General features: G+C 71.4%; 50 protein-coding genes (2 of these 50 running past the window's edge). 25 read left to right on the top strand and 25 right to left on the bottom strand.

Going from position 1 to position 57671, the window contains the following annotated elements:
• The 5 genes from WME95_RS43740 to lpdA form a co-directional block, all read left to right on the top strand.
• Window positions 1–136, top strand: the end of a protein-coding gene (locus WME95_RS43740; RefSeq protein WP_437546617.1) for a HEAT repeat domain-containing protein. Its footprint begins 893 nt before the window's first position; only the last 136 of its 1029 coding nucleotides appear in the window; the start codon falls outside the window, past its left edge; its stop codon occupies window positions 134–136.
• Window positions 133–744: a DUF4149 domain-containing protein gene (locus WME95_RS43735; protein WP_437905135.1), complete on the top strand. Its 612-nt coding sequence runs from the start codon at window positions 133–135 to the stop codon at window positions 742–744. Before WME95_RS43740 ends, WME95_RS43735 begins: the two co-directional genes overlap by 4 nt.
• 38 nt (window positions 745–782) lie before the next feature.
• Window positions 783–1058, top strand: coding sequence for a hypothetical protein (locus tag WME95_RS43730; RefSeq protein WP_012240611.1), 276 nt, complete (start codon window positions 783–785; stop codon window positions 1056–1058).
• Window positions 1059–1172: 114 nt separating this feature from the next.
• Complete coding sequence (locus WME95_RS43725; protein ID WP_437905134.1) at window positions 1173–2366, top strand: thiamine pyrophosphate-dependent dehydrogenase E1 component subunit alpha; 1194 nt, start codon at window positions 1173–1175, stop codon at window positions 2364–2366.
• Between the two features lie 161 nt (window positions 2367–2527).
• On the top strand, window positions 2528–3934 hold the full coding sequence (gene lpdA, locus WME95_RS43720) for a dihydrolipoyl dehydrogenase (protein ID WP_437742307.1): 1407 nt from the start codon (window positions 2528–2530) through the stop codon (window positions 3932–3934).
• A 185-nt stretch (window positions 3935–4119) separates the two neighbouring features.
• On the opposite strand, the gene WME95_RS43715 is transcribed toward lpdA, so the two are convergent.
• Together WME95_RS43715 and WME95_RS43710 are read right to left on the bottom strand one after the other, a co-directional pair.
• The gene (locus WME95_RS43715; RefSeq protein WP_437555606.1) at window positions 4120–5274 is read right to left on the bottom strand and encodes a bifunctional methionine sulfoxide reductase B/A protein; all 1155 of its coding nucleotides are present in this window, start codon (window positions 5272–5274) and stop codon (window positions 4120–4122) included.
• Window positions 5275–5377: 103 nt separating this feature from the next.
• The gene (locus WME95_RS43710) at window positions 5378–6394 is read right to left on the bottom strand and encodes a hypothetical protein (RefSeq protein ID WP_437546609.1); all 1017 of its coding nucleotides are present in this window, start codon (window positions 6392–6394) and stop codon (window positions 5378–5380) included.
• A 195-nt stretch (window positions 6395–6589) separates the two neighbouring features.
• On the opposite strand from WME95_RS43710, the gene gloB reads away from it, so the two are divergent.
• The 3 genes from gloB to WME95_RS43695 all read left to right on the top strand — a co-directional run bounded on the left by gloB (window position 6590) and on the right by WME95_RS43695 (window position 10143).
• Window positions 6590–7345, top strand: a complete 756-nt coding sequence (gene gloB, locus WME95_RS43705; protein WP_437905133.1) for a hydroxyacylglutathione hydrolase — start codon at window positions 6590–6592, stop codon at window positions 7343–7345.
• A gap of 66 nt (window positions 7346–7411) precedes the next feature.
• The gene (locus tag WME95_RS43700) at window positions 7412–9202 is read left to right on the top strand and encodes a 1-acyl-sn-glycerol-3-phosphate acyltransferase (RefSeq protein ID WP_437905132.1); all 1791 of its coding nucleotides are present in this window, start codon (window positions 7412–7414) and stop codon (window positions 9200–9202) included.
• A gap of 32 nt (window positions 9203–9234) precedes the next feature.
• Entirely contained in the window at window positions 9235–10143 is a 909-nt protein-coding gene (locus WME95_RS43695) for an NAD(P)-binding domain-containing protein (protein WP_437905131.1), read from the top strand.
• A 21-nt stretch (window positions 10144–10164) separates the two neighbouring features.
• On the opposite strand, the gene WME95_RS43690 is transcribed toward WME95_RS43695, so the two are convergent.
• Window positions 10165–11202, bottom strand: coding sequence for a M28 family peptidase (locus WME95_RS43690; protein ID WP_437905130.1), 1038 nt, complete (start codon window positions 11200–11202; stop codon window positions 10165–10167).
• Window positions 11203–11428: 226 nt separating this feature from the next.
• Window positions 11429–12364, bottom strand: a complete 936-nt coding sequence (locus WME95_RS43685) for an SUMF1/EgtB/PvdO family nonheme iron enzyme (protein WP_437905129.1) — start codon at window positions 12362–12364, stop codon at window positions 11429–11431.
• A gap of 834 nt (window positions 12365–13198) precedes the next feature.
• Here WME95_RS43685 and WME95_RS43680 point away from each other — a divergent pair.
• Window positions 13199–14488, top strand: a complete 1290-nt coding sequence (locus tag WME95_RS43680; protein WP_437905128.1) for a hypothetical protein — start codon at window positions 13199–13201, stop codon at window positions 14486–14488.
• 632 nt (window positions 14489–15120) lie between these two features.
• Here the strand turns inward: WME95_RS43680 and WME95_RS43675 are convergent.
• The gene (locus WME95_RS43675; RefSeq protein WP_437905127.1) at window positions 15121–15795 is read right to left on the bottom strand and encodes a hypothetical protein; all 675 of its coding nucleotides are present in this window, start codon (window positions 15793–15795) and stop codon (window positions 15121–15123) included.
• 178 nt (window positions 15796–15973) lie between these two features.
• Between WME95_RS43675 and WME95_RS43670 the strand changes: the two genes are divergently transcribed.
• Window positions 15974–16105 carry a hypothetical protein gene (locus WME95_RS43670; RefSeq protein ID WP_437905126.1) on the top strand — a complete coding sequence of 44 codons (132 nt, stop codon included), beginning with the start codon at window positions 15974–15976 and terminating at the stop codon, window positions 16103–16105.
• Between the two features lie 18 nt (window positions 16106–16123).
• Here WME95_RS43670 and WME95_RS43665 read toward each other — a convergent pair whose 3' ends face one another.
• Window positions 16124–17938 (bottom strand): right-handed parallel beta-helix repeat-containing protein, encoded by a 1815-nt coding sequence (locus tag WME95_RS43665; RefSeq protein ID WP_437905125.1) that lies wholly within the window; start codon window positions 17936–17938, stop codon window positions 16124–16126.
• A gap of 266 nt (window positions 17939–18204) precedes the next feature.
• Between WME95_RS43665 and WME95_RS43660 the strand changes: the two genes are divergently transcribed.
• From WME95_RS43660 to WME95_RS43645, 4 genes are all read left to right on the top strand, one after another.
• Window positions 18205–18771, top strand: a complete 567-nt coding sequence (locus WME95_RS43660; protein ID WP_437712620.1) for a hypothetical protein — start codon at window positions 18205–18207, stop codon at window positions 18769–18771.
• A 197-nt stretch (window positions 18772–18968) separates the two neighbouring features.
• A complete protein-coding gene (locus WME95_RS43655) occupies window positions 18969–20072 on the top strand; it encodes a M50 family metallopeptidase (RefSeq protein WP_437546592.1) in 1104 nt (367 codons plus the stop codon).
• Window positions 20073–20082: 10 nt separating this feature from the next.
• Entirely contained in the window at window positions 20083–21087 is a 1005-nt protein-coding gene (locus tag WME95_RS43650) for a hypothetical protein (protein ID WP_437905124.1), read from the top strand.
• 128 nt (window positions 21088–21215) lie between these two features.
• Window positions 21216–21935 carry a hypothetical protein gene (locus tag WME95_RS43645; protein WP_437546588.1) on the top strand — a complete coding sequence of 240 codons (720 nt, stop codon included), beginning with the start codon at window positions 21216–21218 and terminating at the stop codon, window positions 21933–21935.
• Between the two features lie 83 nt (window positions 21936–22018).
• On the opposite strand, the gene WME95_RS43640 is transcribed toward WME95_RS43645, so the two are convergent.
• Window positions 22019–23659: a hypothetical protein gene (locus tag WME95_RS43640; protein WP_437905123.1), complete on the bottom strand. Its 1641-nt coding sequence runs from the start codon at window positions 23657–23659 to the stop codon at window positions 22019–22021.
• A 199-nt stretch (window positions 23660–23858) separates the two neighbouring features.
• Here WME95_RS43640 and WME95_RS43635 point away from each other — a divergent pair, with 199 nt between their 5' ends.
• Entirely contained in the window at window positions 23859–24521 is a 663-nt protein-coding gene (locus tag WME95_RS43635) for a hypothetical protein (protein ID WP_437905122.1), read from the top strand.
• 1260 nt (window positions 24522–25781) lie between these two features.
• Window positions 25782–26141 carry a hypothetical protein gene (locus WME95_RS43630; protein WP_437295800.1) on the top strand — a complete coding sequence of 120 codons (360 nt, stop codon included), beginning with the start codon at window positions 25782–25784 and terminating at the stop codon, window positions 26139–26141.
• A gap of 448 nt (window positions 26142–26589) precedes the next feature.
• Here the strand turns inward: WME95_RS43630 and WME95_RS43625 are convergent, their stop codons facing one another.
• Complete coding sequence (locus tag WME95_RS43625; protein WP_437905121.1) at window positions 26590–26817, bottom strand: hypothetical protein; 228 nt, start codon at window positions 26815–26817, stop codon at window positions 26590–26592.
• 180 nt (window positions 26818–26997) lie between these two features.
• Window positions 26998–30399, bottom strand: coding sequence for a DNA translocase FtsK 4TM domain-containing protein (locus WME95_RS43620; protein ID WP_437905120.1), 3402 nt, complete (start codon window positions 30397–30399; stop codon window positions 26998–27000).
• Between the two features lie 361 nt (window positions 30400–30760).
• On the opposite strand from WME95_RS43620, the gene WME95_RS43615 reads away from it, so the two are divergent.
• The 3 genes from WME95_RS43615 (at window position 30761) to WME95_RS43605 (ending at window position 35063) form a co-directional block, all read left to right on the top strand.
• Window positions 30761–32374 (top strand): hypothetical protein, encoded by a 1614-nt coding sequence (locus tag WME95_RS43615; protein WP_437905119.1) that lies wholly within the window; start codon window positions 30761–30763, stop codon window positions 32372–32374.
• Window positions 32375–32567: 193 nt separating this feature from the next.
• Window positions 32568–33644 (top strand): FHA domain-containing protein, encoded by a 1077-nt coding sequence (locus WME95_RS43610; RefSeq protein WP_437905118.1) that lies wholly within the window; start codon window positions 32568–32570, stop codon window positions 33642–33644.
• A gap of 72 nt (window positions 33645–33716) precedes the next feature.
• Window positions 33717–35063: a L,D-transpeptidase gene (locus tag WME95_RS43605; protein WP_437905117.1), complete on the top strand. Its 1347-nt coding sequence runs from the start codon at window positions 33717–33719 to the stop codon at window positions 35061–35063.
• Window positions 35064–35154: 91 nt separating this feature from the next.
• Here the strand turns inward: WME95_RS43605 and WME95_RS43600 are convergent, their stop codons facing one another.
• The 9 genes from WME95_RS43600 to WME95_RS43560 all read right to left on the bottom strand — a co-directional run bounded on the left by WME95_RS43600 (window position 35155) and on the right by WME95_RS43560 (window position 41897).
• Window positions 35155–35493, bottom strand: coding sequence for an ATP synthase F0 subunit C (locus tag WME95_RS43600; RefSeq protein WP_012240589.1), 339 nt, complete (start codon window positions 35491–35493; stop codon window positions 35155–35157).
• A gap of 289 nt (window positions 35494–35782) precedes the next feature.
• Complete coding sequence (gene atpB, locus WME95_RS43595) at window positions 35783–36550, bottom strand: F0F1 ATP synthase subunit A (RefSeq protein ID WP_437546573.1); 768 nt, start codon at window positions 36548–36550, stop codon at window positions 35783–35785.
• A 200-nt stretch (window positions 36551–36750) separates the two neighbouring features.
• On the bottom strand, window positions 36751–37215 hold the full coding sequence (locus WME95_RS43590; protein WP_437546572.1) for an ATP synthase subunit I: 465 nt from the start codon (window positions 37213–37215) through the stop codon (window positions 36751–36753).
• A complete protein-coding gene (locus WME95_RS43585; protein ID WP_437546570.1) occupies window positions 37205–37573 on the bottom strand; it encodes an AtpZ/AtpI family protein in 369 nt (122 codons plus the stop codon). The genes WME95_RS43590 and WME95_RS43585 overlap by 11 nt, the downstream gene beginning before the upstream one ends.
• Window positions 37574–37685: 112 nt before the next feature.
• Complete coding sequence (gene rdgB, locus WME95_RS43580; RefSeq protein WP_437905116.1) at window positions 37686–38309, bottom strand: RdgB/HAM1 family non-canonical purine NTP pyrophosphatase; 624 nt, start codon at window positions 38307–38309, stop codon at window positions 37686–37688.
• Window positions 38306–39079 (bottom strand): ribonuclease PH, encoded by a 774-nt coding sequence (gene rph / locus WME95_RS43575; protein WP_437527822.1) that lies wholly within the window; start codon window positions 39077–39079, stop codon window positions 38306–38308. Before rph ends, rdgB begins: the two co-directional genes overlap by 4 nt.
• A 60-nt stretch (window positions 39080–39139) precedes the next feature.
• A complete protein-coding gene (locus WME95_RS43570) occupies window positions 39140–40147 on the bottom strand; it encodes a murein hydrolase activator EnvC family protein (protein WP_437546566.1) in 1008 nt (335 codons plus the stop codon).
• Window positions 40144–41037, bottom strand: coding sequence for a cell division protein FtsX (locus WME95_RS43565; RefSeq protein WP_437546564.1), 894 nt, complete (start codon window positions 41035–41037; stop codon window positions 40144–40146). Before WME95_RS43565 ends, WME95_RS43570 begins: the two co-directional genes overlap by 4 nt.
• 41 nt (window positions 41038–41078) lie before the next feature.
• Window positions 41079–41897, bottom strand: coding sequence for a cell division ATP-binding protein FtsE (locus WME95_RS43560; protein ID WP_012240581.1), 819 nt, complete (start codon window positions 41895–41897; stop codon window positions 41079–41081).
• A 104-nt stretch (window positions 41898–42001) separates the two neighbouring features.
• Here WME95_RS43560 and WME95_RS43555 point away from each other — a divergent pair, with 104 nt between their 5' ends.
• From WME95_RS43555 to WME95_RS43540, 4 genes are all read left to right on the top strand, one after another.
• Window positions 42002–42850 (top strand): methionyl-tRNA formyltransferase, encoded by an 849-nt coding sequence (locus WME95_RS43555; RefSeq protein WP_437905115.1) that lies wholly within the window; start codon window positions 42002–42004, stop codon window positions 42848–42850.
• A gap of 203 nt (window positions 42851–43053) precedes the next feature.
• Entirely contained in the window at window positions 43054–44013 is a 960-nt protein-coding gene (locus WME95_RS43550) for a hypothetical protein (RefSeq protein WP_437905114.1), read from the top strand.
• Window positions 44014–44034: 21 nt separating this feature from the next.
• Window positions 44035–47085, top strand: a complete 3051-nt coding sequence (locus WME95_RS43545; RefSeq protein WP_437905113.1) for a BamA/TamA family outer membrane protein — start codon at window positions 44035–44037, stop codon at window positions 47083–47085.
• Window positions 47086–47144: 59 nt separating this feature from the next.
• Window positions 47145–47666, top strand: coding sequence for a hypothetical protein (locus WME95_RS43540; protein ID WP_437905112.1), 522 nt, complete (start codon window positions 47145–47147; stop codon window positions 47664–47666).
• A gap of 160 nt (window positions 47667–47826) precedes the next feature.
• On the opposite strand, the gene WME95_RS43535 is transcribed toward WME95_RS43540, so the two are convergent.
• From WME95_RS43535 to WME95_RS43520, 4 genes are all read right to left on the bottom strand, one after another.
• Complete coding sequence (locus WME95_RS43535) at window positions 47827–48006, bottom strand: hypothetical protein (protein ID WP_437546553.1); 180 nt, start codon at window positions 48004–48006, stop codon at window positions 47827–47829.
• Between the two features lie 325 nt (window positions 48007–48331).
• A complete protein-coding gene (locus WME95_RS43530) occupies window positions 48332–48628 on the bottom strand; it encodes a hypothetical protein (protein WP_437546551.1) in 297 nt (98 codons plus the stop codon).
• 435 nt (window positions 48629–49063) lie between these two features.
• Window positions 49064–50347 (bottom strand): penicillin-binding transpeptidase domain-containing protein, encoded by a 1284-nt coding sequence (locus WME95_RS43525; RefSeq protein WP_437905111.1) that lies wholly within the window; start codon window positions 50345–50347, stop codon window positions 49064–49066.
• Between the two features lie 181 nt (window positions 50348–50528).
• Entirely contained in the window at window positions 50529–51971 is a 1443-nt protein-coding gene (locus tag WME95_RS43520) for a porin (protein WP_437905110.1), read from the bottom strand.
• A gap of 515 nt (window positions 51972–52486) precedes the next feature.
• Between WME95_RS43520 and WME95_RS43515 the strand changes: the two genes are divergently transcribed.
• Complete coding sequence (locus WME95_RS43515) at window positions 52487–53599, top strand: PhoH family protein (protein WP_437546545.1); 1113 nt, start codon at window positions 52487–52489, stop codon at window positions 53597–53599.
• A 55-nt stretch (window positions 53600–53654) separates the two neighbouring features.
• On the opposite strand, the gene WME95_RS43510 is transcribed toward WME95_RS43515, so the two are convergent.
• A complete protein-coding gene (locus tag WME95_RS43510; RefSeq protein ID WP_437546543.1) occupies window positions 53655–54278 on the bottom strand; it encodes a hypothetical protein in 624 nt (207 codons plus the stop codon).
• An 89-nt stretch (window positions 54279–54367) separates the two neighbouring features.
• Window positions 54368–55033, bottom strand: a complete 666-nt coding sequence (locus WME95_RS43505) for a class I SAM-dependent methyltransferase (protein ID WP_437905109.1) — start codon at window positions 55031–55033, stop codon at window positions 54368–54370.
• 1058 nt (window positions 55034–56091) lie between these two features.
• On the opposite strand from WME95_RS43505, the gene WME95_RS43500 reads away from it, so the two are divergent.
• Entirely contained in the window at window positions 56092–56667 is a 576-nt protein-coding gene (locus tag WME95_RS43500) for a hypothetical protein (RefSeq protein WP_437546540.1), read from the top strand.
• A 92-nt stretch (window positions 56668–56759) separates the two neighbouring features.
• Here WME95_RS43500 and WME95_RS43495 read toward each other — a convergent pair whose 3' ends face one another.
• Window positions 56760–57671: the 3' portion of a hypothetical protein gene (locus WME95_RS43495; protein WP_437905108.1), read on the bottom strand. The gene runs 522 nt beyond the window's last position; only the last 912 of its 1434 coding nucleotides appear in the window; the start codon falls outside the window, past its right edge; its stop codon occupies window positions 56760–56762.

Raw genomic sequence — 57671 nt, 5'->3', positions numbered from 1 at the left:
CGTCGCGGCCGCCGGTCGCGCCCGCCTCTCGGCCGCCCGCCCCGCGATCGCGGCGATGCGGGGAGACGAGCGGAAGGCCGATCAGGGGGCCGTCGAGGAGGCGCTCGCCGTCCTCGCTGCCGAGGTGGATGCATGAACGATGAAGCCCAGTTCAGCGAGGCGGACCTCGCCCCGAGCCCCGAAGAGCGCGCCGCGTCGCGCCGCTCCCTCATCGATCGCGTGGCCGCGAGCGTGGCCGCGCTCGCGGCGGGGGCCTGGGTCGGCGGCATCGTGGCGCTGGGCGCCTGCGCTGCCCCGTTCGTCTTCCGGCTCGCCCCGGCCCCCTTCTCCGGTGACGCGATGAGCGCGGCGTTCGCGCGCTTCGATCAATTCGCGCTCGGCGCCGCGGTGATCCTCCTCGGCGCCGAGGTGGCGCGCACCTGGGCCGCGTACCGCCTGGGCGCCGGCCGCGCGGCGCGCGTGCGCCGGGTCGTCGCCATGGTGCTGGCCGGGTGCGCCGCGTACGTCGGTCTGGCGCTCACCCCCCGCATCGCGGCGCTCCACCGCGAGGGCGTCCGGCGCGGCGAGGGGGATCTCGGCATGGAGCTCGAGCGCATCCACCGCCGCGCCGAGCTCGTGAGCAAGTCGGAGGTGTTCCTCGGGGCGAGCCTGGTCCTCTTGCACGTCTTCACGCTCGGCGCGCGCCGCCCCGAGCAGGACGACGACGAGGAAGCGGCCGCCCCGCTGCCGCCCGGCCCGCGGTAAGGACGCCGCGCATCGCGCCCACGACACGGAGGGATCCGATGCCGCGTGACAACAAGCTCTATAGCGGCTTCGTCAACCACGATTACATCCTCACCTTCTCGATCGCCGACGAGGCGAACCGGTCGCGCCTCGTCGCGCTCTGCGCCGGACCGTGGCAGGGCGACGAGGTCACGCCCGACACGTGGGAAGTGTCCAACACGCTGAGCCCCGATCAGATGGAGCGCGCCATCCTCGATCTGATGGGCGACGCGGACCGCGCCGCTTACTACTACCTCTCGGACAGCAAGCGGATGTTCCGCGTCCTGCTCGGCTGAGCTCGTGCGCGAGCGACGTGAGCCGCTTCGCTCCGGCGCGCCGCGGGGGCGGGAGGGGCGTCCCCGCGGGCCGAAGGGGCCGCGAGCGCCGTCATTTCGCGGTATGGTCCGGTCATGAGCGAGCTGGAAGCCACGCCGCCCGGCGCCTCCGCGAGGTCCGCCGCCGACGCCCCTCCACCTCACGCGCCCACGTCCCGACCAGGGGAGGGGGCCGATGAGGGCTTGCTCAGCGTCCTCCGGGACGATGGATCCCTGGATCCCGCGACCGACCCCTGCCTGAGCGACGCGCTGCTGCTGCGCGCGTACCGCGAGATCAAGCGCCTCAGGCTGCTCGACGCGCGCATGCTCCTGCTCCAGCGGCAGGGGCGGGTCGGCTTCTACGGCGCGTGCACCGGCCAGGAGGCGACGCCGATCGCCACGGCGCTCGCGGTCGAGCCCACGGACTGGATCTTCCCCGCGCTGCGCGAGAGCGTGATGATGCTGGTGCGCGGCTTCCCGCTCCGCACCTATGTGGCCCAGGTGTTCGGCAACTCGGGCGACCTCCTCCAGGGGCGCCAGATGCCGTCGCACATGAGCGGGCGGCAGGTGAACCAGGTGTCCTGGTCGAGCTGCATCGGCCCGCAGCTCCCGCAGGCGGTCGGCGCCGCGTGGGCCGCGAAGCTGCGACGCGACAGCACCGTGGTCGTGGGGTTCATGGGCGACGGCGCGACGAGCGAGCCCGATTTCCACAGCGCGATGAACTTCGCGGCCGTCTTCAAGGCGCCGTGCGTCATGATCTGCCAGAACAACCACTGGGCCATCAGCGTGCCCACGGACCGGCAGACGGCCTCGAGGACGATCGCCGTCAAGGGGCGCGCCTACGGCGTGCCGTCGGTGCGGGTCGACGGCAACGACGTCATCGCCGTCTACCGCGCCGTCTCCGAGGCGGTCGCGCGGGCTCGTGACGGCGGCGGCCCCAGCTTCATCGAGGCGCTCACCTACCGCGTCGGCGCGCACTCCTCGAGCGACGACCCGAGCCGCTACCGATCGCAGGAGGAGGTCGATCGCTGGACGCAGCGCGACCCGCTGCTGCGCCTCGGGCGCCACCTCGCCGGCCGCGGGCTCCTCGACGACGCGGCGGAGTCCTCCCTCGAGGCGGAGCTCAACGCCGAGATCGCCGCCGCCGTCGCCGAGGTCGAGGCGATGGGCCCGCCTGCCCGAGAGACGCTGTTCGACGACGTCTACGCGGAGCTGCCCTGGCACCTGCGCGACCAGCGCGCAGAGCTCCTGCGCTCCCCGAAAGCGCCGCCGCACGGCGGCGGGCGCTGACCTCGGGGAGGGATTTCCCCTCGCTGCGAGGTCGTGTAAGCCCCGGGCACCCAGGGACGGCTCGCGTTTGCGGGCGCGGCCTCAGGGCTGTCGGCGAGGGGCTTGCCTGACGAACCCCGGCGCCCCTAGTTCCAGTCTCCGAAGCGCACAAAAGGACAAGGATGAAGACCTACGACGCAATCGTGATCGGAGCCGGCCCCGGCGGTTACCCCTGCGCCATCCGGCTCGCTCAGCTCAAGCTGAAGGTGCTCTGCATCGAGAAGGAGAACGTCGGCGGCGTCTGCCTCAACTGGGGGTGTATCCCCTCCAAGGCGTTGATCTCCGCCGCCCACCTCTACGAGAAGTCGCAGGCCGGCGCCGCGATGGGCATCAAGGTCAGCGGCGTCGAGCTCGACGCCAACAAGATGCAGGACTGGAAGGAAGGCATCGTCAAGAAGCTCACCGGCGGCGTCGGTTCGCTGCTCAAGGGCAACGGCGCCGACGTCGTGAACGGCACCGCCACGGTCGTGGGGCCGAAGCGCGTGGACGTGACGCGGGCGGACGGCTCGGTGGAGCAGTTCGAGGCGACCAAGGCGATCGTGATCGCGACCGGCTCGACGACCATCGAGATCCCGACGTTCAAGTTCGACGGCGACACGATCATCGGCGCGAAGGAGGCGGTCAGCCTGCGCCGCGTCCCGAAGCGGCTGATGGTGATCGGCGGCGGCGTCATCGGCCTCGAGCTCGGCATGGTCTACCAGGCGTTCGGCGCCGAGCTCATCGTCGTCGAGGCGCTGCCGGAGCTGCTCACGGGCGTCGACCCCGACTGCACCAAGATCGTCGAGCGCAAGATCCTGAAGCGCGGCGGCACGATCCATAAGAACGCCAAGGCGCTCGGGTACGAGAAGCAGAAGGACGGCTCGGTCGGGGTGAAGATCCAGTCCGACGGCAAGGAGCAGACGATCGTCGTCGACACCGTGCTCGTCGCCGTCGGCATGCGGCCGAGCAGCAAGGGGCTCGGCCTCGAGAAGGTCGGCGTGACGGTCGATCAGCGCGGGTTCGTCCCCACGGACAAGTTCTGCCGCACCAACGTGCCGTCGATCTACGCGATCGGCGACGTCAGCGGGCCGCCCCTGCTCGCGCACAAGGCGACGAAGGAGGGCGAGATCGCCGCCGAGGTCATCGCGGGGCACAAGGCCGAGAAGGACTGGGTCGCGATCCCGGGCGCGATCTTCACCGATCCGGAGATCGCCACGGTGGGGCTCACCGAGGCGGAGGCGAAGGCGAAGGGCCTCGAGGTCAGCATCGGCAAGTTCCCGTTCTCGGTGCTCGGCAAGGCCATGGCCATGAACGAGACCGAGGGCTTCGTGAAGATCGTCGCCGACAAGAAGACGAAGCAGGTGCTCGGCGTCCACATCGTCGGGCCGGAGGCCAGCACCATGATCAGCGAGGCGTCCCTCTCGCTCGAGATGGCGGCCTTCCTCGAGGATCTCTCGCTCACGATCCACCCCCACCCGACCCTCGGCGAGTCGCTGATGGAAGCCGCCGCCCACGCCATGGGCGCCGCGATCCACATCGCCAATCGCTAGAGCGACGGTCACCCGCTTCGGATACGGGCCCACCTCGACGTTTTCGGTGCTCAGCGCACCGGAGTGCGCTTGCGCGCCGAAAACGCCGATCTGGGCCCGTCTCCTGTGCGGGAGACCGCCGCTCTGCTCTGCGTGTGGCAGAGGTGGGCGGAGACAGCTGTCGAGCAACGAACCGCTCGACTACGTCAATCGCGCATGAAATGGCACGTGTACCCGGCCGGGTATTTTTCCAGGTACTTCTGGTGGTACTCCTCGGCGCGCGTGAACGGCCCGGCCTCCACGATCTCGGTGACGAGCGGGGCGCGCCACTTGCCGCTCTTGTCGACGCGCGCCTTCACCTCCTCGGCGATGCGGCGCTGCTCGGGCGTCGTGACGAAGATCGCTGAGCGGTACTGCGTCCCGACGTCGTTGCCTTGGCGGTTCGGCGTCGTGGGATCGTGCATGCGGAAGAACCACCTCTCGAGCAGCTCGGCATAGGACAGCTTCGCGGGATCGAAGACGATGCGCACCGACTCGGCGTGGCCCGTCGATCCGGTCTTCACGTCCTGATAGGTCGGCGCCTTCGTCCGGCCGCCGGCATAACCGACCTCCGTCTCGAGGACACCGGGGATCTGCCGGAGGAGCTCTTCCATCCCCCAGAAGCAGCCGCCCGCCAGGACGGCCGTCTCCAGCGTCGTCTGGCACCCAGGCGCCTCCCCCGGCGCCGGGACGGCGCAGGCGTTCGCGCTCGCTTGCTGCCGAGGCGCGCCGCCGCGGCCCTCGAACAGCGCCCGATAAGCGCCGTAACCCTCCGCCTCGAGGCGAGCCAGCGGGATGAACCGGAGGGACGCCGAGTTGATGCAATAGCGCAGCCCGTCGGGCCCGGGCCCGTCCTCGAAGACGTGCCCGAGGTGCGAGTTGCCGGCCTTGGAGCGCACCTCCGTTCGGACCATCCCGTGGCCCCTGTCCGAGCGCTCCACGACGCGCTCCGGCTCGACGGGGCGCGTGAAGCTCGGCCAGCCGGTGCCCGAGTCGAACTTGTCGAGCGACGTGAAGAGCGGCTCGCCGCTCGCGACATCCACGTAGAGGCCCGCCTCGTGGTTGTCCCAGAAGGCGTTGCGGAACGGCGGCTCGGTCGCGTCGCGCTGGGTGACCTCGTATGCGAGCGGCGTGAGCTGCTTGCGCAGCTCCTCATCCGACGGTTTGCGATAGCTTCTGTCCGACATCGTCACAGCCTCCTTGGACCCCGGAATCACCTTGCTCGCCCTCCCTGCATCGCCGGCGCGAAAGCACGCGAACACGGCGGCGCACGCAATGAGGACGAGCGCGAAGAGAAGACCAGCAGCGCGGAGCCGTTTCATCATCCACCTGGCCTGTCGAGGGTAGCGCACCTAACCCTCCTACGCCCCGCGGCGCCGCTGGTTTCGCCCGGCGAGCGCGGCCCACGCAGCGCCGGCCTCGGCGCTACGGGCCGCCGCTCTCGAGCGAGGCGTCGCTCTCGCCGGCGCTCTCGCCGGCGCCCCGCTCGAAGCACTCGGCGGGGATCTCGCGCGCGCGGCGGACGAGGCGGGTCGCCCCGATGAACGCCGACGTGACCGGATCGTAGTAGCCGCTCGCCCCGTGCAGGCCCGGGACCGCGCGCTGGTAATGGCGCGCGACCCGCTCCATGAGCGCCTCGCGGACGTACTTGCCCACCATCGACGCCATCGCGACGCACAGATCCGAGGCGTCGCTATCGCGGACGAACGCGATCTCGCCGAGGCCGGGGAAGCGGTAGGCGCTGCGGGCGCGGCCCTCCTCGAGCACGGCGTGCATCCTCCCCGCGAGCGGGCCGAACACGGAGCCATACTTGCCGAAGCCGCCGACCTTTCCGCACACCGCGAAGACCTCGGCGCCGGCGAGGCCGCGGAGCTCCAGGACGAGGCGCTCCATCGCGTGGAGATCGAGCACGAACCTGTTCTTCCCGGCGCGCGCCCCGTCGTTCATCCGCTTCGCGCAGAGCAGCACCGAGCGCACGGCGACGACCTCGACCCCCTTCTCCGAGAGCTTGTCGAGGTCCTTGCCGATCGCGCCGAGCAGCTCGTCGGACGCGGTGAACGCCTCGCCCTCCGCCGACCAGCACTGCTCCTCGACGTGGCCCGGGCAGAGCGCGCGGAGCGCGGGGCGATCCTCGAGCGCGACGGCGTGGAGCAGCTCGTCCACCGACGACGCGCCGCTGGCCGTCCCCGCGCGGCCGCAGCCGCGCGCGACCAGCGCGCGAGCCCAGGCCTCGCCGAGCGAGACATCCCCGTGCGCCACGAGCTGCTTCGAGTCGCCGAGCCGCTGGGCGAGGGCGCCGCGAGGGGCGCGGCCGGCGACCTGCCAGCCCGCCTCCGTGACGCGCGCGAGGACCGCCGTCACCACCATCGGACCGAGCCGCGGGCCCAGCCCGTTCTCATCGACGCCGATGCGGTAGCGGACGGAGGGCTCGGCGGACGTCATGCCGGCCCCTCTGCCACACCATGGCGCCCGCGTCACCGCGAGGATCTCCGCCAGGCCGCCCGCCGCCCCGCTCGGGATCACTTGCCGGTTCGGTCGCAAAATTCTCAAACTTTCGCGAGCTCATGCGCGATCCACGCGCGCCGCGCGCACCTTTTCCCCGGCTCTCACCGGGGGCGCCGCTATAGTCGACGCCTCATGCGCATCCTCCCCGTGCCCTGCCTCAGCGACAACTACGCGTACCTCGTGGCCGCGGACGGGCGGCGCGAGGCGATCGTCATCGATCCCTCGGAGGCCCAGCCGATCATCGCGGCGCTCGAGCGCGAGAAGCTCAGTCTGGTCGCCATCGTCAACACCCACCACCACCACGATCACGTCGGTGGCAACGAGGCGCTCCGCGAGCGTTACGGCGACCTCCCGGTCTATGCGCACTCGAGCGACGTCGGGCGCGTTCCGGCGCAGACGGAGCGGGTCGAGGAGGGCACGCCGGTCCAGCTTGCCGGCCTCACGCTCCAGCCGTTGCACGTCCCCGGCCACACGCTCGGCGCCGTCTCGTATTGCGTCGAGGACGTTGTGTTCACCGGAGACACGCTCTTCATCGCCGGATGTGGCCGCATGTTCGAGGGGACGCCGGAGGTGATGCACGCCTCGCTCTCCAAGCTCGCGGCGCTCCCGGCGCATACGCGCGTCTTCTGCGGTCACGAGTACACCGTGAACAACCTCCGTTTCGCCGAGGCGGTCGAGCCCGAGAACGAGGCTGTCCGCAAGAAGCTCGCGGCCGCCCGCGCGGCCCGGGAGCGCGGCGAGCCCACGGTCGGGAGCACGATGGCCGACGAGCTCGCGACGAACCCCTTCCTGCGCTGTGGCGAGCCGAGTTTGAGGGCGCGCTTCCCGGGGGCCGCGCCGTCCGACGTGTTCGCCGCCGTGCGTCGCGCGAAGGACGATTACCGCTGACTTTCGGCGTCGCGCGCGGCCGTATTCCGCTCGCGCCCGCCGTCCGATTTCTATACGACTAGGCCCATGGACTCCCGCGCTCCCATCTTCGGGTTCAACGACGCGCGCGACGAGATCGTGCGCACCGTGGTCGACCGGGTCGTCGGCTCCACGAGGGATCCGCTGCTCGCCATGAACGAGGCGGCGTATCAGGAGTCGAAGCGGCTCGAGGGGTCGCGGAAGCCGCAGGACATCCGCGAGCTCGCCGAGTGGCAGCGGCTCGCCCGCTCGCTCGGCCGCATGCACGACGCCGAGCGCCGCCGCCGCCTGCGGGAGCTGTCGGAGGAGTACGCGTGGGACATCGCGGGGAACTTCGACCGGCGCGTCTACCAGCTGTCGTCGCGGCTCCTGCCGCCGGTCGTGAGCGCGCTGCTCGCGCCGCGGAAGCTCATGACCGTGGTCCGCGACCCGCTCAAGCTCGTCAGCCTCGAGCTCCTGGCCGACCGGGTGCTCGTGGAGGGCCCGCTCGCGAAGCTCCGCTCGCTCGTGCAGCGCGGCACGGCCGTCTACGTCCCGACCCACATGTCGAACATGGACTCGATCGTGTTCGGCTATGCCCTCGAGCGCGCCGGCCTGCCGCCCGCCACGTACGGCGCCGGCAAGAACCTGTTCACGAACCCGGTCCTCTCGTTCTTCATGCACAACCTCGGCGCCTACCGCGTCGACCGGCGCATCCGGCACAACCTCTACAAGGACGTGCTGAAGACGTACTCGGGCGTGCTCCTGGAGCGCGGCTACCACTCGCTGTTCTTCCCGGGGGGCACGCGGTCCCGCTCGGGCGGCGTGGAGCGGAAGCTCAAGCTGGGCCTGGTCGGCAGCGCGTTCGAGGCCTACACGCGGACGCTGCAGAGCGGCCGCGAGCGCCGCGTCTTCTTCGTCCCGGCCACGATCAACTACCTCATCACGCTCGAGGCCGAGACGCTGATCGCCGATTTCCTCTCCGAGGCCGGCAAGGGTCGCTTCATCATCGAGGACGACGAGTCGAGCCGCATCGGCCGGATCGCCTCGTTCCTGCGCAAGCTCCTCGCGATGAACGCCGCGGTGGTCATCCGCTTCTCCGAGCCGCTCGATCCGTTTGGCAACCGGGTCGACGAGCTCGGCCGCTCGTTCGACGCCCGCGGTCGCGAGGTCGATCCGGCGAGCTACGTGAAGGATCAGGGCGGCAAGGCGGTCATCGACGCGGCGCGCGACGCCCAGTACGCGCGCGAGCTCGGTGAGGAGATCTGCCGGGCGTACGCGCGCGACACGGTCGTGATGGCGACGCACGTCGTCGCGGCGGCGAGCTTCGCCCGGCTCCGCAGCCAGGCGCCCGCCGCGGATCTCTTCACGGTGCTCCGGCAGCGCGACGTGCTCACGGTGCCGCGCGACGACCTCGCGGCCGACGTGGTGGCCCTCTGCGATCGGCTGCGCGCGCTCGAGCAGCGGGGGTGCATCGTGCTGGGGGAGGACGTCCGGCTCGGCTCGGGCGGGGACATCGTCGAGCGCGCGCTGCGCTCCTTCGCGGGCTACCACTCGTCGCCGGTGCTCGACTCGCGGCCCGACGGCATCGCGATCTGCGACACCAACCTGCTCTTCTACTACCAGAACCGCCTCGCCGCCCACGGGATGGCGTGGGACGTCATCGCCCCGCCCGGCGTCCCTTCCGGCCTGCAGGTCCAGCCGCCGCTCCCGCCGCTCGAGCCCGCCTCGTCGCCGCCGCCCTTGGAGGAGCCGCGGGGCGCGACCTCGTCCGCTTCGTCCGCTTCGTCGTCGTCGTCCCGCGCGGGCGAGGCGGACGCGCACGTGGGCTCGATGAACGGCGCCGGGGGTGGCCAGTGAGCGCCCCGGGGAGCGCGCGTCCGGCGCCTTCGGTGGGGGTCATCGGCGGCGGTTTCTGGGGCGTGGCGCTGGCGCTCGCGGCCAGCCGCACCGGCGCGGAGGTCCTCCTGTACTCTCGCCGCGAGCAGCCGCAGATCAAAGGCGGCCCGCGGATCGTGCGGGACCACGCGGAGGTCGCCCGGGCGCGGCTGCTCGTGATCGCTGTGCCGTCGAACGCGGCGCGGACGGCGCTGCGCGCGCTCGGCGATCACATGGACGGCTCGCACCTCGTGATCCACGGCGTGCGCGGCCTCGAGGGTGAGGCGCTGAAGACCGTCTCGGACCTGGTGCGCGAGGAGACCCCGGCGCGCCGGGTGGGCGCGCTGGGCGGCCCCGTGCAGGAGGACGAGCTCCGGGAGGGCCGCCCCTCGGCGATGGTGTGCGGCTCGCGCTTCCCGGAGGTCCACGCCGCGGTGACCGCGGCGTTCCAGTCCCAGGCGCTCCACGTCTACACGACGCCGGATCTCCAGGGCCTGGAGTGGGCGTCGGCGCTGGTCGGCTGCCTCGCCGTCGGCGTCGGCTTCGCCGAGCAGGCGGGCGCGGGGCCGGGGTTGCTCGCCGCGCTGATCTCGAGGGCGGTCGACAGCGCGGCTCGCGTCGCCGCCGCGGCGGGCGCGGAGGAGCGGACGATGCTGGGGCTCGGCGGCTACGGCGACCTGCTCGCCTCGATCCGGCTCGAGGGCCGCCCCGAGGTGGTGCTCGGCAAGGCGCTCGCGCGCGGGCGGACGCTCGACGAGGCGGTCGCGGAGGCCAGGCTGCGGGTGGAGGCGATCCCGCTGATCCCGCGCGTCGTGGCGTTCGCGAAGGCGCGGAAGGTGGATGCGGGGGTGTTCGAGGCGCTCGAGGCGACCCTGAAGGGCGGCGCGCCGAGGGCGGTGCTCGATCGGATGTTCGCGGCGTGAGGCATGGCGACGGCAGCGCGCTCACTCGTTCGCGAGCGCGAGGACGGCCTGGGCCACGCCGGTGACGACCTTGGCAGCGCGCGTGTAGTCGAGCGTATCCGGCGTGTCCTTGTCGGTGTGGTAACGCCGGTTGCGCAGAAACGCTGTGTCCGTGATCATGACCGCTGGATAACCCGCTTCCCAGTAGCTCCGGTGGTCGGACCAGTCCACGCCCTGAACGAGCGCCGGAGCGCTCAGGGAATAGGCGGGCAGATCGGTCGCGCCGCCCATCGCCCCCTTGACGGTGCGAACGAGCGAGAGCCCTTCCAGGTTGCCGATCACGGCCACGAAGTTCCCCTTCGTGGGATAGAGCATGGATAGCGGCGCCAGCGGGAACGCCTGGCTGTCCTCCTCGTCGGTGAAATACCCGATCATCTCCAGGCTGATCATCGCCCGGACCTTCACGCCTGCTGCTTGCATCGCATTCGCGTGATGCGCGCTGCCCATGTGCGCAGACCGGAAATAGGGCGGCTCCTCCAGCGTGAACGCCACGAGCTCGACGTCGCCGCGGAGGGGTGCGCGGCCGAGCATCCGCCCCAGCTCGAGCAGCCCAGCCACGCCGCTCGCGTTGTCGTCGGCGCCGGGCAAGTCGTCCGCCGCGTCGTAGTGGGCGCCGACCACGACGCGCGTCGACGAGTCCGGGCCGAACCGGGCGAGCACGTTGCGGTACGTCCGCCCCTCGACATCGTAGAGCTGCTCGGTCACGCGTCCTCCAGCGGCCCTGAGCTCGTCGCGGAGGTACGCCGCCGCGCGGTCCAGCTGAGCGATCTGCCGGTAGCCCCGCGGGCGGAACTCCTCCACGAGCATCCGAACGTCGCGCTCCACGCGAGCGGGGTCCGCGAAGAGCGCCGGAGCTGGCGGCGGGAGTGCCGCCACGAGGGGCTGGCTGACGCAGGCTCCGATGGCCGCGAGGCCGGAGAGGAGCAGCGCCGCGGCGGCCGTGGCCCATCGGCCGTAGCGGGGGCGAAGCCTCGTGATCGCACGAGCGTCTTCCAGGGGCGTCGCTGCGCTCGTGGTCATCGAGAGGGCAGGACATCTGGCGGAGGTGCTCTGTTCCTGGCGCGGGCAGGAATCGACGGGCGATCGTCCGAGAGGGCTACCCGTGATGAGACGGCCGCCCGCGATGAGCACGCCGCGACCGTTCCTGGGCGCAGCGTCGCTGAGGTCGCGCCGCGGGCGAGCTCGCCTGGGCCTGCGGGCGCCGGGGACATCGGCGCCGAGCCGCGCGTCGCGGCCGGCCGCGCTGTCAGCCGCCGCCGTCTCGCTGGCTCGCGTTGATGGCCCCCGGAGCGGCCGGCAGGTCGGCGCTGTCGCAGCAGCGGAATCCCGTGGAGTAGTCGTGGTAGGTCGGCTCGTGGGCGATGGTGGTGAAGTAGCAACCGGGGCCGAGCTCGCTGGTCGTGCTGAAGAAGCCGCCCATGAACACGCCATTTCCCTCATGCCACGGCTGATCGCGGCGCTCGACGCCTTCGGTGCTCATCCGCATCACGAGCTCGTCATCGACCATGTCGCCGACCCACTCGTGCAGGTTCCCGACCATGTCGTGGACGCCGAGCTCGCTGGCGCAGCCGGCGTGTTCGCCGCTCCTCGCCAGGAAGCCTGATTTCTGGTCGAGGTCGGGGCTGTTGAAGTGTCGTTCGTAGCTCCACCCGCCCGGCGGGTGCTCGCCGAAGACTTCCCGCAGGAGGTGGGGTTTGCCGGTGTTGCACCGCCCGCGCTCGCCGCGCGGGCCATAGGGGTAGCGTTGGGCGCCGTTGCCGCGGCAGGCGCGCTGCCATTCCCGCCGCGTGCAGAGACGCTTGCCGGCGGCGACGCAGGCGGCCTTGGCCTCGACGCGGCTGATGTACGCCTGCGGAAAGACGCCGGCCGCGCTGCGGGCGAGGTACCGGACGCCCGGCTCGGGGCGCTTGAAGTGCGGGTAACCGGCGAGCTCTCCGCCGGCGTCGATGACAAGGTGCGCCTCGTAGCGATCGATGCAGAATCCGCCGACGAGGGCCATGTCGGCGGGGCATGGGCCGGGCGGCGGGGCGGGAGGGGCGAGCGGCGGGGCGCCGGTCGAGCCGAGCGGGGGCGCCTCTGTGGGGAGGACGCTCGGGCTGACGGTGATCGGCGTGGGATCGGGGGCTGAGGCGCCCGGGATGGCGGCGCCGGCGTGCGCGCTGCCGGTAGACGCTGGCGCCATGAGCGCGGACGCCGCGGCGGGAGCCATCCTCTCGGCGGCGGGCGTCATGTGGGGTTCCCCGGGAGCGTCCGCTTTCTTCCTCGGGCTGGTGCCGCCATCGTTCGGAACGGAGCACGCCGTGAGCCATCCCAGCGCAGCGAGCAAGGCTGAACCTGCGGGGCGTGACGGGCGGCGCCGGGGCACCGAGGATCTCTTCGACAAGCGAGCCTGGAGGCGATCGCGGGACGGCGCGGACGGCACGAGGCGGAGTGTACACGCGCCCCGCGCGCGGCTGGGTGGGATTGCGGCACGCTCTTCCGCCACGCGCGCCAGCGCCGCTCCCGTGGCTCACGTCGTGGTAAGTGAGGACACGCTGAGGGGAGAAGCGAAGCCTCGAGGTCAAGGAGCCTGTCGCGCGCGATCGGCGGAGCGGTGGTCTCGTCTCGACGCAACGGTTCGCGCGAAGCGCTCAGGCTGACGCCCCGCCCTTCTCGCTCTACGATGGCGCGCATGAGAATGCGCACATCGCTCCGATGCCTCGCAGGTGTCGGCATCATGGCGGCATCCGGCTGCGGGCTGCTGCTCGGCCTAGACGACTTCGAGGACGCCGCATCCGCGGCCGCCACGACGGCGACGGGGACAGGCGGAAGCTCCACGTGCGAGCCCGAGCACGTGATCGAGTGCTACTCCGGGGCCCCCGGGACGAAGGGCGCCGGGATCTGCGAGGCCGGGTCGCAGGCGTGCAAGCAGGACGGCTCCGGGTACGAGGCGTGCGAGGGCGAGGTGACGCCGGCGACAGAGACGTGCGCGAGCACGGACGACGAGGACTGCGACGGGAAGGATTGCGCCCAGTGGGTGACGAGCTTCGGGAACGAGGCGCCGCAGACCGCGACTGCGGTGGCGGTTGATTCCTCCGGCAACAGCTACGTCATCGGAACTTTTGAAGGAGACATTGTTCTCGGGGGGACAGTCATGGCTTCTTCGTCGGGGGCAGATGATATATTCTTGATTAAGTTTGCTGCGGATGGATCCGTTGTTTGGGTTAAAGCATTTGGGAATTCTGATATGCAGTGGCCAACTGCGATCAGTGTTGATGCGGAAGAGAATGTCTTCTTCTCGGGTATCACTTGGGGTCCATTTGAGCTGAATGGAGTGTCGATTGATCGTGGCGTGTTCCTTGTCAAGGTTGATCCGTTGGGTGAGCCTGTTTGGTCAAAGCATATTTCTGGCTTGTGTTCTCTGCCGTTCCCGGCTGTGCATTCGATCGTTGCTGCGGGGTCCGATGGTTTGATCGTTGCGGGGGAATTTTGTCAGTACGTTAGTTTTGGAGACTCTATTCTGCTCGCGGATGGAGCGAGTACTGACGTGTTTCTTGCGAGGATTCGTGCTTCGGATGGATCAAGTGCGGTCGCGGACGGCGCCTGGGTAAAAGTGTTTGGCGATTCCGAGCCTCAGTATGGTCGTCGTCTCGCTGTGGAGGATGATGGATCTGTTGTGTTTGTCGGTGAGTATTACGGTAGTGTGGATTTTGGTTTAGGTGCGTTGCGCGCGGCTGATGGGCAAGATATATTTGTAGTTCGATTTGAGCCTGACGGAGCGGTCTCCTCGCAGCGACGTGTCGGCGGAACCGGTAATGATTATGTGAACGGCATGGCCTTGGATGACGTGGGGGGTGTCCTGTTGTCCGGCAGCTTCGACGGGGTTCTTAGTGATATGGGTGACGGCGACTTTGAGGCCGTCGGCCGAGATGGATTTTTGCTCAAGCTGGACTCAGGTAACCGGTATCAGTGGAGCCTGTGGCTGAGCGGCGAGGGGGAGCAGCTGGGGAGCCATGTGGCAATCGATCGTGATGGCGATATATACGTACAAGGTGGTTTTGAAACAGTAGTTCGCTTCGGAGGCGCCGAGCTTTCTTCCGAGAGCGAGTCCCGCTCCGTGTTTTTTGCCAAGATTTCGAGGGTTGGCCAGCTGTCCTGGTCCAGAAAGATCGATGGTTTCTCTGACATCGGATTGGCCGGTATGGCTCTTACTTCTTTAGGGGAGCCGATGCTCGTAGGGTCGTTCTCAGGAACCATCGAGCTTGGCACCGGCACTCTGACGACGAGCGGAGGAACGGACGCATTTCTTGCGAAGCTTGTTCCGTGAGAGCGCTGTTCGCGTGATCAGCGGTCGCAGGTCCGCGCAGCGAGTTAGGTTGGTGGAGACTATCCAGAGTGTGAATCCAACGAGCTACCAGAGTCCTGGCAGGGATGCACGAACAAGGTAGGTGCCCCCGGTGTCACACGCGCATCGAGGAGCTCGGGATTGGGCGTGTCTCGGGCAGTTTGTAACGCGAGCTGGTAGCACTGCTGCAGGACGTTGCCCTGGATCGGCAGAAAAACCGCCCATGTCGCCAAGGGGAGAAGAGGAAGTGTCGTTCCGATATTCTCCTATTCCCCTTATTCCTTGGAGCCCTGAACGTCATGGCGGTTCCCGCCATTGTCCGAATTCCCGCAGTAGATGCGATGCGCCTGCGGCGCACCACCACCTATGAAAATTGGAGCACTTGGCTCGCGATTTCCAAGGCAGTGTAAGGCGTCGCGAGCGTTGATGGCTGTGTGGCAGGAGAGTTCGGAGGGGATTCGCGGGGCTGCGTGATCGGCACGCGGGGAGTGCACACGCGGCAGGCGGGCTGACTGGAGGCTATCGCCGTCCGCTTTTCGAGCTTCCTTGCGATCGGGGAGGCCGATGAGGGCGTTCTCGTGCGCAGAGTTGCCCTCGCGCCCCCTGCGGGGTGCTCAGTTGCACGGATCGGCGATCGCGCCGCAGCTCTCCTCGCAGCTCGTGCACGCGCAGGTATACACCGCGGTGAACTGGCTCTCGGCGCCGGGGAACTGTGCGTCGCATGCGTCGAAGCACGCGGGCTGCGCGTCGTCCTGGAAGCACCCCTGAGCGCAGGCGAACCAGCTCCGGCATGTATCGCTGAATGCGCAGAGGGTCAGACAGCTGTTCTCGATGGCGCAGGACCGGCACGCTGCAGCGTCAGCGTTTCCGCCCCCAGCGCCGGCGTCGCAGTTGCCGAGGCAGATCAGCAGGTCGGTGTTCGTGACGTTCAGGTCTTCGCACGCTGTGTCGAGGATGCACTGTGAAGCGCACTCGTAGCCCGGCTCAGAGCAGTTGATGGAAACGGATTCGCAGCTGAGATCGCTGCATTCCTCGACCTTCGCGCACGCCTCCTCGCACTCGGTCAGTCCCGCCCCTCCGCCTGAACCGCTCGATGCCGCCGTCGTCGACGCGGTGGTCGAGCTCGTGGCCGAGCCAGTGGTCGTCGTCGTGGTGCTCGACGTCGTAGTGCTGGTCGTCCCCCCGCCGCTCCCGCCGCCCCCGCCGGGGTTCTCCGTCGTTTCCCCGGAGCACGCCGCGAACGCCGCGATACTGAACACGATAACCAAAGAAGAAGTCTTGCTGCGCATCGCCATTCTCCTTGGGCACGCCGCGGCCATTCTCCACGTCATTGCCCCAACGCGGCGGGATCGTTCGCCTGTTTCTCACCCCCGGCAACATTTTTCGCTCGCAAGCGCTCACGCTCGCGGGGGCGTCGCCACCATTCCAGCGTCCGTTGGCATCTCAGCGCGCCCGGGCATAGCCGTCGTGGTCGTGCCCGAGGGCGCCTGCGCCTGGCAGAGCCGCGGCTTCGCGGCGCTCGCCGACGCCTGCCTTCCCTGCCTCGCCGATGCCCCCCGCCAGCTCGTCATCGCCCCGGCCGCCGCGCCCGGCGCCTGACACCTCCGCCGCCTCCCGTCAGCCCGGCCCCGGCGACAGGGCCCCGAGCTCCGCGCCTTTTCGCTCCACGCCGAGCAGATCCCGCGCAGGCACCTCGCGCGCGTCGCCCTGCCCGATCAGCATCTTCGACGACCGCTTCGGCCTGAAATCCGGCCGGTTCGGGTTGAGCTTCCACCATCCCCCCTCGAGGATCACCCACGGCTCCTCGCTCGCGCGCACCACCTCCGTCGCGAACCGCGCGCGCGTGATGCCCGTGATCGCCCGCGTCTCCGGCAGCGCCGCCGCGAGCCGCTTCAGCCCCTCGGGCATGCCGCCGTAGCTCACCTGGGTCACCACGTTGTGGCCGGCGTCGAACCGGTAGATGCTCGTGCTCAGCACCTCGATCGACGGCGAGGCGTCGCTCACGAGGATGTTGTTCCGCAGGCGGCAACCCCAGCTCCCGTTGCCGCACTGGAGCGCGGGCCGGCCCCTCGCGCTCAGCACCACGGTGTTGTTGCGGATCAGGTTGTTGCGGCAGCCCCAGAGCGGCAGCGCGTCAGGCCCGGTCACCTGCTCCGGAGCGCGCGGGCCGGGCTCCACATAGGCCCGGTCGAACGGGTTCGCGTTGTCCCACTGCGCGATCCCGCTGGCGAGGTTGCCATAGATGAGGTTGTTCTGCACGACCGAGTCAGACACCCCGGCGAGGTTGATCGCCCCCCCGCCGCTGCGCCCGTTGCCGTTGATGACGTTCTGCTCGATGATGAAGTTCACGCCGCGGCCGTCCGGAAACCCGTGCTCGCCGAACCGCTCCGTCGCGCGCTTCATCAGCTCCGCGGCCCAGGCGCGGGTCGGCTCCCTCCGCGGATGATCCCGGAACGACGGGTGCTCCAGCACCGCGTCGAGCGAGGCCTCCGGATCGAGGTTCGCCTGGAACCCGCTCGCGTTGTTGCCGAAGAACACGTTGCGACGAACCACGTAGTTGTCCGATCCGTCGGATATGTAGGCGCCGTGCTCGCCCGCCGAGAAGGCGAACAGGTTGTCCTGCAGGAGGACCGTGTGGCTGTCGGTGGAGTGAACCCCCCACGTCCGATGGTGATGCGCGAAGTTGCCGACGATGGCGATGTGGTGCGCGAGCCTGCTGGTCTCGCCGAAGGCGCCGTCGATCATGATCCCCGCCTTCGGCTCGGCCGCGCTCTGCCTGCCAGGCGCGCTGCTGCCAGCGAGACGGAATCCCTCGATCACGACGTGGTGCGCTGCCTTCAGGTAAATCATCCAGTTCGGGTCGGCGGCGCACCCCCGGTGGATCACGACCTCGCCCGGGCTCCCCATCGCCTTGAAATGGATGTACCGCTCCTGACCGGCGCTCGGCTTGTCGCCAACCGAGAACCCCGCGTACGTCCCGGGCAACACGGCGATGAGGTCGCCGCCGCGCGCCGCGTCCGCCGCCTCCTGGAGCGTGGCGAACGCGCGCGTGACAGGGAGGTCCCGCGGCTCGGCCGCAGCGCCGCGCGCGTTCAGATCGAGCGCGGCCACGCGGATCGCGGCGGGGGCCGGCGCGCCGACGACGAGGACGCGCTCGTACCGCGCCTGCAGCTTCAGCGTCTGGCGCACCCACTCGTCGGAGTCCCGCGTGGTCACGAACGGTTCGGCGGCCGCGGGCGCTTGCGGCGCCGGCGACTCGGCGGCCTTCGTCGGCGGGGGCCGTTTCTGCGCCGGCGGGGGCGCCGCCTCCTCGGGCGGCGGCCCCGCGACCTGGATCGTGCCGCTGCACGCGAGCGCGGCGACCGCGATGAGCCCGCCGCCGATGCGCGCGCAGCCACGGGCCAGCTGGATGACGCTTGTCGATCCTCTCATCTCGACGCTCCGGGGAAGGCCACCCCTCCGAGGTGCGCCGCGCGTGCGGCGCTCGGCTCTGGCTACACCGGCTTACCCCAAAGCGCGCGCTTCAGCCAGACGAGCGCGCGCCTCGGCCAGGGCCCGCCACGGCCCGCGCGCGCCCGGCCCGCGCCGCGCGCAGCGCGCCGAGCGAGGTGCGACATCGCCTTCCAGCGGCGGCCGTCATGCAGCCGACACGTGCCCGTTTGCTTCCGTCGCTGCCCTTCCTTTGGTACGAAGAGCTCATGAAAGCGCTGCCCTCGCTCGTGAGCGTCGCTCTTGCCGGCGCCACCCTCCTCACGCTCGCGCCCGAAGCGCAGGCGAACATCAAGAATCCGAACGATCACCCCCGCTACTTTGCCGAGCTCGAGCCGCACGGGGACTTCGTCTTCATGCACCGCGACTACGGCCTGCGGCGGTACGGGCCCGGGCGCTACAACGACTTCGGCGACCCCGAGTTCGGCGTCGGCTTCAGGGCGAGCATCGAGCTCGCCGACCCGGCGTTCATCCCGAAGCTCAACAACACTGTCGCCATCTCGTTCGGGCTCGATCTCACCAACTGCAGGTACTGCCGCCGCGACTTCACCATCTGGAGTCCGGTCACCATGCAGTGGAACTTCTTCTTCACCGATCAGTGGAGCGCGTTCGCCGATCTCGGCGCTGTCGTCCGTACCGACGGGTTCTACAACGACGTGTGGCTCGACTTCGTCACCATGGTCGGCGGCCGCTACCACTTCAACGACAACATGTCGCTCACGATGCGGATCGGGTATCCCTTCTTCAGCGTCGGCGTCTCGTTCTTCGTCGGCTGAGCCGCTCCCCCGCCGGCTCTGGCCCTCTGGCGGGCTGAGCCGCCCCGGGCGCCGCCCTGCTGTCGCGCTCTCCTGGTGCATCCGGGGCCGGCGGGAGCGCACGGACTCCGCCGCGGGCGGCATCTCGCCGGCGCGAGCGTACGGCGCGGACATCGGGCGCGTGCGGACAGGGCCCGCCCTGGTTAGACTAGCCGGAGATGGTCGGCTGGTATTTCGTAGGCATCCTCGGTCTCGCCCTGCTGATGGTGGTCCACGAGGGAGGGCACTTCTTCGCCGCGCGCGCTTACGGCATGCGCGTCTTGAAGTTCTCGATCGGCTTCGGCCCCACCTTCTTCAAGATTGTCCCGAAGGACGGGTACTACTGGTTCACGACCGCCGCGGACAAGGTCCGCGTGCGGCTCTTTCGCCACGACCCGTTGAAGCACGGCCCCACCGTGTTCCAGGTCGCCATGATCCCCTTCCTGGCGTACGTCCAGATCGCGGGGATGAACCCCCTCGAGGAGGTCGATCCCGAGGACAAGGGCAGCTACGCGAACGCGAGCCTGATGGGCCGGATCGCTGCGATCTTCGCCGGTCCGCTCGCCAATTACCTGTTCGCGTCGGTCCTCTTCTTCGCGAGCCTGATGGTGGGCGGCAAGCCCCACCGCCTGACCGACATCGGCGTGGTCGCCGGGATGCCGGCGGCGGCCAGCCTGAAGGACGGCGATCGCATCGTCGAGATCGACGGGACCCCGGTCCACGACTGGGAGAAGATGGCGGAGATCATCTCCAAGAGCCCCGGCCGTCCGCTCGACCTCGTGGTGGAGCGCGCGGGCGAGCGCGTCTCGGCCAAGGTCACGCCTGCGAACGAGAGCGGCTCGGGCAAGATCGGCGTGATCCCCGTCGGGCCGGTCCAGCGGGTGCCGGTGACCGCGAGTGAGGCCGCGCTGCTCGCGCTGAAGATGCCGCCGAAGGTCGTGCAGGACCTGGTCGTCGGGCTCGGCCAGGTCCTCACGGGCAAGATCGAGGGCGAGCTCGGGGGCCCGGCGGCGATGATCGGGCAGACCGCGCAGGCGGCCAAGCGCGGCTTGCCGCACGGGCTCGAGTTCCTCGGGGTGCTCTCGGCCTACCTCGGCGCGTTCAACCTGATCCCGTTCCCCGCCCTGGACGGCGGCCGCCTGATGTTCCTGTTTTACGAGGCCGCCACGCGGCGCCGGCCGAACGCGCGCGTCGAGGCGCACATCCACCTGGTCGGCGTGTTCATGCTGCTCGGGCTGATGCTCTACGTCACCGCGAACGACTTCGGCCTCGGGTCGAAGTAGCCCTCCCTGCGTGGCGACGAGGCCGCCCGCGCGGGTTCCGGCGCCCGACGGGCGCCTCGCCCGCGCGGTGATGCGGCTCCTGCTGCGCTGCCTGCCGCTGCTCTTGCTCTGGCCGTGCGCGCGGCCGGCGTCCGCGCTGGCCGCGGCGCCGGGCGCGTGGTCCGACGAGGAAGACGAGGCCGTCTTCGACGTCCCCGCGCCCCCGACGCTCCCCGGGCTCACGCTGCGCGACCCGACCTTCACCTTCGAGTACACGGCGGCCGTGATCGAGCCCGACGCGGCGAGCCGGGCGGGCGGCAGGCTCGCCTTCGCCTGGTACTCGCACGGCGAGATGGAGGTGCCGCTCGTCCCGCGCAAGTGGTTCGTCGGCGCGGTGCATGACAGCGCCGCGGCGAGCGTCCCGGGGGTCGAGCGGTCGATCCTGCTCGGGAGCCCCGAGCTGTACGGGCGCGGCGTCTGGTCGAGCGTGCGCGGGCTCGCCTCCGGCGGAGGCTTCGGCGTCGTGCTCCCGGTCCCGCGCGACGTCTCGCGCGACCAGGCCGAGGTGCTCCGGACGGCGCGCGTGGTGCGGCCGTGGGACGAGACGCGCTTCCGGGAGCTCACGCTCACGTTCCGCCCCTGGTTCGACATGCGGCACATCACCGGGCCGTTCATCTTCCAGCTCAGGCAGGGCCTCGACTGGTCGCTGGTCGTGCGCGGCCGGCGGTCCGGGGAGCGCCGCACCGACATCACGGCGCACACGGCGTTCTACTTCGGCTACCGGCTCGCGAGGCCGGTCGGGGTGGGTCTGGAGCTGTGGGAGGTCTACCAGCTGACCCAGGACCTGCCGGACGACCGGCGCGCGACGTTCGCGGTCTCGCCCAGCGTCCGCTTCATCCTGTCGAACGTGCAGCCGGCGCTGAGCGTGCTCTTGCCGGTCACGACCCCGCTGCGCGGCGACGTCGCCTCGTATTATGCCGCGCGGTTCAGCGTCGGGTTCACCTTCCCGACAGGCGCTCCACGGGCGCGCCGGTGAGCGCGGCGAGCGCGGCGGGCGCGCTCGCCGGGCTCGCTCCTGGCTGAAGGCGCGCCGAAGGCGCCGAAGGCGCGGGATCGGCTTCGAGTGTGCGTGCATCCAGCGCGGGCGCTCGGTACCCTGGCCGCGTGGTCAACGCAGGATGGCTCCGGCGCGGTCTGGTTCTCGCGGCGCTACTCGGCCCGGCCGGCTGCTCGACCCAGCTCGTGAGCCTGAACGAGGGGCCCCGCGAGTACGTCGCGACGGACTACGAGAACGTGCTGCGCAGCTGGACGCGCACGGAGCACCTGTTCGCGCTCTCCGAGCTCGACAACTTCCTCACCGCCACCGCGACCTTCGAGTCGTGGGACTTCCGCTGGGCCTACGTGGTCCGCTACGCGCAGGACTACCGGCTCACGATCGAGCAGCGGCAGAAGCTGCTCGAGAAGACGCTCGAGGAGACGCGCCAGCGCCATCAGTTCTTCGTCGCGATCTTCGGGGGCGAGCGCAAGTACAACGACCTCTCGACGCCGAACAGCGCGTGGATCGTGCGGCTGATCGACGACACAGGGAACGAGACGGCGCCCGAGGAGATCGTCGCGATCGCCAAGCCGAACGCGCTCGAGCGGACCTACTTCCCGTACAACACGGTGTGGCGCCAGGCGTTCCGCATCCGCTTCCCGCGCGCGACCGCGGACGGGAAGCCGACGATCTCGCCGAGCGCGAGGTGGTTCGGGCTCCGCTTCGCCGGGGCCCAGGGCAACAGCGAGCTCGTCTGGCAGGTCAACGAGGAAGCGGAGCCCGTCGATCCCGCCGAGCTGGAGCAGGGGGCCGCGCGGCCGCTGCGGCCGAAGAGCGGCCAGCTCTAGCTCTGCCCGCCGGGCATCCCGCCAGGGCTCGCTGACGCGCGGAGCCAGCCGAGCCCCGCGCGGCTCTGGCCCCGCGCGCCGCCTCAGCCGCGCTGAGCGTTCATCGAGACCGACTGCGCCAGGATGGAGAGCAGCTCGGGCGTGCTCTCGAACAGCTCGCGCAGCGTGGGGTGGTCGGCGAGGAGCACGAGCGCGCCACCCCCGGCGGCGCGAGCGATCGACGGCGCCGGCTGGCCTCCGAGCAGCTCCGAGGCGAACAGGAGCTCGCCGGGCCTCGCGGTGCTTGCGATCGCCTGCGATCGCTCCTCGACCAGCTCCAGCGCGCCGGCGCCGATGATCACGAGCCCGGGGATGGGGTTGCCCGCGTGGATGAAGTGCTCGCCGGGCGCCAGGCCGCGCAGCCGGAGCCGGCCGAGGACGCGACGCAGCAGCGCATCTTCGAGCTCGCCCAGCGGCCCCATCGTGGCGCCTGCGAGCGACTGGATCCGGTCTGCGACGGTGCGCAGCTCGTCGAGCACCCAGGGGCAGCTGCGGAGCGCGTGATCGATGGTCGCCTGCCCCCAGATCGCCACCCGCGCGCCGTCCGCGCCGGCGACGACGCGCAGGGGGATGCCTTCCTCGAGCGTCCCTCGGGACGGCACGAGCGTCCTCGTCGCGGCGCGCTCGGCGGGGATATCGACGATGTTCGCGCACACGGCGGCGTCCCCGCGCAGGACCAGCGCGGCCCCGTCGACGGCGAGCTCCTCGTCGCACGAGAGGTCTTCCACGCGCGCTGCGAGCGCGAGCTCGTCGTGCATCTCCTCGGGCAGGTCCGCGAACGCCTCGATCTGCTCCAGATCGCGGCCGGTGAGGGCCGCGGCGTCGGCGGCTGGCGCGGCGCTGGCCGCGCCGGGCCGCGGCAGATCCGGCGCGATCTCCGGTGCGAGGTTGAGGGCCGCGAGCGCCTCCGTCTCCGGTGGCGCGCTGGGCGGCGCGTCGAGCGCCATCGCGGCGAGGTCGGCGCTCTCGCCTGCGGCCGGCCGCCGCCCCTCGAGCGCGGGCACATCCACGCGCGGCGCCGCGGCGAGATCGGGGAGGGCCTCGACCGAGCCCGGCGCGCGGGCGTCGGCGGCGGCCGCCGGCCGCGGCGCGGCGCCGGCCGCCTGGGCCGGGGGCTCTTCGACGAGCGCGAGGTCCGCGTCGTCGAGCAGCTCTTCCACGGGCTCCGGCGCGGGCTCGCCCGAGGCTTCCTCGAGCGCGCGCGGGCGCGACGCCTGGACCTCGGCGCCGAGGGGCGCGGGCTCGCCGCGGGACGGGGTGGCCCTCGTCTGCAGGTCGTCGTCCTGCTCCGCTGCCTGTGGCGAAGGCGGAGGGGTGGCGAGCCGGCTCGACATCGGCGCTTCGAGGTCGCTGTCGGAGAGCTCGATGACGACCGTCCCCTCGATCGTCGACTCCGCGGGCGACGCGTCTGCGCTCGCAGGGGGCTCGATCTTTGCGCTGTCGCCCGCGGAATTCGCGGTGCCCTTCGCGAGGATGCTGTCGGCCGAGGCCCCGAGGCGTCCTGGGGGTTCGTTTCCGGTGGGCGTCGCCGGGCGGGTGCGCGTCGCCGCAGGCGTCGGGGGCGCGGGAGGTCGCGCGGAGATCGGCTTCCGCTTGAGCGTCAGATCGAGCGGCGCGGCCGAGGTGATGACCTCGTCTTCTTCTTCGTCGCCCGGCTGTGGCGTCGAGGGATGCCTGCGGGCCACGAGGTATGTGTCGCCGTTCGACGTGATGATCTCCTGGGGAGGCCGCGGCGGCGCGGCTGGCTCCGCGTCCTCGGACCAGGGGTCGAGGATCGGCTCGCGCGGCCTTCGTTTGGAGCTGATCGCTCCCTGTGCGGGCGCGGCCGTGCCTGTGCGGGCCGGGGTGGGCGTCGGGGCCTCAGCCTCGACGACGATCTCGCCGATGTCGTCGCTCGGCGCGTGCTCTTCAGCGGGGGCTGGAGGGCTCGAGGCCTGGTGCGACGCCGATGTCTGGAGCGAAGCCGCTGCGGCCAGCGGTGCGGCGGATACCGGCAACGATGGCGCGGCGGGCTGCGCGGGCGGCGGGACGGACGCCGGCGATGGCGCGGCGGGCGGCGGGCCGGTGGGTGATGGCGTGGCGGATGCCGAGACGGACAGCGGTGGCGCAGCAGGCGATGGCGGCGGCGCGGCGAGCGGCGGCACGGGGGGGGATTGCGGTGGCGCGGCGGCCCCCGGGGGCGCATCGGGAGGTGCGACCGGCATCGACGAGGCCAGCGGCGGCGCGAGGGGCGGCGGCGGCGTGGCGGTGGCCGAGAGTGCCGGTGGACGCGTGGCTGGTGCCGGAGGTGCGGCCGGCGGCGGAAGCGCGCCGGGCGGCGGAAGCGCGCCGGGCGGCGGAAGCGCGGAGGCCAGCGTGGGCGGCGGCGGCGTCGGGGGAGGCAGAGCCTGCGGGTGTGGCGGCGTGCTGATCGGCGGCTGCGGCGGCGCGAAAGATGGCGGCGACACCGGCGGGGGCAGCACCTGCGGGTATACAAGCACGCCAGCTGACGGTGCAGCGGAGGTCGGCCCGGCGGGCGGAGGCGGAGGTTGCGGGCGCGGAGGTTGAAAAGACGGCGGATGCGGTGCTGGCGCCGGCTGCGGGCGTGGGGGCGCAAAAGGCGGCGGGTGCGACGCGGGTGGAGGCCCGAACGTGGGCGGAGGCGGCGCGGGTGGAGGCCCGAACGACGGTGGAGGCGGCGCTGGCGGAGGTCCGAACGACGGCGGGTGCGACGCGGGTGGAGGCCCGAACGACGGCGGGGGCGGCGCTGGCGGAAGTCCGAGGGACGCCGGATGCGGCGCTGGCGGAGGTCGGAACGACGGCGGGCGCGACGTGGGCGCGGCGCCTCTTGTCGCCGGCGGCTGCGGCTCCGCGATGGGGCTCCGCAGCGGTGGAGCAGGTAGAGGTACCGCCGGAAGCGCCGACGGAGGCCGCGGCGCCGCCGGCGGTGGCTCGCTCATGGAGCGTGTCCCGGCGGGGCGCGGGGGCTGCAGGGGGGTCATCGCGGGGTCGGACCGGCCGCGCTCCGGCGATGGAGGTAGGGCCGACTGCAGCTCATGCGGCGTGGGCACGGAGGCAGGGCGAGGGGGGATCGATGACGGCCGCCGCGATCCTCCCCGCGGTACGGCCGGCGGTGGTATCGGGGCGGGCGGTCGCGCGCTCGGTGTCTTCGCCTGCGCTGTCACCAGAAGCGGGTCCGTGGTGAGCTGCTGCCGGAACGACGGAACCCCTGGCGCGGGAGGCAGCGGCGGAATGGCGTTCGCCATGGGGGCAGGCAGCGGAGGCGCCGGCGGTGGCTGACTCCGGTACATCGCGCCGGCCTGGACGTTGGGCGCAGCCGTTGGCGGTGCGGAGGGCGCGGCCGACGGCGCCAGCGGTTGCGCGTGCGGTGGGTCGAGCCGCTGCGGGTACGCGGCGGGGGGCGGCTGCGAGCGCGACACGCCAGGCGGAGCCGCCGGCGCGAAGGGCGGCGGCTGCGAGCGCGACACGCCAGGCGGAGCCGCCGGCGCGAAGGGCGGCGGCTGCGAGCGCGACACGCCAGGCGGAGCCGCCGGCGCGAAGGGCGGCGGCTGCGGCTGAACGGGCGGCGCAGCCTGCGGGAAGGCACCGTCGGGAGGCTGCTGCGTCGGCGGCTGCGCCATCGGCGGCGTGGGGGGCGACGTGCTGCCTTGCGCATCGCCGGGCGGCGCGGGGGAGAACGGCGCGATCGGTCGTGCTCCGGCGCCCTGCCCGCCCTCTGCGCCCGGGCTGAGCGGCGGCGACAGCCGGGACGATCCCGTCAGTCGCTCTGATTCGGCCGCCAGCTCCGGCTGCGAGAGCGGTTCGAACATGTCGATCTCGATCGAGGGCATCGAGGCGCGCAGCTCCTGGGTGAGCGACATGCGGCGGCGCCAGGTCTGCTCGTCCGACGGCGGCGCCTCGTCAGAGGACGGGGGCGGCGCGTCGCCTTCGCTGTCGATGGTCTCCAGGAGATCGGGATCGCTCGGCTGCCCGACCTCCGAGGCCATGACCTCCTCGAGCGCCGTCACGCACAGCCCGAGCTCCGAGGCGCGGAACGGCTGCCCGGCCGCCCCGGCGGCGTCGGCCGCGCGTCGCAGCCACACGATAGCGTCGCGCCGCTCGCCGCGCGCCCACAGCGCGCTTGCCGTGGAGATCCCCCACACGACATCTTCATCGTCATTCGGGTGAGGTTCGGGGAGGGCGACCACGCGGTTCGCCATGAGCAACACCACCTATCACAGGCCCCACTGCGGCCGTTTACCCCATGGTACCGAGCGAGCCGACGTCCCGGATCGGGCGTCGCGCGAGCCCCGCGGCGCGGAAAGCCGCGCCACCCAGGAGCTTAGCCGCGCTCGCCACGGCACGTACAAATTACGGTACGGATGTCGCTTTTAGCGCTCGCCTCGCCATCGTCGCCCGCCAGCTGCCCGTTAGGACCCGGTGCTGGCACACATTCGCGACGCGAACGCGGATCCAGGCGACGCTCCGACGTGAATTCGACGTGGCCCGACGTATAAGGAGCGAACGCCGCGTGCGCCGCGTGTGTCCGCAAAGCGCCCGGCCAGGGGGCCCGGCGGATTCTGGTTGAGCACGGGGCACGCGCGGGTGCGTCCGCGGCCTGTGCAATGACGCCGGGTCAGGTGGAGCGCCGTCCACCGATGCGCCGCGGCCGGCAGCCCAGGACCGCCGCGCGGCGGCACATCTCCTCGACACCATCCCGCGATGCGGCCTCTCCGGGCATGCGTCTCGCGAGCCAGCCGATGAGCGTCAGCCCCGCTGCGCGGGCGTCTGCGGGCATCGCCCCGTCGTTCAGGAGGCTCGCGATCTGGGCGATCAGACGCGTGCGCGTTTCCTCGGGCGCCATCCTGGGTGCTCCATGAAGCATTCGAACGGGAAAGTCAAAAGAACCGCCATGCCGGCGCGCAGCCCCGTCGGCGGGCACCTCGACGCTGTGTGCTCCTCGACATCCCGTCTGTCCCGCTTGCCTGGGTCGGCGGCGTGCCAACACCCTCTGTGCAGTGGCGTCAAGATAAATCACACAGGGTCAAATCGGCGCGATCAGCACCTCGCGATCCTTGGCGCCGTTCGCGGGCCCGACGAGCCCGCGCTTCTCCATTGCCTCGACCAGCTTGGCCGCGCGGTTGTAGCCGACGCCGAGCTTGCGCTGCAGCCACGAGGTCGAGCAGCGCCGGGTGTCGGCCACGATGCGAACCGCGGCGTCGTACATCGGATCGGCCTCCGCGTCGGACGTGTCGGGCTCCTCGCCCTCCTCGTCTCGGGGCCGGAGGATCGCCTCGTCGTAGACGGGCTCGCCCTGGAGCCGGAGGAAGTCGGTGATCTTCTGGACCTCCTCCTCGGAGCAGAACGGGCACTGGACGCGGCGCGTATCGTTCGAGCCGTTCATCTTGATCAGCATGTCGCCGCGGCCGAGCAGGTGCTCCGCGCCCTGCTCGTCGAGGATCGTCCGGCTATCCACCTTCTGCGCGACACGGAAGGCGATGCGCGTCGGGAAGTTCGCCTTGATCATGCCGGTGATCACGTCGACGCTCGGCCGCTGCGTCGCGAGGATCACGTGCATGCCGGCGGCGCGCGCCTTCTGCGCGAGGCGGGCCACGCTCGCCTCCACGTCCTTGCCTTGCTGCATCATGAGGTCGGCGAACTCGTCGACCACGATCACGATGAACGGGATCTTCTCCGGCAGCGCCGCGTCCGATCCGTCCTTCGCCGCGTCGATCTCCACCTCGAGCCCGTCGGCGCCGATGGCGCTCACCTTGGCCGGGGGCTTCGGCGGGCGCGCCTCGCCGCGCTGCACGCGCTCGACCCAGGCGTTGTAGGTCGTGATGTTCTTCGTCCCCGCGTTCGCGAAGAGCTGGTACCGGCGCTCCATCTCGTCGACGGCCCACTTGAGCGCGTTCGCCGCCTGCTTCATGTCCGTCACGACCGGCAGGAGCAGGTGCGGGATGCGGTCGAAGGGCGCGAGCTCGACGACCTTGGGATCGATCATCAGCAGCCTGAGCTCCTCCGGCGTCTTTCGGAAGAGCAGGCTCACCAGCATCACGTTGAGGCCCACGCTCTTGCCCGCGCCGGTCGCGCCCGCGACGATGACGTGCGGCATCGACGCGAGGTCGGCGAAGTACGGCGTCCCGATGATGTCGCGGCCGAGCACGCACGGCAGCGGCGCCTTCATCTCGACGAAGCGGCGATCCTCGACGAGCTCGCGCAGGTTGACGGGCAGGCGGTGCTCGTTCGGGATCTCGAAGCCGATCCGGTTCTTGCCGGGGATGGGGGCGACGATGCGGACCTTGCGCGAGAGGCCGAGCGCGAGGTCGTCCGCGAGGCCTGCGACCTTCGACACCTTGGTGCCGGCGGCGGGAGAGACCTCGAACGTCGTGACGGTCGGCCCCGGGTGGATCTCCTCGACCTTCCCGCTGACGCCGTAGTCGGCGAGCGTCTTCTCGAGGAGCTGCGCGGTCGCCTTCAGCTGATCCGCGTCGAGCTGCAGGCGCCCGCCCGCGGCCGCCTCGAGCATGTCCGTCAGCGGCAGGCGGAAGCCCGCTCCGGCCGCCGGGACGACCTTCACCACGGCCGGCTTCTCGCTGACGAGCTCGCGGCTCGTATCGACGATCGTCGGGTCGCGCGGCGCGACCCCGCGAGCCCGCTCCGGGCCGATGGCGGGCGAGGGCTCGCGGTGAGCCGCCGCGGCGTCCGGCGCGCGCACCGGCAGCTCGCGATGAGCCGCCGCGGCGTCCGGCGTGCGCACTGGCAGCTCGCGGTGGGCCGCCGCGGCGTCCGGCGCGCGCGCGGGCGGCTCGCGATGAACCGCCGCGGCGTCCGGCGCGCGCGCCGGCAGCTCGCGCACCGGCAGCTCGCGCCGCTGGCGCACGGGCAGGATGGGCGACGGTGTCGGCACGTCGACCTCGTCCGGTTCTCCGAGAGCGGTCACCATCTCGTCGTCGCTCGGGTCGAGCGCCGCGAGCGCTTCCGGCTCGTCCTCGTCGAGGTCGCCCTGCACCTCGTCGAAGTCGCCCTGCACCTCGTCGAGGTCGCCCTGCTCCTCGTCGATGTGCGCCTCGCCTCCGAACGACGGCTCTTCGCTGTCCTCCTGGGCGGCGGCGCCGCGCGGCGCGGGAGACGCGGCGCGACGCCGTGTTGCTCGGCGCTGCGTTCCCTCGCGCGGCTCGGCGGCGCGCTGCGCCCGGCCGCGCGGCTCGACGCCGTGCGACACGGCCCCGCGCGGCTCGGCGCCGTGCGACACCGCCTCGCGCGGCTCGTCGTCCCGCTGCGCTGCCTCGCTGGGCTCGGCGCCGCGGGTCACCACCTCGTGCGTCTCACCGCCGTGGATCACCAGCTCGTGCGGCTCGGCGCCGTGGGTCACCACCTCGTGCGCCTCCCCGCCGTGGATCTCCACCTCGCGCGGCTCGGCGTCGTGCGGCTCTGCCCCGCGCGGCTCCGCGCTCAGATGCGCCGCTTCGCGCGGCTCCTTCGCCTGCGCCTTCCGCCCGCGCCGCGGCTTCGCCGGGGCGGCCGGCTCCTCGGGGGACGCCTCGAACGGCGCGCTCTTCCAGAGATCGAGCGCCGGCGCCGCGACGGGCGCCGGCTCGACGGGCGTCGCCCTGGCGGCGGGATCGGAGGGCCGCTCGTCGGTGTCGTCGGCCAGCGCGGCGATGATCGCGTCCGGGCTCGAGTTGCGCGCGATGATCGGCGGCGCGCTCTGCGTCTTGGCCTCGGTCTGCCGCTCCAGGTCGCGCGCCGCGGCCCACGCCCCGAAGAGCGCGCGCGCCCAGCCGGCGACGCGCACGGCGATGGCGATCGCGAGCTGCTCGGCCCGGTGCGCGAGCTCGATGAACGAGAACGTCGCGCGGCCCATCAGGATGAGCGCGACGACGGTGAGCCCGATGATGTAGGACCCGATGTTCGAGAAGAGCGCGCGCAGCACCTCCCCGAACAGCTCGCCCACGGCCCCGCCGAGCGGCATCGCGCCGAACGCGACAGCGCGCGGGAACGCAACATGCGCGAGCGCCGCGAGCACGATGACCACCACGATGTCGCCGCTCAGCCGGAACAGGCTGGCGATCGAGCGCTTCGCCCCCAGGAGCGGCATCGCCAGCAGCGCGAGCTCGAGCGGGACGAACCACGCGATGACGCCGATCGCCTCGATCGACGTCCCCGCGAGCGCAGCGCCCACGGGCCCCACCCAGTCGTCGCCGGAGACCTCCGGCCGCATCGGATCCCCGCGAAAGGAGGCGAGCGCCAGCGCGCTGTACAGGGCGGAGACCAGCAGAACCAGCGCCGCCGCATCCCGGGTGTAGCCATGGCCCGGCGGCGCAGCAGGACCCGCGATCCCTGCTGGGCTGGTCCGCGCGGCGCCGCGCGCCCCGGACCGCAAGGGCTCGCCAAGGCCGGCGGCGGGCTGGGCGCGGCGAGGAGCGAACAAGGGGACGTGCATACCTACCTGTACCTACTTTGCTCACATATGCGCACTGCGCTCCGGGGGCAAGAAGTATGGGAGGGCTGCAAGAAGTGGAAGAGACCGGAATGAGGCGGGACGGACAAAGAAGGGGCGAGGCGGCGTGAACGCTGCCATGTGCGCGCGCCTGAGCTCGCCGGGCAGGGCGAAACGCAGCTGCTTCCGGGCAGCCTGGGCGAGGGGAGGCAGCCGGGAGGGCGGGGGATCGCCGGCCGCCGGCGCGCTGGAGTTCTGGCCAGATTTCGCGCAGACTTTGAAAAGGCTCCTCTCTATCCCGGCCTTGAAATTCTTTCAAACAGAGCGCTGCGGGCGGTACCATCCCGACCCTCCTGGGACGTGCATGGAAACTGTCGAACGAGCAGGGCGGCGCGTCGGCGCTGCGGGCCTTCTTTTGCTGTGCCTCGCGACCGCGGGCGCAGGGCTCGCGACGAGCGGGTGCCGCGTCAACGAGAACGACATCCACCGGTGGGAGACCACGGCGCACGGCCCGGACAAGCTCAGGGCGGTGCTGTTTCACGATAAGTACGACAGCTCGCTCCGCGTCGAGGCGGCCACCTCGCTCATCCGCATGAAGCCGCGGCAGGGCCGGCGCGTGGGCATCGGCATCATGGTCGAGACCCTCGCGACCATGGCGCCGGAGGCCCGGCAATCCATCGTGGCGGCGCTCGTGCCGTCGATCATCGCCGAGCTGAGGAAGCCGCCGCCCGTCGCGCAGCCAGGGCAGCCGCTCCCGCAGGACACGTCGTTCCCTTACAAGGACGCGGCGTACGCGATGCTCACGTCGGATCGGACCGTGATCATCGCGGACGAGGGGCTGAAGGAGGGGCTCAAGGCCGCCCTCATCGACTGGGCGATGGCGGACTTCGAGCACCGGCTCGAGGACCGCTCGCAGGCCTACGGGATGGAGCAGCTCCTGCGCTTCATCGGCCCCGCCGCGGTGGCCGGCCTGCCGAAGCTGATGACCCGCGAGGCGAAGCGGCTCGACCAGCTGGCGTCGCTCGTGGCCGAGTACGGCGACCCGCCGACGAAGGAGGCCGCCTCGGCGAACCTGGTCGCCATCGCCAGGTTCGTCACCTCCGGCGAGTGGACCGCCGTCAAGAAGCCCGAGCTCCAGGCGGCGAACGCCGCGTCGAAGCTCGCGCCGACCGAGAAGCAGTTCGAGGCGCAGCTCGCGCAGTACCAGGAGGAGGAGCTGTTCCGGGTCTTCGGGTCGATGAAGAAGCTCGGCGGCCGGCCGTCGGTGGACTTCCTCCTCGGGTTCGCGGCGAACAAGGAGCAGCCCGAGAAGCGACGCCAGGCCGCCCTCGCCGCGCTCGAAGGCCGGCTCGATCGCAACAACCCGAGCGACATCCAGCGCATCCTCGAGATCGCGACCGCGGACGCGCCCGACGCGGTGCTCGACCAGGCCTTCCGCCGCGTCGGCGAGATGCCGCGCGAGCTCGTCGTCGAGAAGCTCTACGGCCTCTTCAAGACCGACAAGTGGAAGATCCGCCGCGCCGCCGCCGCGACCATCCTGAAGATGTCGACGGTGAAGCACATCGACGAGTTCATGAGCAGGCTCCCCGACGGCAAGGACAGCAAGGGGTTCGCCATGCCGGAGGCGCTCACGTACGGCGCCGCGCTCGGCGACCTGAAGGAGGGCTCGCCCGTCGAGGCGCTGAAGAAGCACTTCACCGCGGGTCCGGCTGCGGTGCGGACGAGCGCGATCGCCTACTACTTCACGTTCGGCACGGCGGCCGATCTCCCGGCGGTCAAGCCGCTCGAGGGCGACACCACGCGCGTGCCGGTGTGCGAGGCCGACCCGGACTGCAAGTGGGCGTGCGAGGTGCAGAAAGAGGGATCGACCGAGCGCGAGCTCAGGGACGTGAAGACCGTCGGCGAGTTCGTTCAGTACTGCGTCGAGCCGGCCATGCAGGACAGGAAGCCGGAGCTCGAGAAGGGCGAGAAGAAGTGACGCGCTTCTTCGTCCGCCGCGCGCGTCACGCGCGGCCCAGAGCCGTCAGCTGCTTGCAGGGAAGAGGCCGGGAGGAGGCTTCCCAGCGCAATTCATCCTCCATTATCGTTGGGTAGAGATGAGCGCGGATCCGAACAAGAAAAGCGCACGGACGTTCCAGTGTCGCGATGTCCTTTGGGAGACGTTCGAGCAGATGGCGCGCGAGCTCGAGTGCTCCATCGACTACCTCATCAACGAGTCGATGAAGCAGTACGCTCGGCAGCGAAGCTACAGCCCGCGCACGCCGTTCCCGCCGCCCGCCAGGGGTGACGGGGTGCCCCCCTCCGGGCACATGGCGGTCCCGCACGCTCATCAGGCCAGCGCGCCACCTCCCCTCGCGACGCCCCAGCCGCCCGGGCTGGCGACGTCCGGCTCGGCGCCGCCCCTGGGAGGCTTGCAGCAGCAGCCGGCAGCCGGGATGCCCTACGGCGCCTCGGCGCCTGCGTACGGCGCGCCGTCGCCACAGTACGGCGTGGCGTCCGTCGGGCCAGGGCCGACGCCGATCCCGGCGATCACGCCGCCTCCTCCGCCTCCAGGGCAGGTGCGTCCGGGCGCGCCGCCGCCGCCCCCGCCACCCCCCGGCAGCAGCAACGCGGGCGGCAAGCGGCCCAGCCTGCCCGTGCCGCCGCCCGTTCCGGGTCGCGTCGTCGGCGGCCCGCCGCCTCCGCCGACCAGCGTGACGCGCCTCGGCGCGCCGCCGCCGCTCCCGTCGCAGGTCACGAACCCCGGCGGGCGCCAGAGCCTCCCGGGCGCCGCGGCGAGCCGCTCGGGTCCGCCGCCGCCGCCGCTGAGCAACGCCGCCGGTTACGCCTCGCCGATGGGGCCGCCGGTGGCGCCGCCCCTCGCGCCCCCGCTGTCGCCGCCGCCGTACGTCGCTGCGCCGCAGGCCTCCAGCAGCGTGCCGGGTCCGCCGCCGATGGCCATGGGGATGCCGAATCAGGTCCCCGTCGGCCCGACGCTCGCCGCGTTCTACGCGGGGCAGCGGTTCGTTGTGAACAAGGATCGGTTCATCATCGGGCGCGGCAAGCAGTCGAGCGACCTGACGATCAAGGACCCGAACGTGTCGCGCCAGCACGCCATGGTCGAGTTCCTGAACGGCCAGTACTACATGGTCGACATGGGCTCGACGAACGGCGTCGAGTACAACGGCCAGCGCATCGCCCGGAAGGCCATCGTCGAGGGCGATCTCTTCCGGATCTGCGATCACGAAGTGCGCTTCTCCTACCGCTGAACCCGCCGACCGCGGGCGCGCAGGCGGGAGTTTGGCTGGAGCGCAGGCGAACGCTTAGGATCCCGCCGCAGGATGACGAAGCGTGGAGGCGCCGAGGCCGGCTCGCAGGAACGGCGCCGCGGGGCGCTGCGACGAGCGCGTCGCGGCGGCGCCGCGGCGATGGCCCTCGGCGCGGCGATCTGGAGCGGAGCGGTCCTCGCGTCGCAGCTGCCGCCGTGGGTCCCCGCGGGCGACGCCCCGCTGCCGGCGTGGGTCAGGAGCGCGCGCGTGCTCAAGCGCGACCAGCCGCTGTTCGACGCCCCCGGCGAGGGCGCGCGCCGGCGCGGCTCCGTCGATCGCAACGTGCAGCTGCCCCTCTTTGCGGCCAGGCGCGCCGGCGGATGCCTCGGGCGCTGGCTCGAGGTGGGCGCCGCGGCCTGGGTCTGTGACGACGCCGTCGAGCTGTCCGCCGCGGGTCCGATCAGCCCGCTGGTGCGGACGTGGCGCGAGATGCCCGATGGGCTCCCGTACCGCTACTACTTCGTCGGCCCCGACGGGACCTTCGGCTATCGGCGCGCCGAGGCGGCCGACATCGACGCGCCGGACGCGCAGCTCGAGCCCGGCTTCGCGGTGGCGATCGTCGAGGAGCGGATCGTGGGAGGCGCCCGGTACGGCCGCACGAACAGCGGCTTCTGGTTGCCGATGCGAGATCTCGGTCCAGTGCGCGCGTTCGCGTTCCACGGGGTGGACGTCGCGCCGGGCGCCGCGCAGATCGCGGCCGCGTGGGTCGTGTCGGAGCGGGCTCCGCTCTACACGCGGACGGGGGCGGGCTTCACGCGGACCGAGGAGAGCAAGGTGCGGTTCGAGGTGGTCCCTTACCTGGAGGAGGCGCAGGGCGCCTCGGGGAAGCTCGCGCGCATCGCGGAGGGCGACGTCGCGGCGTGGATCTCGACCCGCGATCTCCGGCGCCCGTCGGTGGCGCCGCCGCCCGAGGTCGACGTCGAGGCGGGTGAGCGCTGGATCGACGTCGATCGCTCGACGCAGACGCTGGTGGCCTACGAGGGGCCTCGCCCCGTGTTCGCGACGCTCGTCTCGACCGGCAAGGGCGCGCCCGGGTCGCAGCGCGCCACGCCCGCCGGCACCTTCCGGATCTGGGCCAAGCTGCTCACCTCGGACATGGACAACCTCGAGGACGAGGCCGCCGAGCGGTACTACCGGATGGAGGACGTCCCCTACGTCCAGTACTTCTCGAAGGGCATCGGGCTGCACGGCGCGTTCTGGCATCGCTCGTTCGGCCAAGTGCGGAGCCACGGCTGCGTGAACCTGGCTCCGCTCGATGCGCAGCGGCTGTTCTGGTGGACGTCGCCCCGGCTCCCCGCCGGCTGGACGGCCGTCCTCCCCACGGCGCACGAGCCGGGCACCGTCGTGCGCGTGAGGTAGCGGCAGGCGCGAGGCCCGTCGGGGTAGCCGTGAGGGGAGGGGGCGGGAAGGAGCAGCGGAGCCGGGCCCGGTAGGCGCGGCGAGCGCTGGCTCAGGGGGCGATCTTGCCCTGGAGGAAGAACGCGATGACCCAGGAGAGGAGCACGAGCGACTCGATGAGCGCCAGGCCGAGGATCATCGGGGTCTGGATCCGGGCAGCGGCGCCCGGGTTCCGGGAGATGCCCTCCAGGGCGGCGGCTGCCGCGCGCCCCTGGCCCATGGTGCCGCCGAGGGCAGCGATGCCGATCGCGAATCCGGCAGCGACGGCGAGCCACGAGTTCGCGTCGTACTTGTTCGACGCCGCGCCATCCTGCGCCAGCGCCATAGCGGGAACCAGTACCAGCGCAGTGCCGACAACGGCGGACAGCGACAGCTTGCTCTTCAGCGACATCCGAATCTGCTCCTTTCAAGCCACACAGCCCGCGGGGCTGCATGCGAAACATCTGCTTGGGTCGGGGGCCGCGGGGCGGTCCCCCATCGAGATCCGGGGATCGCTCCAGGGACCTCTGCTACTGCTCGGCAGGGGCCGCGCTTCCGCGATCCACCACCGTTGTGGGGCAACCCATCGACAGCGGGGCCCCTCTAATCCGATTTTCGAGGGCTGGCTAGCCTTCTCTTCACCTCCAGCGCCATTCTCCGCGGCGCCGGTGGGCGGCTGACCAGGCGGTCAGGCGAAGCGGTCAGTGGTGGTCTGCCTTCTCGGTCGCGAGCCCGATGTAGATGCAGCTCAGCAGGCAGAACACCAGCGTCTGCACGACGATGACGATGATCGCCAGGAACATCAGGGGCACCGGGACGAACAGCGCGACGAGCCCGAGGAAGATGCTCGCCACGAGGTGATCGACGCCGATGTTGAGCATGAGCCGGATCGAGAGCGTGACCGGGCGGACGCAGGTGGAGATGACCTCGATGGGGAAGATGAGCGGCGCCAGGTACCACTTCGGCCCGGCGAGGTGAGCGAGGTAGCTCCAGCCGTTCTCCTTCAGCCCGTAGTAATTGAACAGGACGAACACCACGACCGCGCACCCGATCGTGACGTTCAGGTTCGAGGTCGGCGGGTTCACTCCCGGGATGAGCGCCGACGCGTTCGAGAAGAAGATGAACGCGGCCGAGCCCCCGATGAGCGGGAAGTACCGCTTCGCGTTCGCGGGCCCCATCACGTCCCGGGCCATCCCGTAGAAGTAGCCGAAGAACGCCTCGAAGAACGTGCGCAGCGTGAGCTTGTCCTCCGGGATCACGGACTCGTTCAGGCGCCGGTACTGGCCGCGGACCTCGCTGGCGAGGAGCACGAACAGCACCATGATCAGAAGGCTCATGAAGATCGGCTCGGTCCCGCGGTAGTCCACGGTGTGGTGACCGATGAACGTCTTGCCGATGTTGCGAGCGTTCTCCCGGAGTCCGGGGAGCTGCGCCAGGAGGTACGTGAGGAACCCTGTGTGCTCAGGCATGGCTTTCGTCGTCGATGCGCCGCGCCGGCAGCCGCGCGGCTGTGCCGGCACGGCCGCGAGCGCTGGCGCGCCTTGTGGGAGTTCGCCCTCGAGCGAGGGGCCTCGCCTCTACCACAACTCGTTTACGGTGGGCACCCTGGAGCGCGCCAAGTCTCCTCACGCCGCGCGGGTCGCTCCCGGAGGCCGGTTCCGGCAGGAGCTCAGCCGTGAGCGCCCGGCGGGCTTCCGTCCGCCGGGGGCTTCGGTCCGAACAGCGTCCCCAGGGTGATGCCGACGACGAGCGAGGCGTAACCGACCATCAAGGCGATGCCCGAGACCAGGTCGCTCTTCAGGAGGAGCCACACGCCGCCCATCAGGCCGAGCAGCTTGATCATCGCGATCAGCGTCCACGACACCGTGTGGCCCCGGCGCGAGAGGAACGCGTCGACGATGCGCGCGAAGACGTACAGGTTCACCGTCGCGATGGCGCCGCCGATGCACACGCCGAGCGCCGCGCGCGCGCCGTACGCGAGCAGCGCGGCCACGGACAGGACCGCGGCCGTGCCGGCGACCCAGCGGAGCACAGACCGCATGGTGGCGTCCCCGACGCCGGGCCGCTCCTCCGCGTCGGGCTCCTCGTTCGGCGGGTCGCTGCCGGGCGCCCCCGGCCTTCGCTCAGCGCTCATCGTTCCCCTTCGCGTCCTGCAGCCCGCCGGGATCGCGGACCTCGTCGCTCGAGCCTGTCCGGCGGTCGTCGTCCGGCGCGCGCTCGTCCTGCCGCGCCTTCCGGTCGTCGAACCTCGGCGCAGGGTTCCCCTGCTCGCGCTCCTCGCGCTCGGCCACGGCCTGCATGTCCTTCCACGCCCGGTAGACCGCCTTGCCGGCGGCGCCGAGCCCGAAGAAGAACCAGAGCACCGAGAGGTACGGATCGGTCCCGAGCTTCCCGTCGAGCCAGCGGCCGATGAACAGGCCGACCAGGATGCACAGCACCACCTCGAGACCGACGGTCCCGTAGCTTCCGACGGCCTTCCAGTCCTGCTTCATCAGGGGATCCGATCACCGGGCAGTACGTGGGTGCCTCCGGTCGCGATTACAAGCGGTCCCGGACGGGGTCAACCGCCGTCCGGCGTCGCCGCGCCTGTCGTCCTACCGTCGCTTACCGTCGCGCGACCAGCGCCTCGAGCGAGGAACGCATCTCCCGCGCGGCCTTGCCGCGGTGGCTCACGAGGTTCTTCTCGGCCTCACCGAGCTCGGCCATCGTCCGTCCGTAGCCCTCCACGACGAACAGCGGATCATATCCGAAGCCGCCCGCGCCCCTGGGCTGCCTGCCGATCCACCCCTCGCAGCGCCCTTCGGTCACGATGGGCTGCGCCTCGGACCGCGGATCGAGCAGCACCATCACGCAGCGGAAGCGCGCTCGGCGCCGGTCGTCCGCGACGTCCGCGAGCGCCGCGAGCAGGGCCTCGTTGTTCTCCGCGTCGGTCGCGCCCTCCCTCGCGAAGCGGGCGGACCGGACGCCCGGTCGTCCGTCGAGCGCGTCCACCTCGAGCCCCGAGTCCTCGGCGAGCGTCACCATCGCCGATCGGAGCGCCCCGGCGCGCACCTTGAGGAGCGCGTTGTCCAGGAACGTCGCGCCGTCCTCGACCACCGGCGGCGCGCCCGGCAGCACATCCGCCAGCGAGAGCACCTCGATCGGGAGGTCGGAGAGCAACGAGCGCAGCTCCACCAGCTTTCCTCGGTTCGAGGTCGCGGCGAGCAGGCGCAGCGGCTCTAGGCTCACGCGACCCTCCAGCGATCCGTCTGGAAGAGCGCGGAGAGGTCGACGCCGGCGCTCGACAGCGCCCGGTGCTGCGCGCTCGCGAGCGACGCCACGCCCGCGAGCGCGAGGTCGGTCATGCGATCGAGCTCCGCCCGGGGGATGGCCTCGTCCTCGGCCGTCGCCTGGACCTCGACGATCGAGCCGACCGCCGTCGCCACGACGTTCATGTCGACGCGCGCCGAGCTGTCCTCGGTGTAGACGAGGTCGAGCGCGAGCCCGCCCGGGAGGTGGCCCACGCTGATCGCCGCCACCTGATCGCGGAGCACCGGCGCCTCGAGCGATCCGGCCGCGCGCATCCGGTCGAGCGCCAGCGCGAGCGCCACGAAGCCGGCGGTGATGGACGCGGTCCGCGTGCCCCCGTCCGCCTCGAGGACGTCGCAGTCGATCGCGATCGTCTGCTCGCCGAGCTGCTTGAGATCGATCGCCGCCCGGAGCGCGCGGCCGATGAGCCGCTGGATCTCCTGCGTGCGCCCGCTCGGGGCCTTGCCCCGCCCGTCGCGCGGCTCCCTGCGGGCCGGGCTCGATCGCGGGTGCATCTGGTACTCGGCCGTGAGCCAGCCCGCGCCCTTCCCCATCATCCAGGCGGGCACGGTGGGCTCGACCGAGGCCGTGCAGAGCACGACCGTCCTCCCGGCGCGGTAGAGGACGGAGCCCTCTGCGTTGCGGTGGAACCCGAGGATCATCTCCACGGGGCGGTGGACATCGAGGGCGCGGCCGTCAGGGCGATTCACGGGGCCGCCTTAGCACACTTCGCGCGTCGCGCGGGCGCGCCTCGCGGCGGGCTCGCGCCGCTACATCCCGAACCAGGGACCCGGGTCGATCACCTCGGCGCCGCGCCTCAGCTCGAAGTAGAGCTTCGCGCCGTTCGGTCCGCTCGCGACCGTGCCCACCCGCGCCCCGCCCGGGAGCTGATCGCCGGCGCGCACGTCCGCGGCGCCGAGGTTCGCGTACACCGAGTAGAGCCGCTCGCCGTGATCGACGATCACGGTGAGCCCGTAGTCCGCGTACGTGTCGGCGAAGGCCACCCGCCCCGCGGCCACGCTGCGGACCGGCGCGCCGTCCAGCGCGGTGAGCTCGACGCCGGGGCCGCCGGCGCCGCGGCGCGACACCTTGCGCACCTCCGCGCGGCCGGCGATCGGGAAGGGGAGCCGCCCCATGAGCGAGCGGAAGCCGGCGCGGCGATCGAGCTCGGCGGGCCCGGTGTCCGCGCCGTAGATCGCGAGGTAGTCGGGGCGCACGCTCGTCTCGAACGCGCGCGAGAACGCGGCGCGGCGCTCCTCCTCCTGGGCCAGCGCGACCCGGGCGCGGTTCATCGCCTCGCGGTGCACCTCGAGGGGCGCGCGCTCCGCGCCGAGGTGCGTGAGCCGGTCCGCGAGCTCGGCGCTGCGCCGGGTCAGCTCCGCCTCGTGGGCGAGGTCGCGCTCGAGGGCGAGCCGGGTGCGCTCCACGCGAGCGGCGTGGTCGACCAGCGCGTCGAACCCGCCGCCCACCGGGAGGAAGCCGGCGCGCACGTGGCGGTAGTACGCGCGCCCGCGCGCGATCATCCGGCGGCGGGTGAGCTCCAGCGCGGGGCCGATCGCGTCGAGCTCCGCGCGCAGCGCCTTCTCCTCGGCGTCGAGCTTCGCGAGCAGGCGATCGAGATCGTTCTCGGCCAGCGCGGAGCCCGGGCGCGCCGCCGGAGCCGGCGCCCTGGCGGACGTGGGCGCCGGGGCGCCCGGCGCCGGCACCTCGGCGCCGCTCGTCGCGGCGCCGGTGAGGAGCGCCAGCGCGAGCGGCGCGAGCCGGGCGCGGCGCCTCACACGGCCACCATCTTGCGCAGCGTGAGCAGCGCGGTCGTGGCGCCGAGCGCGGCCCCGAGGGTGACCATCCCGAACGCGACCTCCCACGGCAGGAACGACGGCGAGACGCCGAGCAGGTTGGCGAGCTCGTGATCGAAGCGGCCGCGCACCATCATGAACAGGGCGCCCAGCATGAGCAGCGCGCCGGCCGCGCCGGCGGCGCCCTGCGTGGCGCCCTCGACGATGAACGGCCGGCGCACGAAGCCGTCGGTCGCGCCGACCAGCTTCAGCACCTCGACCTCGATCTTCCGGCGATGCAAGAGCAGGCGCATCGTCGAGCCGATGACGCTCACGACGGCGCAGAGGACGATCGCGGCGAGGCACGCGCTCGCGGCGACGCCGCCGCTGAGGAGGGACGACAGCCGCTCCGTCCAGCGCTGGTACGTCTCCACCGTGTCCACGGCCGGCAGGGCGCGCAGCTTCACCGTCATCGAGGCGAGCGCCTCGTCGGAGACCTCCTCGGTGAAGCCAACCTCGAGCGACGCGGGGAACGCGCTCGGCGGGAGCGCGGCGAGCGCCTTGTCGCCGTCGTCGTGCACCACCTCGCGGCGCGCCTCGGCGCTCGTCACGAGCCGCACCTTCTTGACGCCCTCGGTGCCCTCGAGCGCGCGGGTGAGCTCCGCGGTCTGCGCATCGGTCGCGCTGTCGCGCAGGTAGACCGTGGCGCGGCCGGCGCGCGACCAGCGATCGCGCACCGCCACGAGGTTCGTGACCACGAGGAGGGCCGACGCGAGGCAGACGAACGCGACCGCGAGCGAGAAGATCGACAGCGCCTGCAGCCGCCAATCGCTCCTCCCTGCCCTCCAGGTGCGAAGCCATCTCCGCCGATCGTCACGCTCGCTGGTCTGCATCCGGTTCCCTCTATCCGTCTCGTGAGGCGGAGCCCTCGGCGCTACGCCGCGCCGCGCACGCCGCTATCCATCTCGTCCTCGTCGCCATCCGCGAGCTCGCCGCCGGATCCGAGGCCGTGCGGTACGTCGGTCGCCTTCCCGTCGTCGAGCACGACCACGCGCCGGGGGCGCACGTCGAGCAGCGTCCGATCGTGCGTGGCGAACAGGACGGTCGTGCCGGTCTCGTGGATGTCCTCGAAAAGCCCGAGCAGATCGATCGCGAGCTGCGGATCGAGGTTGCCCGTCGGCTCGTCCGCGAGGATCAGCGTCGGCTCCCCGACGATCGCCCGCGCGATCGAGACGCGCTGCTGCTCGCCGCCGCTCAGCACCTGCGCCCGATCGCCGCCGCGCCCCGCCAGGCCGACGCGCTCGAGCGCCTCGCCGACCCGGGTCCGGAGCAGGCGCGACGGGAGGCCGAGCACCTCCAGCGTGATGGCCACGTTGTCGAACACGGTCCAGCTCGGGACCAGCTTGAAATCCTGGAAGACGAAGCCGATGTTGCGCCGGAGCGCGGGGATCGACGCGTCGGTCAGGCGCGCGATGTCCCGGCCGAGGAAGAGGATCCGGCCATCGTCGACGCGCTCGGTGCGGTGCACGAGGCGGAGGAGCGTGCTCTTGCCCGAGCCGCTCGGGCCCGTGATGAACACGAACTCGCCGCGCTCGATCGAGAGCGACATCCCGCGCAGCACCGGCTGATCGGCGCGGTACGACTTGTAGACGTCCTCGAAGACGAGGATCGGCCGGCGCGCGGCGGACGCGTCGTAGCGGTGGCCGGGCCGGAGCGCCGGACGAAATGAGCCTTGCAGAGGGGGCGCCGCCATCGGAGCCTTCACCTATCAGCCTGCTCGCACACGGAAAACTTTTCGGCCGACGCTCGGGCGAGCGCCCCCTGCGGGTCGCCTTTTTTGGCCTCCCGCTGGCGGCGTTGCTGCTCCACGGCGACGGTCACGACATCGCCCTCGCCGCGATCAGCCGCGCCGACGCGGTGGGGCTCCGCCGGGCCCGCCGGCTCTTCGGCTCGCGCCTCCTGCTGCGTCCCGACGTCGAGCGCCCGGAGCTCGCGTCGCGCGTCGAGGCGCTCGCGCCCGATCTCCTGGTGAGCTGGTTCTGGACCACGCGCCTGCCGATGTCGTTCGTGAGGGCGGCGCGGCTCGGCGGGATCGGCGTGCACCCCTCGCTGCTCCCCCGTCATCGCGGGCCGGACCCCACGTACTGGGCGATCGCCTCGGGGGACGCCGAGAGCGGCGTCACGGCGCACCGGATCGAGGCCGAGTACGACACCGGCGAGATCCTGGAACAGGAGAGGCTCCCCATCGATCCGGGGTGGACCGCGTGGCAGCTAGCCCGGGCGCTCGACCGGCCGAGCCTCCGGGTCCTGCGGCGCACGGTCGACCGGTTCGCCCGCGGCGAGGAGGTGGCGGGCGTCGCTCAGGATCCTGCCCTCGCGACGGAGGCACCTGCGCCGGACGACGAGGCGTGCGCCATCTGCTGGTCCTGGCCGACGGAGCGCGTCCTCCGGCACGTCCGCGCCCTCGCGCCGGCTCCGGGAGCGTGGACCGAGATCGAGGGCGCCTGCGTCATCGTCCTCCGGGCCGCGCCGGCGGCGAGCTTCCCCGAAGCGCTTGCGCCCGGCGAGGCGTTGGTCGAGGGCGGGGTGGTCTTGGTGCGGACCGGCGACACGGCCGTCGCGCTGCTGGAGGGGGAGATCGACGGAGAGCCGGCGTCGGTGGATGAGCTCGCGGCCCTCGTGGCGTCGGGGGCGTCGCGCGGGTGACCGCTAGCAGGGGCGCCTGGCGGCCGGCCGCGTCGCCGGCGGGGCCGCCTGGCCGGCTCGCGGCCATCGAATCCTGAACCTATGCGCGCGCGACCGCGTAGGATGCGCCCTTCGGAGGATTCATGTCGGAACCCGCGCAGCTTGCGAAAAGCGCCCGCGAACTGCTCGCCGCGGCGCTCAATGCGCTCCAGTCGAACGGGGGGGTGTCGTCTGAGATCGAGGCGCTCGCCGAGCCGATAGCGCAGGCGATGGGCATCATGCACCGCATCGAGCGCTCCGGGGGTCAGGCCCTCGACGGCAGCGAGATCGCGCTCGGCCATGTGCGCGACGTCCTGAACCGTCTGCAGAGGATCACCGCGGCCGATCCGGTGGTGGACGTGCTGATGGAGCACGTCGCCTCCTCGCTGAGCAAGGTCAACGCGCTGAGCAGGGCGCAGGCCGCTGGCGCCTCCGCGCAGGTGCGTGCGCCCGTGGCGGCGGCCGTGCCAGCGCCGGTAGCGCCAGCGCCTGTAGCGGTGGCCGCGCCGGCGCCGGTAGCGCCAGCGCCTGTAGCGGTGGCCGCGCCCGCGCCGGTTGCGCCTGTAGCGGTGGCCGCGCCCGCGCCGTTCGCGCCAGCGCCTGCAGCGGTGGCCGCGCCGGCGCCGTTCGCACCTGTGCCCGCGGTGGCCGTGTCTGCGCCCCTCCAGCACACGCTACCCTCGCCGCAGCAGCCGCGGCGTGCGCCGGCGCCCGCAACGCCCGCTCACCCCGCCGCGTCGCACCCGGCCGCGGACCCACGCGGCGCTCCGCCGCCCCAGGCCATGCCGCAGCCCGTCGACCACCGCACCCACGCGGCGGTCGTCGATGTCGAGCTCGGCGCTCTGACGCCGTCGAATTTTTACAAGGGGCTGGCTGGCAACGACGTCATCGAGCACGGGGGCATCTTCGTCGCGACCTACAAGATCCCGCCGACGGGCTCCGTCGTGACCCTGCGTGTCCGCCTGCCGGGCAACTACGAGTTCACCGCGCAGGCCGCGGTCCGGTGGACGCGCGAGGCAGGCGGCTCGAGGGACTCGGCCGAGCCAGGCTTCGGCGCCCGGATCACGCAGATCTCGGCGGAGGGCCGGCAGCTCGTGTCCCGGTTCACGCGCAACAGGGAGCCGCTCTTCTACGACGACCTCTGAGGTCGCAACGCCGCCTCGATCGTGGTGAACTCTTCTCCCGCGCGCGCCGGCTCGCGAGCGAGCCGGCCGCTCCACCGCGCAGCGTCCGTCCTCTCTGCCGTCGCCCTCGCGGCGCTGCTGCTCCTCGCCCCGCGGCCGGCCTGGGCGACGGGCGACCCCGATCTCGCCTTCTGGACGTTCGAGACCGCCCACTTCCGCGTGCACTATCCGCAGGGCCTCGAGCCCATCGCGGCGCGCATCGCCTCGCTCGCCGAGACGATCTACGGGCGCGTCGAGGATGCGCTCGGCTACGCCCCGAAGGGCCGCACGGAGATCGTGATCACCGACGACTCCGAGATAGCGAACGGGTCGGCCGGCACGCTCCCCTACAACTCGATCCACCTCCTCGCATCCGGTCCGGACGACCTGTCGACGCTCGGCGACTACGACGACTGGTACCTCGATCTCCTCACGCACGAGTTCACGCACATCGCGCACATCGATAACACCTCGGGGATCCCGGCGATCCTGAACGCGATCGTGGGCAAGACGTTCTCGCCGAACCAGGTGCAGCCGCGGTGGATCATCGAGGGGCTCGCCGTGGTGAGCGAGAGCCACCACTCGAGTGGCGGCCGGATGCGCTCGAGCATGTTCGACATGTACCTGCGCGCCGACGTGCTCGAGGACAACATCGCGGGGCTCGATCAGATCTCGAGCTCCGCGGTTCGCTGGCCGCAGGGCAACCTCTGGTATCTCTACGGATCGAGGTTCCTGGGCTGGATCATCGACGTCTACGGGCCCAACACGATGCGCGCCGTCTCCGCCGACTACGGGGCGTCGCTCCTCCCGTGGGGGATCAACCGCGCGATCCGCCGCGTGACCGGCAGGACCTACGTCGAGCTGTACGACGGCTGGAAGGACCACCTCCGCCGGCTCTACCGAGAGCAGATGGCGGCCGTCGAGGCGCGCGGGCTCCGCGAGGGCGCGCGGCTCACCTACCACGGGCGCAACGTGCTCTACCCGCGGTTCGTTCCGCCCGCCGCGCGCCGGACCGCTGCAGACGAGATCGTCTACTTCCGCGACGACGGCGGGGAGCGCCCCGGTATCTACCGCGTCTCCCTCGCCGCGCCCGCGCCCGGGAGCGAGCGCCACGAAGCGCTGGTCGCGCGCACCAACGCGCCCTCGCGACCGGCGTTCACGCCGGCAGGTGACCTGGCCTTCACGGCGCTCCTGCCGTGGCGCAACCACTACTACCGAAACGATCTGGTCTTGCTCCCGCGCGGCAAGGCGGCGCCCGACGGCGACGAGCCCTGGCGGCGCCGGTTGACGCACGGCCTCCGATCCGCGGCCCCGGACGTGAGCCCGACCGGAGATCTCGTCGCCTTCTCCCTCAACAGCAAGGGCACCCGCTACCTGGAGATCGCGCGGCTCTCCAGGGATGGCGCCCTGTCCGACCGGCGCGATCTCGTCCCGAGCGCCCGCTTCGAGCAGGCCTACTCCCCGTCGTTCTCGCCCGACGGCAAGCGCCTCGCGTACAGCGTCTGGACCGCCGGCGGCTACCGCGACATCCGCGTGGTGGACGTCGCCACCGGCGGCTTCCGACAGGTGACCCGCGATCGCGCGACCGACATGAACCCCGTCTGGTCGCCCGACGGCGAGACGCTCTATTTCACCTCCGATCGGACCGGCATCCACAACGTCTACGCCTACGGCGTCTCGTCCGGCGTCTTGCGCCAGGTCACGAACGTGAGACTCGGGGCCTTGCACCCGGCGATCAGCCCCGATGGCAAGACGCTTGTTTATGTCGGATATACCTCTCGGGGCCACGACCTCTTCGCCATGCCGCTCGATCCGGCGCGCTTCCTCCCGGCGCCGCCGCCCCCGGGCGATCGCCCCGATCCCGCCACCGAGCCTTCGGCGGCGCGGCTCGAGCGCGTCCCTTACAACCCGCTTCCCACGCTCGCGCCGCGCGCGATCACGCTCGACTACGCGCCCGGGAGCTATGGCTCGAACGCGCTCACCGTGACCGTGACCGGCACCGACATCGTCGGTCGCCACACGATCTTCGGCGAGCTCACCGTGCAGCCGGACGCGCCGGCCCCGAACGTCCTGCTCGGGTACAACTACGGCCGGCTGCCTGTCGACCTCGGCGTCCGCGCGTACCACAACATCTCGCCGCGCGGCGGCTACCGCCTCAACGGCCGCAACGTCGTCTACGACGAGCGAACGATCGGGGTCTCCTCGGGCATCAGCTATCCGATCCGCGGCGAGTTCTCGCGGCATACCCTGAGCGCGTCGTTCGGCAGCGCGGCGTTCAAGGGGCAGCTCCCCATCGGCGACAAGCTCGACCCGTACGCGCCCCGGACCATCCTCCCGCCGCGGGGCACGCTGAACCTCGCGCACCTCGGCTACGCATTCTCGAACGCCGAGGGCTCGCTCGACGCCGCCGGGGCGCCGCGCGGGGTGTCGCTGAGCGCTGGGCTCGATTACGCCGGCCCGGAGACGGGCAGCAGCTACACGACCTACGCTTTCTCGACGGGCCTCACCGCCTACGTCGCCATGCCCTGGTCAGGCGATCACACCCTCGCGTTTCGCGTCGCCGGTGCGGTGTCTGGCGGCAACTTCCCCCGGGGCGCCAGCTATGGCGTGGGCGGGTACGATCTCGAGAACCTCACCCTCGTCGACACATTGCTCACCGGGGTCACGAATAGCTCGTTCACGCTCCGTGGCTACGCGCCGGGCGCGATGTTCGGGCGCTCCTATTTCTCGCAGACGTTCGAGTACCGCGTGCCCGTCCTGCAACCCGACCGCGGCCTCGTGACGCTGCCGATCTACCTGCGCCGCATCGACGCGAGCCTCTTCCTCGACCACGGAGGCGCATTCAACCGCTTCGAGATGGACGACCTCGCCCTCTTCACGCGGAAGAGCCTGCTCTCGCCCCAGCTGCACGCCTCGGTCGGCGGCGAGCTGTGGCTGAGCTTGAGCCTCGGGTACGTCCTCTCCTCGCAGCTGCGCTTCGGGTACGCCTATGGCCTGAGCGATCTCGCGATCCCCGGCGGTCAGTTTTACTTCGTCGCGACGAACTCGTTCTGAGCGCCGCGCGCCTGCTGGAAATTTTGCCCGCGCCGACCCCTTCGCCCAGGGTGCTCGGCATGCGCCGCGTCCTCCTCGCCCTGAGCCTCTTGCACCTCGCCAGCTGCGGCATCGCCCCGAGCACGTCCCAGCGCCTCACCGAAGCGGCGCTCGAGATGAACACGGCTGCCCGGTTCGGCCGCATGGATGTCGCGCTCGAGCGCGTCGGCTCGAACGCGCGCCAGGATTTCATGAATCGTCACGCCGGGTGGGGCACCCGCCTCCGGGTCGTCGACGTGGAGTTCGGCGGCTTCGAGATGACCCAGCGCGAGGAAGCCGAGGTCTACCTCGACGTCCTCTGGCTGCGGAACGACGAGGCCACCGTTCGCAGCACCCGGGTGGCGCAGCGCTGGCGCGACGAACGGGGCCACTGGGAGCTTATCGGCGAGGAGCGAAGGGAGGGCGACACTGGGCTCCTCGGCGAGCCCCCGCCCAAGGAGCCCCAGCCCACGCAGAATGGGGCTGGCGATTCGGCGAGCGCGACCGACATGGGTCGGCAGCCCGGCCTGAGCCTCCACACGCGTGTGATTCGCGACGAGTGAGCGACGCCGCTGACGAGGTGCGCGGCCGCACGCCGCGGGGCGCGCCGGGCCGAGCACAACGCCGACGTTAGCGGCCTCGGTGAGCGACGGGATCGCAACAGCGCGGCGATGCGACGGGTGGCGCGTGGTGCGCGGTCGATCGACCACGCACGGCACCCGATCAAGAAGCCGGCGAAGGGCTCGCAGGAGCGGCGCTCTTGGGAGCGCGGGGCTTCTTGGCCTTGCCAGCGACCTCTGCCGGGGCCTTCGCCAGCTTGCTGCGCTTGGCGCGCTCCTTCTTGGCAGCCTGCGCCTTGCGGCGCCTCATCTTCATCGACTGGCGGCGATCGCGCTTGCCCATCTGCTTCAATCTCCTCACGGTCGGGGGCGCGGCATCATGACGACAGCTCGCCAGGCGAGCCCCATCCTGCACCGGTGGATGGCCTACCGCGGGGCCCCTCAAAGGGAGCGGGACTCTGCCCAAGAGCGAATGGAAGCGCAAGGGGCAATGCGCGCGGAGATGCAGTTCTCGTGCTAGACGAGTGTGCAGTGCATCGCGCCGCCATGAGGCGTTGACCTCCGCCTCCCCGCGCGGTCACGTCAGAGGCGCCCGGTCACATCAGAGGCGCGCGCTCGTTCTGAAGGATCCGAAGGATCTGAGCCGCCTGGGCCGCACCTGGCAGGGCTCAGCCGCCGACCGCGCCGTCCAGCGCGACCTCGCGGCCGCGCACCTCGAGGCGGTACCGGGAGTTCACGGTCTCTATGTAGAAGACTTCGCGCCCCGCGAGGCGCAACACGCGCTTGACCGGCGTCGTGACATATTCATGCATTCCGTCGGAGAACTCGATGACGATGACCGAGCCTTTCCGTGGTGCACGGACGAGCCGGCCAACGACTGCGCGTGATCCCCGGCCGAGCTTGCGGAGCACAACCTGCACAACAGAGATGCTAGCACGCGGATCTCGGCCGAGCACAAGCTGCACAAGCAGCGCCTCTCGCAACTAGGTCCCACCCTGGCCCAGGGTGTCCGGCTGCATCGGAGCGGTCCGGACCTTCGCGCCGCGGACGGCGAGCCGGCGGGAGGGGTCGCCCCCCGGGCGGAAAGTTTCCATGAATCGATCGCCCGTCGCGGCGCGTACGTTGAGCCTGCACACCTGCCGGCCACCAGGCAGGCACACCGGTCCGTGACGCACCGTCATCGCCGGATCCTGGTGAGGGCGGAAATCACGACGAACGATTTCGGCTTTGCGGAGGCCTCGTGAAGGCTGCGCGGTGGTCTTCCTGACGGGCCGACAATGCGCTGGCGTCGTCGGCCGAGGGGACCTCGCCGGGGGCACGGCGCCGCGTTCAGGTGCATCTGCGCAGCGCGGCGGCGATCGGCCTGGCGCGCTGCGGCTCGTCGGCTCGTCGGCACCGCGTCAGCGGCGGAGCGCTGTCGAGCCTGTCCGGTTGTTCGGATCGCTCACGCCGGGCGCGCCCTTGTCAGCGAAGTAGGTGCGGAGCATGTCGCATGCGACGTTCGTCGCCTTCACCCGCCATTTCGCGCCGTTGGCGACCATCACGGAGATGGCGACCTCGGGCTTGCGGCTCGGCGCGAACCCGACGAACCAGGTGTAGAAGGGCCCCTCGGGCGTCGGCTTCGTGAGCGTCCCCGTCTTGCCCGCGACGCGGATATCCGGGAGGTAGGCGCGGCCGTTGCGATCATGGAACGAACGGTAGCTCGTGCCGTTATCGACCGTCGCCTCCATCATCGCGGTCACCGCGTTGGCCGTGCTCTCGTCCATCACCCGCTTGAGCACCTGGCGCTCGCTCGGGCCCTGGTAGATGTCGCCGATCTCGTCCTTGACGCTCGACACGACGTGGAGCCGGATCATCTCGCCGCCATTGGCGAGCGTGGTCGCCAGGTTTGCTCCCTGGAACGGCGACAGCGTCGTGTTCCAGAAGCCCGCCGCGGTCCGCGCGAAGCCGAGATCGTCTTCCGGGAGCGCGATCGTGCTCGTCGCGACCTTCACGTCGAACGGCGTGTCCTGACCCCAGCCGAGCTTCTCGGCCACGGCGCCGAGCTTCTCGCGGTCGAGGTTCTTCGCGGCGAGCCGCGCGAACACCGTGTTGATGCTCCGGCCCATCGCCTGCGCGAGCGTCGCGCAGTACTTGTCGCGGCGCTTGTTGTCGACCATGTCTGCCGGCCGGATCGAGTGCTCGCCGCCCGAATAACACTGCTTGGTGTTCGGGCTCAGGCCCGCCTCGACGAGCGCGGTGCCGGTCACGACCTTGAAGACGCTCGCCGACGGCGCGGTGGCCTCTGCAGCGACGTCGTGCATCGCCCCCTCGTTCACGTAGCTCGCCCAGACCAGCACCTTCCCGGTGCGGATATCGGTCATGACGACCGCGCCCTCCGGGACTTGGCCTGCCCGCAGGAAGCCGAGCGCCGCCCGCTGGTACATCGGGTCGATGGTCAGCTCCGCGACGCGGTCGCCGTGCGCCGGCGCCGTGGGCGGGGTCTTCCGGTCGTCGATGCGCGTCAGATCGAGATCCGTGAGCGGCGGCGGCGTCACGGTCCGCGTGATCGTCGGGCCCCCGGCGGTCGTCTTCTTGGCGAGCAGCCCCCCGAGCTGGACGTCGTGCTCGCGCAGCATGGGGAGGGTCACGGCCACGAGCCCCACGGCTGCACCGACGGCGATCCACTGACGCATGTCGCGCATGGCCCGACGGGTACCCCGCCGCGCTGTCCTGGGCCAAAATTGAGGCGCGCGACCTCGCCGGCGGGCACGCCGCGCCGCGGGATGTGCGCGGCAGGGAATCCCGCCGGCGCGCTTCGTTGGAGGGCAAATGAACGAGGGCGCGGCTGGGGCTCCGCGCCGCGCGGGGAGGGGGCGCGGGGGGCTAGAAGGACAGGCCGACCCGGGCGCCGAGCTCGTGCAGCGCGTGCGCGTCGGCCCGCTTCAAGGTGTTGCCCGGCACCCGGAGGAGGTTCTCCTCGGAGCCGCTGCCCGGCGTCAGGTACGCGTTGTAATTCACGCTGAGCCGCACGTTCTTCGTGTGCCAGTAGTTGGCGGCGAGGCCGACCTGCATGACGTTGAGGTCGGTGCCCGGACCGCCCTCGGCGCCCGGCGTGTTCTCGTCGTACGCGCCGTCCCGGGACGCGCCGTCGTACGTCGCATTGATCCCCGCGAGCAGCGCCGCTACCTCGAGCCCCGACTTCGGCTTCTCGGGCTCCTTCGTCAGATCGACCTTCGCGGGGCGCGGGCTGTACCCCGGGTCGCCGGTGACGAAGGCGTCGCCCAGGGGCCATGCAGAGAGCTGCACGTACCAGCCGAGGCCCTTCACCTGGCCGAGCCGCTCGGTGTTCGCGAGCTGATAGCCCTCCACGGCCTCGCGGGTGTTGTTCGCGAGGTAATACGCCTCGGCGCGGAGCTCGACCATCTTGATCGGCAGCCGGAGCTCGCCGCCGATCGCGTTCTGCGTGCTCGACGGGATGACGTGGATCTGCCGCCCGAGCGAATCCTTGTAGCCGCCGCTCCAGAGCGTGTAGCCGTGCCCGGTCCTGATGGGCGCGTAGTCGTAGCCCACGTAGTCCTGGTCGCGCTCCCCGTGCTGCGCGCTGAGGCCGATCTGCGCCTTGGCGAGCAGCCCCTTCTTGTCGCCGGCGAACGGGCGCGCGAACACGCGGCCGATGAAATCGACATTGCCGTCGACGCCCGGCCGGTTCTGGCCGTCACCGGCGACCACGCTGAGCCCGTAGAAGAACATCTTGTCGGCGACGTCGCCCCACGCCATCAGCCCGATGCTCTTGCCCTCGGGGTGGGCGAAGCTCCGCATCGCGATGTTGCGCTCCATGAACGTGATGGCGTTGCTGCTCGACTGGATCTCCATCCCGAAGGGGGAGTTGAACTGGCCGAGCATGAAGTTCAGCGCCGGCATGACGGAGTAGTTGATCCAGACGTCGGCGAGCGAGGCGCTCGCGCTCGTGCTCTGGACAGCGGCGAAGCGCGCGGTCTCGGCCGTCGGCTCAGCGCCCGCCGACGCCGCGGATACCTCGGTCTTGCCGTTGGCATTCCCGAGCGCCTGGCCGCCGAAGTCGACGTCGAGCTTGAACGACCAGCGCTTCAGGAACTCGCCGTCGAACTCCAGCCGGGCGCGACGGGCGAAGAAGCGCGGCTGCAACGCGTTCCCTCCGTCCGCCGCCTTCACATCCGAGACCCCGCTGCCGAAGCTGCTGACGAAGTCGAGCTGCAGCCGCCCCTTCGGGTACAGCCGGAAGGTGTCGTTGGCGTCCCGGAGGAAGAAGCCGCCGTGCCAGCCGGCGAGCGGTTGCTGCTCCTTCACGACCGCAGTTTCGGCGGTCGGCGCGAACACCTGCGCAGGTGGCGGCGGCGGCGCGGTGGCCGGTGCCGCTCCAGGAGGAGGCGGCGGCAGCTGCTCTGCGGGCGGCGCCGCGTCGGGCGTCGGAGCGGGCGTCGGGGCGGCAGCGGCAGCGGGCGGAACCGCGCCAACAGGAGCCGCCGGGGCAGCGGCCGGAGGCGGCGGCGGGGCAGGTTGCGCTGGGCCCTGGGGTCCAGGCTGTGCTAGCGCCGAAAGGCCCGACAGCGTAACAGTCATGCCCAGCAGCGCCGATGTAGCTAACCTCATGCAGTTCTCCCTGTGTGCGGCTCGCCCGCTCGCCGGATCTCGCATGCACTGCGACGCGAAATTATGACCAGGACGTTACGATTCTGTGTAGGCCATACGGCGAGCGAGCGCGACGTTCGAGTGAGAGGTGGGCCGCGTCAAGGTCCTGCTCATGGAGTGGCGGCACGTGCCGGCGACGGAGCGCCGGGGCAGAGGCGGGGAAGGATCACGGGATGACGACCAGCGTGCGGATCACGGCGGATGTCGAGGTGCTCGACAACAGCACCTTGGTGGCCCTCGCCGGGCCGGGGAACGAGCATCTCAAGCTCATCGCGCGCACTCTTGGCATCGAGTCGGGCGTTCGAGGCAACACGATCCGGCTCGCCGGGGACGCCGACAAGGTCGCGCTCGCCGAGCGGTGCCTGGCAGAGGCCGCGCAGATGTTGAGGAGCGGCGTGGTCCTCGATCCCCAGGACTACGTGCGCGGAGTGCAGGCGCTCCGGGACGACCCGGGGATGACCTTGCGGGATCTGTTCGAGGACGTCGTCCTCATCTCGGCGCGCCGCCGGCCTATCTCGGCGAAGGGGCTGGCGCAGAAGCGCTACATCCAGGCGATCCGATCGCACGACATGACGTTCGGCATCGGGCCGGCGGGGACGGGCAAGACCTACCTCGCGATGGCCATGGCGGTGCACGCGCTGCTCGAGCGCCGCGTGAAGCGGATCATCCTGACCCGTCCTGCCGTCGAGGCGGGAGAGCGGCTCGGCTTCCTCCCCGGCGATCTCGCCGAGAAGGTGAATCCTTACCTGCGCCCGCTCTACGACGCGCTCCATGACATGATGGATGCGGACAAGGCACAAGGCCTCGTGACGCGCGGTCAGATCGAGGTCGCGCCGCTGGCCTTCATGCGTGGCCGCACGCTCAACGATTGCTTCGTCATCCTCGACGAGGCGCAGAACGCGACGAGCGACCAGATGCGCATGTTCCTCACCCGCCTCGGCTACGCCTCCCGCGCCGTGGTGACGGGCGACGTCACGCAGGTCGATCTCCCGCACGGCGCGCGCAGCGGCCTCGCGGAGGCGCGCGAGCTGCTCGCGGGGATCGAGGGGATTGCGATCTGCTCGTTCACCGAGGTCGACGTCGTGCGCCACCCGCTCGTGCAGCGGATCATCGTCGCGTACGAGCAACGGGACGCCGAGGTGGCGCGCCAGCGCGAGGAGCGGCGGGCGGAGGCGGGTCGCGGCGGCGCGCGCGGCGGCGCAGCGGGAGAGGCCGGGGCTGCACCGCAGGAGCCGCAGGGCCGCGCGCCAGCAGGCGAGCCGGGAGGAGCCGGCGCGGCGAGCTGACGCGCGACGCCGCCGGGCGAGGCGTCGGCGTCGACGTCTCGCCCGGCTGCGCTGATCATTTCTTCTTCAGCTCGATCGGGGACTCGCGCACCAGGAGGGCATCGGGCCCGGTCACCCGGATCCTGCCGTGGATGACGTTCTCCTTCAGCTCGCCGACCAGGACGCCGGTCATCGCGTTCGGCGCGCGCGGATCGTCGGGGAAGACCGAGGCGCGGACCATGCCGTCCTCGACCTTTCCCACGAGCGTCGCGTCGCCAAGCGCTCCCTTCGCGGCGCCCTTCAGCTCACCGCTCGGCTCGATGGTCAGCGTCACCGTCCCAGGGCCGGTGACCTGCTTCCCGTCGTCCTTCTGGCGCGCGGCGTCCTTGACCTTCGGGGGCATCACGACGCTGCCTTTCTTGGCGTCGTAGCGCCCCTCCCATGTCCCTTGCCATGCGGGCGTGCCCTTCGGCTCGCCCGCGTCGCCCGGCGCGCCTGCGCTCGGGGGCTCTGCTGCGGCCGAGCCGGCCGCGGGCGGCGCGAGCTGCGCGCTCGGCTGAGGCGGCGGGGGCGCGGGCCGCTCCGGCTCGCTCGGGCGAGGCGGGCCCTCCTCGCATGCCGCGAGGACGACGGCGAAGGACAGAAAGAGCGCGGGGGCAACGCCGCGCGCCCGGCGAGCTCGTGTTCCGGTGGCGTTCACGTGGACGCTTTTATTACGAGCCGGGCTGGCCGTCGCGTCGATTTGACGTGCCCGCGCCGCGGCCCGGACGAGCGCGCGGCGCCTTGGGCTCAGGAGGCCCTGCGGAACGCGAGGGTCCAGTGCCGGTCGCTCGTCATCTGCGCGCATTCGGGGGGAATCCGGAGCGAGCGCAGCACCTCACGCACCTCGTCGAGCGAGAGCGCCGCGCGCAGCGACGCGTCGAAGAGGGCTCGCTGGTACGCGGTGTCGTTCGCTGCGTACGTGTCGACGAGGGCGGCGATCGACGCCTCGTCTTCCGGACGGACCAGGTCCCGCACGAACAGGAGCCCCCCGGGCTGGAGGACGCGGAGCATCTCGCGCAGCACCTGCGCTGGCTCCGGGACGTGGTGGACGATGCTGTTCGAGAGCACGGCTGAAAACGTCTCATCCGGTTCAGGCAGCGCCTTGGCATCCACGAGCGCGAGCGCGATGGCCTCGGTGAGCCCGGCCTGCTCGACATGGCGGCGCCCGAGTTCGAGCATCGCCGCGGAGAGATCGATCGCCTTGATCCGCGCGGCGGGGGCGCGCTTGCAAAGCTCGATGGGCAACAGGCACGTCCCTGTGCCGACGTCGAGGGCGTATGCGAGACCGGGGTTGTGGGAGAGGAGCGCGTCGCAGAACGCCGTGTTCACGGCGGCGTGATCCATGCTGTCGTAGGCCAGCGCGTCCTCGTCGGTATCCATGACCTCTGGCTCGAGCACGCGCACCAGCGACATGCGCGCATCCTTCTCCGCGGCCGACGCGCGTGTCAACCGATTGTCGGCGGCTGGTCAATCTCGGCAGCCGGTCGGACGGAGGTCGAGCGGGGGCGGGGTGGGTCCTGGGCGTCGTAGATGTAGATATGGACAGGAAGGCGTTTGAAGAAGTCGAGGCGGAGCGGGCCGGCTCCAGCCGCGCGTGCACACCGGTCCGCCGGACACGACGGCCTTCAGGCGCCTACCCAGCTGGAGCCGCGGGCGGCGGCCGCGCGCGTGATGTTGAGAGCGGCGCTGCGCGGCCCGAGCGCGCCTCCGGCGACGGGACCGGCGCAGAGTCGTCATTTCGAAGAGCTCGGCGGGTTGGCGCGCGATCGGGCGGTCAGCGTGGGTCCGCGCAATCCCCGGCGTGATGAGCGGATGTCGGCCAGAGAGCTCGACCCGGAGTCCCGGCCCGCCGGCGCTCATAGCGAAGCGTCCGTGCTGCGCCCCACCTGTCGAGCGGGGCATCCTATCAGGCCTCCGCATAGGTCAGTCGTGCGCCCGGGGCGTGCAATGTAGCCACGCGCCGGCCGCATGTGTGTGGTCGCCAGGCGGTCGCACCCTGCGTGAGGCGCTTCAATGATTGGGGCTGGCGAGGCTCGCGTCGGGTCGCTGCACCTCGCGGATGTGCGCGTGCCCGCATTGCCGCCCGTGACGGGCGCGGCCCCGCGGCGCGGGGTTGCTCGGTTCTCGGACGGTGCTTACCTGCCCAGACCTGAGCACCCGAGACACGCAATGCCGCGGTGCATCGTCAAGGGGGCCGAGTGAGGATTGGCGCGGCCAGGGGCCGTCCCGCGCGGGGGAGGGGTCTCGGCCATCAATCGACGCTGGCGGGGGTTTCATCGCTCGGCGCCTGTCGAGCAAAGCAGCCCAGCCGTTCGGGGCCGTCCCGTCCAATGAGCTCTCCGATTGAGCCCGCCCGCAGCGCCTATTGAAAGAAAAGACGGTCCGCTATCCTCAATTCGCTTGACCAGGCAAGTGGCAACGGCATAGTCGTATCCAACCGCCGAGCTGGATTCGGCGACGAGGGAGAGCACATGGCAACGGACGCCTTTTCACAGCAGATTGTAAACCTCGTGCGGAAAATGCCGGACGAGGCGATCCTCGCGCTCGTCAAGAATCAGCTGGGCGCCGTGACAGGGGAAGCGCCGTTGGTTCCTCCTGCGGCGCCGCGCCGCGGCCGCGCGCGCGCCCGCGCTGCTGGAGCGGTCCAGTCCAAAACGTCTTCCGTCGCGGCCAAGCGCGGCGCCGCGCCGAAGCGTCGGCCTGGTCGCCCGCGCAAGTCGCCGGCCGCCTCGGCGGAGCGTCAGGAGACGCTGGATGCCGTCGAGCGCGTCGTCAAAGCGAGCTCTGGCGTCAGCGCGAGCGAGGTGGCGAAGCAGGCGGGTATCCCGCAGACCCGCGCCGCCGCCGCGCTGAAGGAGCTGAAGCTGGAGAAGCGGATTTTCCAAGGTGGCGACCGTCGCTTCGCCCGCTATGCAGGCGACGCGAAGACCGCCGAGCAGGCGAGCGCGAACGCGCGCAAGACCGCGGCTGGGCCTGCGCCTGTCGTGAAGAAGCCGAGCGTCAAGGGGCGCAAGCGCGTCGCTCCGGCTGCCGCTCCTCCGAAGTAGGTCTGGGGACCACCGCGCACGTCAGCATCAGATGGGATGCAAGCTGTGCTGACGCGCTGCGTTTGGAATGACTATCCCGTTCGAGACGGAGCTCATGGCGGGCTCCAGGTGAGCCCGCCATCATCGGAGGCCACGACGTACCAGCCGCGGCGCGATGTCCCGGTGACATCCGCTTGGAGGAGCATCAAGAGTCGATTTCCGAACGAGAGGAGGGCTCCTAGCTCGATACGGCCGCGCTCGCCCGTGGCTTCGCCGATTACCCTGGGGACGTCGTAGAGCTTGCCCACCTCCGGCGGTTGCGCGATCGCGATATGGAGCCCCCATCGCGCTGCCGCGCGGGAGGTCAGCACTGCGGTGACGCCTTCGCGTGTGGGCGCCAGGGCGATAGACCGTTCATGCGGCTCCAACCAGGGTCGAAAGGGCGGCTTCTCGGCGATGACGCAGGTGCCTTGGAGGGTGCACGTAGCGAGCGTGGGCTCTCCGGTTGTGGGCGTCATGACTTCGACCATGATCCGATCGGCCGCGCAGCCGACCGACGCTCCGGGCGGGGCTTTCGCCGGGAGCTTCAGCACGGCTGTCTGGGCAGCGGAGACGGCGACCACGGCGGTCTTGTCGGGCGGCTGAGGAACGAGCTGGATCGACCAGCCGGCGAAGTCGCATGCTGGTGTCGTGGAGAGCGCGGCGATGGCCGCTGGGCTCATCACGAGTCCCTCGACGCTCTTCGGTGCGTCGAGCGGCTTCCCCGGCGCGGGGACGGGCCGCACGAGGAGGCTGCGCCCGCGCACCGACAGGAGCATCGGTGGGCGGCCATAAGGCACGGGCAGCGCTTGTTCCTGCGTGGGGAGCGGGACGGGAGGCACCGGCTCGGCGCCCGCCGGCCCCGCATAGACGAGGGTCGCGTGCCGAGGCTTGGGCTCCACGAGCAGCGCGGCGCTCTCGGCGGAGAGCACCGCGGGCACAGCGTTCACCAGCGGCCGCGCTCCGCGGCTCAGCGCTGGAAGCGT

This window comes from Sorangium sp. So ce327 (genome assembly GCF_051530205.1).
GTDB classification, from domain to species: domain Bacteria; phylum Myxococcota_A; class Polyangia; order Polyangiales; family Polyangiaceae; genus Sorangium; species Sorangium cellulosum_B.
Note: the sequence above shows the minus strand (reverse complement) of the source record. Positions and strands in the feature narration are given on the sequence as shown.

Bases quoted from the DNA above. Each gene is read 5' to 3' on its own strand.
- lpdA (WP_437742307.1), top strand. From the start codon at position 2,528: ATGAAGACCTACGACGCAATCGTGATCGGAGCCGGCCCCGGCGGTTAC.
- WME95_RS43565 (WP_437546564.1), bottom strand. From the start codon at position 41,037: ATGCAGACCAGCGAGCGTGACGATCGGCGGAGATGGCTTCGCACCTGG.
- WME95_RS43535 (WP_437546553.1), bottom strand. From the start codon at position 48,006: ATGGGCAAGCGCGATCGCCGCCAGTCGATGAAGATGAGGCGCCGCAAG.
- WME95_RS43660 (WP_437712620.1), top strand. From the start codon at position 18,205: ATGAAAGCGCTGCCCTCGCTCGTGAGCGTCGCTCTTGCCGGCGCCACC.
- WME95_RS43685 (WP_437905129.1), bottom strand. From the start codon at position 12,364: ATGGCGCCAGCGTCTACCGGCAGCGCGCACGCCGGCGCCGCCATCCCG.
- WME95_RS43560 (WP_012240581.1), bottom strand. From the start codon at position 41,897: ATGGCGGCGCCCCCTCTGCAAGGCTCATTTCGTCCGGCGCTCCGGCCC.
- WME95_RS43615 (WP_437905119.1), top strand. From the start codon at position 30,761: ATGGAAACTGTCGAACGAGCAGGGCGGCGCGTCGGCGCTGCGGGCCTT.
- WME95_RS43540 (WP_437905112.1), top strand. From the start codon at position 47,145: ATGCGCCGCGTCCTCCTCGCCCTGAGCCTCTTGCACCTCGCCAGCTGC.
- WME95_RS43590 (WP_437546572.1), bottom strand. From the start codon at position 37,215: ATGAGCGCTGAGCGAAGGCCGGGGGCGCCCGGCAGCGACCCGCCGAAC.
- WME95_RS43625 (WP_437905121.1), bottom strand. From the start codon at position 26,817: ATGGCGCCCGAGGAAACGCGCACGCGTCTGATCGCCCAGATCGCGAGC.
- WME95_RS43655 (WP_437546592.1), top strand. From the start codon at position 18,969: ATGGTCGGCTGGTATTTCGTAGGCATCCTCGGTCTCGCCCTGCTGATG.
- WME95_RS43500 (WP_437546540.1), top strand. From the start codon at position 56,092: ATGGCAACGGACGCCTTTTCACAGCAGATTGTAAACCTCGTGCGGAAA.
- WME95_RS43585 (WP_437546570.1), bottom strand. From the start codon at position 37,573: ATGAAGCAGGACTGGAAGGCCGTCGGAAGCTACGGGACCGTCGGTCTC.
- WME95_RS43600 (WP_012240589.1), bottom strand. From the start codon at position 35,493: ATGTCGCTGAAGAGCAAGCTGTCGCTGTCCGCCGTTGTCGGCACTGCG.
- WME95_RS43630 (WP_437295800.1), top strand. From the start codon at position 25,782: ATGTCGATCTCGATCGAGGGCATCGAGGCGCGCAGCTCCTGGGTGAGC.
- WME95_RS43635 (WP_437905122.1), top strand. From the start codon at position 23,859: ATGTCGTCGCTCGGCGCGTGCTCTTCAGCGGGGGCTGGAGGGCTCGAG.
- WME95_RS43610 (WP_437905118.1), top strand. From the start codon at position 32,568: ATGGCGCGCGAGCTCGAGTGCTCCATCGACTACCTCATCAACGAGTCG.
- WME95_RS43605 (WP_437905117.1), top strand. From the start codon at position 33,717: ATGACGAAGCGTGGAGGCGCCGAGGCCGGCTCGCAGGAACGGCGCCGC.
- WME95_RS43675 (WP_437905127.1), bottom strand. From the start codon at position 15,795: ATGCGCAGCAAGACTTCTTCTTTGGTTATCGTGTTCAGTATCGCGGCG.
- WME95_RS43515 (WP_437546545.1), top strand. From the start codon at position 52,487: ATGACGACCAGCGTGCGGATCACGGCGGATGTCGAGGTGCTCGACAAC.
- atpB (WP_437546573.1), bottom strand. From the start codon at position 36,550: ATGCCTGAGCACACAGGGTTCCTCACGTACCTCCTGGCGCAGCTCCCC.
- WME95_RS43725 (WP_437905134.1), top strand. From the start codon at position 1,173: ATGAGCGAGCTGGAAGCCACGCCGCCCGGCGCCTCCGCGAGGTCCGCC.
- WME95_RS43700 (WP_437905132.1), top strand. From the start codon at position 7,412: ATGGACTCCCGCGCTCCCATCTTCGGGTTCAACGACGCGCGCGACGAG.
- WME95_RS43505 (WP_437905109.1), bottom strand. From the start codon at position 55,033: ATGTCGCTGGTGCGCGTGCTCGAGCCAGAGGTCATGGATACCGACGAG.
- WME95_RS43665 (WP_437905125.1), bottom strand. From the start codon at position 17,938: ATGAGAGGATCGACAAGCGTCATCCAGCTGGCCCGTGGCTGCGCGCGC.
- WME95_RS43735 (WP_437905135.1), top strand. From the start codon at position 133: ATGAACGATGAAGCCCAGTTCAGCGAGGCGGACCTCGCCCCGAGCCCC.
- WME95_RS43730 (WP_012240611.1), top strand. From the start codon at position 783: ATGCCGCGTGACAACAAGCTCTATAGCGGCTTCGTCAACCACGATTAC.
- WME95_RS43620 (WP_437905120.1), bottom strand. From the start codon at position 30,399: ATGCACGTCCCCTTGTTCGCTCCTCGCCGCGCCCAGCCCGCCGCCGGC.
- gloB (WP_437905133.1), top strand. From the start codon at position 6,590: ATGCGCATCCTCCCCGTGCCCTGCCTCAGCGACAACTACGCGTACCTC.
- WME95_RS43710 (WP_437546609.1), bottom strand. From the start codon at position 6,394: ATGACGTCCGCCGAGCCCTCCGTCCGCTACCGCATCGGCGTCGATGAG.
- WME95_RS43715 (WP_437555606.1), bottom strand. From the start codon at position 5,274: ATGAAACGGCTCCGCGCTGCTGGTCTTCTCTTCGCGCTCGTCCTCATT.
- WME95_RS43690 (WP_437905130.1), bottom strand. From the start codon at position 11,202: ATGACCACGAGCGCAGCGACGCCCCTGGAAGACGCTCGTGCGATCACG.
- WME95_RS43525 (WP_437905111.1), bottom strand. From the start codon at position 50,347: ATGCGCGACATGCGTCAGTGGATCGCCGTCGGTGCAGCCGTGGGGCTC.